General features: G+C 68.3%; 57 protein-coding genes and 1 pseudogene (1 of these 58 running past the window's edge). 23 read left to right on the top strand and 35 right to left on the bottom strand.

The annotated features are described in order from the left end of the window. The 10 genes from ACWDUN_RS20875 to ACWDUN_RS20830 all read right to left on the bottom strand — a co-directional run. Positions 1-167, bottom strand: partial view of a PH domain-containing protein gene (locus tag ACWDUN_RS20875; RefSeq protein ID WP_449931914.1) — the beginning only. It extends 352 nt beyond the left edge of the window; 167 of the gene's 519 nt are visible here — the first part of the coding sequence; it begins with the start codon at positions 165-167; its stop codon lies beyond the left edge, outside the window. Between the two features lie 11 nt (positions 168-178). Next, the gene (locus ACWDUN_RS20870) at positions 179-979 is read right to left on the bottom strand and encodes a biotin--[acetyl-CoA-carboxylase] ligase (protein ID WP_449931913.1); all 801 of its coding nucleotides are present in this window, start codon (positions 977-979) and stop codon (positions 179-181) included. Continuing rightward, positions 969-2,216 (bottom strand): lipase family protein, encoded by a 1,248-nt coding sequence (locus ACWDUN_RS20865; protein WP_449931912.1) that lies wholly within the window; start codon positions 2,214-2,216, stop codon positions 969-971. The genes ACWDUN_RS20870 and ACWDUN_RS20865 overlap by 11 nt, the downstream gene beginning before the upstream one ends. 41 nt (positions 2,217-2,257) lie before the next feature. Then, positions 2,258-3,751 (bottom strand): sugar transferase, encoded by a 1,494-nt coding sequence (locus ACWDUN_RS20860; protein WP_449931911.1) that lies wholly within the window; start codon positions 3,749-3,751, stop codon positions 2,258-2,260. Between the two features lie 570 nt (positions 3,752-4,321). Next, positions 4,322-5,551, bottom strand: a complete 1,230-nt coding sequence (locus tag ACWDUN_RS20855; protein WP_449931910.1) for a lipase family protein — start codon at positions 5,549-5,551, stop codon at positions 4,322-4,324. After that, a complete protein-coding gene (locus ACWDUN_RS20850) occupies positions 5,551-6,849 on the bottom strand; it encodes an acyltransferase family protein (protein ID WP_449931909.1) in 1,299 nt (432 codons plus the stop codon). Before ACWDUN_RS20850 ends, ACWDUN_RS20855 begins: the two co-directional genes overlap by 1 nt. Before the next feature lie 50 nt (positions 6,850-6,899). Then, positions 6,900-8,141: a lipase family protein gene (locus ACWDUN_RS20845; RefSeq protein WP_449931908.1), complete on the bottom strand. Its 1,242-nt coding sequence runs from the start codon at positions 8,139-8,141 to the stop codon at positions 6,900-6,902. 7 nt (positions 8,142-8,148) lie between these two features. Next, on the bottom strand, positions 8,149-8,880 hold the full coding sequence (locus tag ACWDUN_RS20840; RefSeq protein WP_449931907.1) for a YveK family protein: 732 nt from the start codon (positions 8,878-8,880) through the stop codon (positions 8,149-8,151). Continuing rightward, positions 8,877-10,130: a lipase family protein gene (locus tag ACWDUN_RS20835; protein WP_449931906.1), complete on the bottom strand. Its 1,254-nt coding sequence runs from the start codon at positions 10,128-10,130 to the stop codon at positions 8,877-8,879. The genes ACWDUN_RS20840 and ACWDUN_RS20835 overlap by 4 nt, the downstream gene beginning before the upstream one ends. A 2-nt stretch (positions 10,131-10,132) precedes the next feature. Continuing rightward, complete coding sequence (locus ACWDUN_RS20830) at positions 10,133-11,584, bottom strand: P-loop NTPase (RefSeq protein WP_449931905.1); 1,452 nt, start codon at positions 11,582-11,584, stop codon at positions 10,133-10,135. A 184-nt stretch (positions 11,585-11,768) separates the two neighbouring features. Between ACWDUN_RS20830 and ACWDUN_RS20825 the strand changes: the two genes are divergently transcribed. Then, positions 11,769-13,262: an O-antigen ligase family protein gene (locus tag ACWDUN_RS20825; protein ID WP_449931904.1), complete on the top strand. Its 1,494-nt coding sequence runs from the start codon at positions 11,769-11,771 to the stop codon at positions 13,260-13,262. Here the strand turns inward: ACWDUN_RS20825 and ACWDUN_RS20820 are convergent. The 7 genes from ACWDUN_RS20820 to ACWDUN_RS20790 all read right to left on the bottom strand — a co-directional run bounded on the left by ACWDUN_RS20820 (position 13,259) and on the right by ACWDUN_RS20790 (position 21,611). Beyond that, positions 13,259-14,383 carry a glycosyltransferase gene (locus ACWDUN_RS20820; protein ID WP_449931903.1) on the bottom strand — a complete coding sequence of 375 codons (1,125 nt, stop codon included), beginning with the start codon at positions 14,381-14,383 and terminating at the stop codon, positions 13,259-13,261. The genes ACWDUN_RS20825 and ACWDUN_RS20820 overlap by 4 nt on opposite strands. Next, positions 14,380-15,582, bottom strand: a complete 1,203-nt coding sequence (locus ACWDUN_RS20815) for a lipopolysaccharide biosynthesis protein (protein WP_449931902.1) — start codon at positions 15,580-15,582, stop codon at positions 14,380-14,382. The genes ACWDUN_RS20820 and ACWDUN_RS20815 overlap by 4 nt, the downstream gene beginning before the upstream one ends. Beyond that, entirely contained in the window at positions 15,579-16,709 is a 1,131-nt protein-coding gene (locus tag ACWDUN_RS20810; RefSeq protein WP_449931901.1) for a glycosyltransferase, read from the bottom strand. Before ACWDUN_RS20810 ends, ACWDUN_RS20815 begins: the two co-directional genes overlap by 4 nt. Positions 16,710-16,722: 13 nt before the next feature. After that, positions 16,723-17,400 (bottom strand): acyltransferase, encoded by a 678-nt coding sequence (locus ACWDUN_RS20805; protein WP_449931900.1) that lies wholly within the window; start codon positions 17,398-17,400, stop codon positions 16,723-16,725. A gap of 67 nt (positions 17,401-17,467) precedes the next feature. Continuing rightward, on the bottom strand, positions 17,468-18,649 hold the full coding sequence (locus ACWDUN_RS20800) for a glycosyltransferase (protein WP_449931899.1): 1,182 nt from the start codon (positions 18,647-18,649) through the stop codon (positions 17,468-17,470). Between the two features lie 239 nt (positions 18,650-18,888). After that, positions 18,889-20,031 (bottom strand): Rieske 2Fe-2S domain-containing protein, encoded by a 1,143-nt coding sequence (locus ACWDUN_RS20795; protein WP_449931898.1) that lies wholly within the window; start codon positions 20,029-20,031, stop codon positions 18,889-18,891. After that, a complete protein-coding gene (locus tag ACWDUN_RS20790; RefSeq protein ID WP_449931897.1) occupies positions 20,028-21,611 on the bottom strand; it encodes an FAD-binding protein in 1,584 nt (527 codons plus the stop codon). Before ACWDUN_RS20790 ends, ACWDUN_RS20795 begins: the two co-directional genes overlap by 4 nt. Positions 21,612-21,910: 299 nt before the next feature. On the opposite strand from ACWDUN_RS20790, the gene ACWDUN_RS20785 reads away from it, so the two are divergent. Next, positions 21,911-22,657 (top strand): class I SAM-dependent methyltransferase, encoded by a 747-nt coding sequence (locus tag ACWDUN_RS20785; RefSeq protein WP_449931896.1) that lies wholly within the window; start codon positions 21,911-21,913, stop codon positions 22,655-22,657. A gap of 4 nt (positions 22,658-22,661) precedes the next feature. Here the strand turns inward: ACWDUN_RS20785 and ACWDUN_RS20780 are convergent, their stop codons facing one another. Next, positions 22,662-24,308 (bottom strand): AMP-binding protein, encoded by a 1,647-nt coding sequence (locus ACWDUN_RS20780; protein ID WP_449932041.1) that lies wholly within the window; start codon positions 24,306-24,308, stop codon positions 22,662-22,664. Positions 24,309-24,437: 129 nt separating this feature from the next. Here ACWDUN_RS20780 and ACWDUN_RS20775 point away from each other — a divergent pair, with 129 nt between their 5' ends. From ACWDUN_RS20775 to ACWDUN_RS20765, 3 genes are read left to right on the top strand one after another with little or no spacing between them, the layout of a single operon-like run. Then, on the top strand, positions 24,438-26,066 hold the full coding sequence (locus tag ACWDUN_RS20775; RefSeq protein WP_449931895.1) for an acyl-CoA carboxylase subunit beta: 1,629 nt from the start codon (positions 24,438-24,440) through the stop codon (positions 26,064-26,066). Between the two features lie 42 nt (positions 26,067-26,108). Then, complete coding sequence (locus ACWDUN_RS20770) at positions 26,109-26,390, top strand: acyl-CoA carboxylase epsilon subunit (RefSeq protein WP_449931894.1); 282 nt, start codon at positions 26,109-26,111, stop codon at positions 26,388-26,390. After that, complete coding sequence (locus tag ACWDUN_RS20765) at positions 26,390-27,028, top strand: Maf family protein (RefSeq protein WP_449931893.1); 639 nt, start codon at positions 26,390-26,392, stop codon at positions 27,026-27,028. The genes ACWDUN_RS20770 and ACWDUN_RS20765 overlap by 1 nt, the downstream gene beginning before the upstream one ends. Before the next feature lie 4 nt (positions 27,029-27,032). Here ACWDUN_RS20765 and ACWDUN_RS20760 read toward each other — a convergent pair whose 3' ends face one another. Continuing rightward, complete coding sequence (locus ACWDUN_RS20760) at positions 27,033-27,452, bottom strand: ChaB family protein (RefSeq protein ID WP_449931892.1); 420 nt, start codon at positions 27,450-27,452, stop codon at positions 27,033-27,035. A 169-nt stretch (positions 27,453-27,621) separates the two neighbouring features. Between ACWDUN_RS20760 and ACWDUN_RS20755 the strand changes: the two genes are divergently transcribed. Further along, positions 27,622-28,692 carry a hypothetical protein gene (locus ACWDUN_RS20755; RefSeq protein WP_449931891.1) on the top strand — a complete coding sequence of 357 codons (1,071 nt, stop codon included), beginning with the start codon at positions 27,622-27,624 and terminating at the stop codon, positions 28,690-28,692. A gap of 3 nt (positions 28,693-28,695) precedes the next feature. Here ACWDUN_RS20755 and ACWDUN_RS20750 read toward each other — a convergent pair whose 3' ends face one another. Next, complete coding sequence (locus ACWDUN_RS20750) at positions 28,696-30,300, bottom strand: RecQ family ATP-dependent DNA helicase (protein WP_449931890.1); 1,605 nt, start codon at positions 30,298-30,300, stop codon at positions 28,696-28,698. 122 nt (positions 30,301-30,422) lie between these two features. Between ACWDUN_RS20750 and ACWDUN_RS20745 the strand changes: the two genes are divergently transcribed. The 7 genes from ACWDUN_RS20745 (at position 30,423) to ACWDUN_RS20715 (ending at position 36,845) form a co-directional block, all read left to right on the top strand. Further along, positions 30,423-30,674 carry a hypothetical protein gene (locus ACWDUN_RS20745; RefSeq protein ID WP_449931889.1) on the top strand — a complete coding sequence of 84 codons (252 nt, stop codon included), beginning with the start codon at positions 30,423-30,425 and terminating at the stop codon, positions 30,672-30,674. A gap of 95 nt (positions 30,675-30,769) precedes the next feature. Further along, positions 30,770-31,315: a cysteine hydrolase family protein gene (locus ACWDUN_RS20740; RefSeq protein WP_449931888.1), complete on the top strand. Its 546-nt coding sequence runs from the start codon at positions 30,770-30,772 to the stop codon at positions 31,313-31,315. Between the two features lie 46 nt (positions 31,316-31,361). Beyond that, a complete protein-coding gene (locus ACWDUN_RS20735) occupies positions 31,362-32,258 on the top strand; it encodes a sulfurtransferase (RefSeq protein ID WP_449931887.1) in 897 nt (298 codons plus the stop codon). Further along, complete coding sequence (locus ACWDUN_RS20730; protein ID WP_449931886.1) at positions 32,255-32,671, top strand: SufE family protein; 417 nt, start codon at positions 32,255-32,257, stop codon at positions 32,669-32,671. Before ACWDUN_RS20735 ends, ACWDUN_RS20730 begins: the two co-directional genes overlap by 4 nt. Before the next feature lie 314 nt (positions 32,672-32,985). Beyond that, on the top strand, positions 32,986-34,359 hold the full coding sequence (locus ACWDUN_RS20725; RefSeq protein WP_449931885.1) for a hypothetical protein: 1,374 nt from the start codon (positions 32,986-32,988) through the stop codon (positions 34,357-34,359). A gap of 267 nt (positions 34,360-34,626) precedes the next feature. Beyond that, positions 34,627-36,426, top strand: coding sequence for an acetyl/propionyl/methylcrotonyl-CoA carboxylase subunit alpha (locus ACWDUN_RS20720; protein WP_449931884.1), 1,800 nt, complete (start codon positions 34,627-34,629; stop codon positions 36,424-36,426). A gap of 86 nt (positions 36,427-36,512) precedes the next feature. Continuing rightward, on the top strand, positions 36,513-36,845 hold the full coding sequence (locus ACWDUN_RS20715) for a hypothetical protein (RefSeq protein ID WP_449931883.1): 333 nt from the start codon (positions 36,513-36,515) through the stop codon (positions 36,843-36,845). A 7-nt stretch (positions 36,846-36,852) separates the two neighbouring features. Here the strand turns inward: ACWDUN_RS20715 and ACWDUN_RS20710 are convergent, their stop codons facing one another. Next, positions 36,853-37,422, bottom strand: a complete 570-nt coding sequence (locus ACWDUN_RS20710) for a nucleotidyltransferase family protein (protein ID WP_449931882.1) — start codon at positions 37,420-37,422, stop codon at positions 36,853-36,855. A 127-nt stretch (positions 37,423-37,549) separates the two neighbouring features. Here ACWDUN_RS20710 and ACWDUN_RS20705 point away from each other — a divergent pair, with 127 nt between their 5' ends. After that, positions 37,550-37,984, top strand: a complete 435-nt coding sequence (locus ACWDUN_RS20705; RefSeq protein ID WP_449931881.1) for an STAS domain-containing protein — start codon at positions 37,550-37,552, stop codon at positions 37,982-37,984. On the opposite strand, the gene ACWDUN_RS20700 is transcribed toward ACWDUN_RS20705, so the two are convergent. Continuing rightward, the gene (locus tag ACWDUN_RS20700) at positions 37,955-38,677 is read right to left on the bottom strand and encodes a SigB/SigF/SigG family RNA polymerase sigma factor (protein ID WP_449932040.1); all 723 of its coding nucleotides are present in this window, start codon (positions 38,675-38,677) and stop codon (positions 37,955-37,957) included. The two genes, ACWDUN_RS20705 and ACWDUN_RS20700, sit on opposite strands and share 30 nt — an antisense overlap. Positions 38,678-38,703: 26 nt before the next feature. Then, positions 38,704-39,147 (bottom strand): ATP-binding protein, encoded by a 444-nt coding sequence (locus ACWDUN_RS20695; protein WP_449931880.1) that lies wholly within the window; start codon positions 39,145-39,147, stop codon positions 38,704-38,706. A 246-nt stretch (positions 39,148-39,393) separates the two neighbouring features. Between ACWDUN_RS20695 and ACWDUN_RS20690 the strand changes: the two genes are divergently transcribed. From ACWDUN_RS20690 to ACWDUN_RS20680, 3 genes are all read left to right on the top strand, one after another. Further along, complete coding sequence (locus tag ACWDUN_RS20690; protein WP_449931879.1) at positions 39,394-39,597, top strand: hypothetical protein; 204 nt, start codon at positions 39,394-39,396, stop codon at positions 39,595-39,597. A gap of 78 nt (positions 39,598-39,675) precedes the next feature. Beyond that, positions 39,676-40,596 (top strand): DoxX family protein, encoded by a 921-nt coding sequence (locus tag ACWDUN_RS20685; RefSeq protein WP_449931878.1) that lies wholly within the window; start codon positions 39,676-39,678, stop codon positions 40,594-40,596. A 5-nt stretch (positions 40,597-40,601) separates the two neighbouring features. Further along, positions 40,602-41,570: an iron-containing redox enzyme family protein gene (locus tag ACWDUN_RS20680; protein WP_449931877.1), complete on the top strand. Its 969-nt coding sequence runs from the start codon at positions 40,602-40,604 to the stop codon at positions 41,568-41,570. A gap of 7 nt (positions 41,571-41,577) precedes the next feature. Here the strand turns inward: ACWDUN_RS20680 and ACWDUN_RS20675 are convergent, their stop codons facing one another. From ACWDUN_RS20675 to ACWDUN_RS20660, 4 genes are read right to left on the bottom strand one after another with little or no spacing between them, the layout of a single operon-like run. Next, positions 41,578-42,561 (bottom strand): LLM class F420-dependent oxidoreductase, encoded by a 984-nt coding sequence (locus tag ACWDUN_RS20675; RefSeq protein ID WP_449931876.1) that lies wholly within the window; start codon positions 42,559-42,561, stop codon positions 41,578-41,580. 42 nt (positions 42,562-42,603) lie between these two features. Continuing rightward, positions 42,604-43,101: a DUF6328 family protein gene (locus ACWDUN_RS20670; protein ID WP_449931875.1), complete on the bottom strand. Its 498-nt coding sequence runs from the start codon at positions 43,099-43,101 to the stop codon at positions 42,604-42,606. A 15-nt stretch (positions 43,102-43,116) separates the two neighbouring features. Continuing rightward, complete coding sequence (locus ACWDUN_RS20665; protein ID WP_449931874.1) at positions 43,117-43,272, bottom strand: DUF6131 family protein; 156 nt, start codon at positions 43,270-43,272, stop codon at positions 43,117-43,119. Continuing rightward, a complete protein-coding gene (locus ACWDUN_RS20660; RefSeq protein WP_449931873.1) occupies positions 43,269-43,514 on the bottom strand; it encodes a hypothetical protein in 246 nt (81 codons plus the stop codon). Before ACWDUN_RS20660 ends, ACWDUN_RS20665 begins: the two co-directional genes overlap by 4 nt. A gap of 176 nt (positions 43,515-43,690) precedes the next feature. Between ACWDUN_RS20660 and mbp1 the strand changes: the two genes are divergently transcribed. Then, entirely contained in the window at positions 43,691-43,933 is a 243-nt protein-coding gene (gene mbp1, locus ACWDUN_RS20655; RefSeq protein ID WP_449931872.1) for a microaggregate-binding protein 1, read from the top strand. Between the two features lie 78 nt (positions 43,934-44,011). Here mbp1 and usfY read toward each other — a convergent pair whose 3' ends face one another. The 5 genes from usfY to ACWDUN_RS20630 form a co-directional block, all read right to left on the bottom strand. Beyond that, entirely contained in the window at positions 44,012-44,320 is a 309-nt protein-coding gene (gene usfY / locus ACWDUN_RS20650; protein WP_449931871.1) for a protein UsfY, read from the bottom strand. 80 nt (positions 44,321-44,400) lie between these two features. Continuing rightward, positions 44,401-44,751: a hypothetical protein gene (locus ACWDUN_RS20645; RefSeq protein ID WP_449931870.1), complete on the bottom strand. Its 351-nt coding sequence runs from the start codon at positions 44,749-44,751 to the stop codon at positions 44,401-44,403. Between the two features lie 35 nt (positions 44,752-44,786). After that, positions 44,787-45,473 (bottom strand): PAS and ANTAR domain-containing protein, encoded by a 687-nt coding sequence (locus ACWDUN_RS20640; protein WP_449931869.1) that lies wholly within the window; start codon positions 45,471-45,473, stop codon positions 44,787-44,789. 20 nt (positions 45,474-45,493) lie between these two features. After that, the gene (locus tag ACWDUN_RS20635) at positions 45,494-45,790 is read right to left on the bottom strand and encodes an ArsR/SmtB family transcription factor (protein WP_449932039.1); all 297 of its coding nucleotides are present in this window, start codon (positions 45,788-45,790) and stop codon (positions 45,494-45,496) included. A gap of 17 nt (positions 45,791-45,807) precedes the next feature. Further along, positions 45,808-46,236, bottom strand: coding sequence for an SRPBCC domain-containing protein (locus ACWDUN_RS20630; protein ID WP_449931868.1), 429 nt, complete (start codon positions 46,234-46,236; stop codon positions 45,808-45,810). A gap of 106 nt (positions 46,237-46,342) precedes the next feature. Between ACWDUN_RS20630 and ACWDUN_RS20625 the strand changes: the two genes are divergently transcribed. After that, complete coding sequence (locus ACWDUN_RS20625; RefSeq protein ID WP_449931867.1) at positions 46,343-46,879, top strand: restriction endonuclease; 537 nt, start codon at positions 46,343-46,345, stop codon at positions 46,877-46,879. Here the strand turns inward: ACWDUN_RS20625 and lat are convergent, their stop codons facing one another. Both lat and ACWDUN_RS20615 read right to left on the bottom strand, forming a co-directional pair. Continuing rightward, positions 46,880-48,208 carry an L-lysine 6-transaminase gene (gene lat, locus ACWDUN_RS20620; protein ID WP_449931866.1) on the bottom strand — a complete coding sequence of 443 codons (1,329 nt, stop codon included), beginning with the start codon at positions 48,206-48,208 and terminating at the stop codon, positions 46,880-46,882. It lies immediately after the preceding gene. 49 nt (positions 48,209-48,257) lie between these two features. Continuing rightward, on the bottom strand, positions 48,258-48,719 hold the full coding sequence (locus tag ACWDUN_RS20615) for an Lrp/AsnC family transcriptional regulator (RefSeq protein ID WP_449931865.1): 462 nt from the start codon (positions 48,717-48,719) through the stop codon (positions 48,258-48,260). A 23-nt stretch (positions 48,720-48,742) separates the two neighbouring features. Here ACWDUN_RS20615 and hglS point away from each other — a divergent pair, with 23 nt between their 5' ends. From hglS to htpG, 3 genes are read left to right on the top strand one after another with little or no spacing between them, the layout of a single operon-like run. Next, the gene (hglS, locus tag ACWDUN_RS20610; protein WP_449931864.1) at positions 48,743-49,996 is read left to right on the top strand and encodes a 2-oxoadipate dioxygenase/decarboxylase; all 1,254 of its coding nucleotides are present in this window, start codon (positions 48,743-48,745) and stop codon (positions 49,994-49,996) included. Next, entirely contained in the window at positions 49,993-51,546 is a 1,554-nt protein-coding gene (gene amaB, locus ACWDUN_RS20605; protein ID WP_449931863.1) for an L-piperidine-6-carboxylate dehydrogenase, read from the top strand. The genes hglS and amaB overlap by 4 nt, the downstream gene beginning before the upstream one ends. A gap of 25 nt (positions 51,547-51,571) precedes the next feature. Continuing rightward, a complete protein-coding gene (htpG, locus tag ACWDUN_RS20600) occupies positions 51,572-53,476 on the top strand; it encodes a molecular chaperone HtpG (RefSeq protein ID WP_449931862.1) in 1,905 nt (634 codons plus the stop codon). Between the two features lie 54 nt (positions 53,477-53,530). Here the strand turns inward: htpG and ACWDUN_RS20595 are convergent, their stop codons facing one another. Further along, a complete protein-coding gene (locus ACWDUN_RS20595) occupies positions 53,531-54,847 on the bottom strand; it encodes a DUF222 domain-containing protein (RefSeq protein WP_449931861.1) in 1,317 nt (438 codons plus the stop codon). Positions 54,848-55,137: 290 nt separating this feature from the next. Between ACWDUN_RS20595 and ACWDUN_RS20590 the strand changes: the two are divergent. Then, positions 55,138-55,679: pseudogene (locus ACWDUN_RS20590) on the top strand (IS481 family transposase); the annotation flags it as partial.

The following is a 55,679-nucleotide window of genomic DNA, read 5'->3' as shown; positions in this document are numbered from 1 at the left end:
TTGGCGTTGTCGTCCCAGTCGGTCTGATTCACCCATCCGGCGCCGAACGCCGCGGCCGCGGTGGCCAGCAGCAACACCAGCACCGCGCCCAGCAGCCGCTTCCAGTGCGGATGCCGGTGCAGCACGACCTGTTCGTCCCTGGCCAGGACGTTTTCCGGATAGCCCACGGATGTGGACTCTAATCGAACACCTCACCGGTCAGCGGGCGTAAGTGCACGATATCGCCGGCCGCGACGACCTCGGTTCCGGCGCCGGTGTCGATGCACAGTCGGCCCGATTCGTCGATCGCGGCGGCGGTGCCGGTGATCTCGCGGTCGCCGGGCAGCAGGGCGCGCACCGGCCGTCCCAACGTGGCCGATCGCCGGCGGTAGTCGGCCACCAGGGCCGCACCGCCACCGGACTGCCACGCCGAGACCCGGGTACCCAACTGCTGCAACAGGATCTGCGCCACCTCGGTGCGGTCGGTGGGTGCACCGAGGATCTGCATCGAGGTGGCCTGCGCCTGCCCGAGTTCCTCGGGGGTGACGGCGACGTTCAGGCCGATGCCGACCACCACCACCTGCTGCGGGGAGGCGACCTCGGCCAGGATGCCGGCGATCTTGGCGCCGTCGACCTGGACGTCATTGGGCCATTTGAGTCCCGCGGTGATGCCGGTCGCGGCCAGCGTGTCGACGACGGCGACGCCGGCCAGCAGTGGCAACAGGCTCCACTGATCCTCGGCCACCCCGGCCGTCGAGATACCCGCCGAGACCACGACCAGTCCGCGCGGGACCCCCTGCCAGCTGCGGCCGCCGCGACCGCGGCCGGCGGCCTGGTGTTCGGCCATCAGCACCGCACCCGCGATCTGCTCGTCGGCGGCCCGTGCGATCAGGTCGGCGTTGGTGGATCCGGTTTCTTCGACGATGTCGAGCCGGTGCCACGGTGCGGCCAGGCCGGCGCGCAGCGACGCGATGTCCAGCGGCGGGCGCTCAACAGTCATTGCGCACCGGCTGATCGGCGAATCGTGTTGCCATCCAGTCCAACTGGCTCACCAGGTCGACCTCCGCGTGTCCCTTGTCCGGTTCGAACTGCACCGTCACCGTCGCGCCCAGTGCACACGCCCGCTCGATCGCGGCGGCGGTCCATTCGGCATCGACCAGGGTATCGGCACCGCCGTACCACACCGACATCGGCGCCGACAATGCCCGTTGGGGCAGCGCCCAGGCGCGCAACAACTGCCGCAGGCGGTCGGCGGCCACGGGATTCTGGGGTGCGACGTCCCCGGGACGCAGATGTTCGGCGGCGGCCCCGCGCTGGTAGATCTGCGGCGCCTGACAGGCCGTCAGCACCGACCAGTGCTCGGCGGCCGCCCCGGCGCGGAAGTCGTCGCGGTCCAGGTCGGGGTGCAGCCGGGCCAGCGATTCCACTATCACCGGCATTGCCAGCATCTGGTCGGAGGTCAGCCGGCCGGCCAGTGACTTGTCGACGAAGCCACTGACATCGGCGGCGGGTGCGGCGGCCACCGCACCGAGCAGCTGCAGTTCGGGGGCGTACACCGAGGCCTGCTCGTCGGCGGCCCAGGTGGCCGCACCGCCCTGCGAGTGACCGAAGGCCATCCAGGTGCCCGAGACGTCACCGAAGGTGTGCCGCAGCGCGCGGACGCTGTCGATCATGTTCAGTCCGGCCGTCTTGGCGTCCAGGTAGGGGTGAAAACCCTTGGCGCCCAATCCCTGATAGTCCGGGACGGTGACCGCATACCCGCGATCGATGAACGGGGTGACGAAGGCCAGCGCACCGAGCAGGTTGTCCGACAGCGATGGTGCGCACGGGCCGTCGATGCCGACGGTCCCGTGACCGATCGCCACCACCCGCCAGCCACCCGGCGGGGGGTCACCGAGTGGGGTGAACACCGAACCGGAGACGACGGTGGGAGCTCCGGTGTCGCCGGAGGTGGAGCGGTAGAGCACCCGGGCGGCCCGCAGATCGCGGGCCTCCAGGCGCCGGGTCACCCCGGGCATGGTGGTCGCCGAGACCAGCGTGCCGGGGCCGGCATCGGTCAGATCGGCGGATTCGATCGGCACCGGCGGACCGCCGGAGGACGGAAAGGTGTTGACGACGGCCAGGCCCAGCGGCACGGCGAACGGGACCAGCGCGGCATAGACGGCGGTCTGAGCGATGAGCGCGGCGACGAGCGCCACGATGCCGAAGATCCGGCGGGCACGGACCTGGGACGGCACGGACTCCACGCTACCGCAGCGGCGGTGCGGCCCCGGGCCGGCTAGTAGGCGCCGGTACCGCCCAGCACGGTGCGCACGGTCTTGATCGCGATCAGCAGATCACTGCTGATGGACCAGTTCTCGACGTAGGACAGATCCAGGCGCACCGAATCGTCCCAGGACAGATCCGCGCGGCCGCTGACCTGCCACAGGCCGGTGATACCCGGGAGCACCAGCAGCCTGCGCCGCACCTGATCGGTGTAGGCGTCGGCCTCGCACGGCAGCGGCGGACGCGGGCCCACCACGCTCATCTCCTTCTTCAGGACGTTGATGAACTGGGGCAACTCGTCGATGCTGTAGCGACGCAGGATGCGGCCGACCGTGGTGACCCGCGGATCCTGGCGGATCTTGAACAGCACACCACCGTCCATCTCGTTCATATCGGCCAGGCTGGCGACCATCTGATCGGCGTTCACCACCATGGTGCGCAGCTTGATCATCCGGAACGGCTTACCGTCCAGACCGATCCGTTCGGACAGGTAGAACACCGGGCCACGACTGGTCAGCTTGATCGCGATGGCGCTGACCAGCAGCAGCGGGAACGCGGCGGTCAGCACGCTGAGCGACACGAAGATGTCGAAGGCGCGCTTCTGCAGTTTCTTGGTGCCGCTGTACTGCGGCTTCTCGACGTGGATCAGCGGCAGGCCGGCGACGGGACGCATGGTCAAGCGCGGGCCGGCGACGTCGACCATGCCCGGTGAGACCACCAGGTCGACGCCGAGACGGTCCAGATCCCAGGACAGTTCCCGGACACCGTCGGGGCCGAGATGCTCGGTGGTGGTCAGCGCGACGGTGTCGGCGTTGACCTTGGCGATGGCCTCTTCGACCTGATGCTCGTCACCCAGGATCGGCAGCGGTCCGACACCGGGCACGTCCAGCGTGCCGCCACCGACCCGGCCGGTCAGGCAGACACCGACGACCGAGTAGCCGTAGCCCCAGGAGCGTTCCAGGGACTGCACCAGGCTGCGGACGGCGGCGGCGTTACCGACCGCGACCACCGAGGTGACGCACTTGCCGCGCTTGCGGTACCAGGCCAGCACGCGGCGGCACGCGCTGCGGCCGATCACCAGGAACACCAGACCCAGCGGGAAGGCCAGCGCCAGATAACCACGAGCGTATTCCGGCCGGAAGATCATCAGGGTGACCGCGACGACGCTGATGGTCGACAGGGTCGCCGACAGCACGCGGCGGTATTCCTCCATGCCGGCGCCGACGATGCGCGGCGAACGACTGCGGTAGGCGGTCAGCAAACCCAACCAGATCAGTCCGAAGATCACCGACAGCAGACCGAAGTACTTGGTCAGCGGATCGAAGTCGGTGACCGGACGGCCCAACCGGACCATCTGCGCGCAGGCCATGGCGGCCCCCACCACCACGATGTCGGTGACCAACAGCGCACGACCGTAGCGTCGCTGCCAGAGCAACCCATCGTGATCCCGAACGGGCGCCGGGCCCGTAAGGGCGATCGGCGCCTCGGTCTCTCTCACCAACGTCACGTGCGCGTCCACCTTCGTTTGCTGCACCGGTCATTGCATGCTGGATAAGACTATCGCTTTGTTTCCTGATACTTGCAACATTTCGGGTCAAATATCCACCCATTGGCTGACGCGGGCGCAAATTCGCTCACCCGGATGATCTCGATTTGCCCACCCCCGTCGTCCGTGCGCACCGGCCAAAACTGACGCCCCCGTCTATTTGACCAGGTAGTCAGCATAATTCGGCCGTGTTAATCAGAAGCTCTCCTGTCTTTTCGCAGAAGTAGCCACAGCGTTACATCGGCCCTCGTGACGGCCCTCCGACGGAAGTCGGGCCGCAGGGCCATTGCTGGAAATGCGACAGGTTGCGTGGTTCGGCTGTTGGACTCTTAGCCGCGTGACGAACGCCGCCGGCAACGTAGCCGGGCACGCTCCGGCGAAATGCGGTTAGCCCGCGAAGATGTGACGGGTCTCATACTCGCCGATCCGACGCCGACGACGACGGAATCCGTAGGCGCGCCTCGGCGGACTCGTGCCGACCCGCCGGTCAGGCGGCCATCGGACCCGAGACGGAGGTGTCGAGCCCGCGCCTCAGGCGCACTCGGTGGTGGCCGGCAACCCGGTCAACCGCTCGGTCAGCCAACCCAACTGGTCGGCGACCTCCAGATCGCCGTGGCCCTTGTCGGGCTGGAAATCCCACACCACATTTCCGCCGAGGGCACAGGCCCTCGCGATCGCGGCATCGGTCCACTGCGGGTCGATGTACTCGTCCTCACCGCCGTAGACGACGGCCATCGGGGCGGCCAGCGGCTGCTGCGGTAGGGCCCAGGCCCGCAGGTACCCGCGCAACCGCTCGGCGGCCTCGGGCGACTTCGGGGTGAGGTCACCGGGCTGCAGCTGCTCGATGAGGTCCTCGCGGTTGTGCACCGCGGCACCCGAGCACGCGATGAGCGTGTCCCACTGCTCGGCCGCGACGCCGTGCCGGTAATCGTCGCGATCGACGTCGGGGTGCATCCGGGCCAGCGACTCGATCACCAGGATCAGTGCCGCGGCCTGTTCGTTGGTCAGCGTGGCCGCCTCAGCCTTGTCGACCAGGCCGGCCACATCGGCCACCGGTGCCAGCGCCAGAACCCCACGGGGCAACAGTTCCGGCGCGTAGGTGCCGGCCTGCTCCCCGACCGCCCAGACCGCGCCGCCGCCCTGGGAACCGCCCAGGGCCGCCCACCGGTCCGAGACATCCGCGAAGGTGTGCCGCAACGCGCGCACGGAGTCGATCATGTTCAAGCCCGCGGTCCGCGAGTCCAAGTACGGATGCACGCCGGGGGCACCCAGACCCTGGAAATCGGCGAACGCGACGGCGAAGCCCAGGTCGGTCAGCCTGACCACCCATTCGGTCATCCCCAACAGCGTGCCCGACAGCGACGGCGCGCACATCTCGTCGATGCCGACCGTGCCGTGACCGAACGCCACCACCGGCCAGCCACCGGCGGGCGGGCTGCCCTGCGGGGTGAACACCGAACCGGACACCTCCGTCGGCTGTCCGGTGTCACCGTTGGTGGAGCGGTACACCACGCGGGCCGCATTCATCGCCGAACCCTGCGGAGTGCGACTGAACTCGGGCATCGTCACTGCGCTGACCAGAGATCCCGGTCCGGTGCCCGACAGGTCCGCGCCCGGGATGGGCTCGGCCTGCGTCGTGGGCGGCGGCGGGTCGGACAGGCCCACCTGCTGACGTGCCGTCGGCGAGACGAACAACGCCACACCGGCGACCAACACGATCACGGCCAGCACCCCGCCGGCCACCAGCAATCTGCGGCGCATCAACGCTTCCGGAACCGCTTGACGAGATCCAGCCCGGGACGTTCGACGGTGTAATAGGTGATCGTCGACAAGACGATCGTCACGACAGCCACCACAGCAACGTTACGTGCCATCCCGCCCCAGGAGTCGCCGGCGGCCAGGTCGTAGCGGCCGAGCAGCAGCAATACCGGGTAGTGCCACAGGTACACCGACAGCGAGATCAGCCCGACGAAGTAGAACGGCTTGGCGTCCAGGAACCGCGCCAGCCGCGAATCCCTGCCCCGCGCCAGCGGGAACACCACGATCGCGATGAACACCGCGGAGACGAATCCGATGCCCGCGGTGGCGAACACCGTGCCGGTCACCGCCAGGCCGATCGCGAAGACGAACGAGACCATCAGCAGCGGGTAGCACAGCAGATTGATCCGCCGGGCCGCCGGCGCCGAGATGACACCCTGCTCGATCGCGACGAACAAAATGGCGGCGAACATGCCGTAGGCGAACAGATCGGCGTTGGTGAGGAAGCTGCGCATGAAGACGGCCGCCCAGGTGGGTCCCCAGTTCTGCATCATGACGGTGTCCGCACCGGTGGCGGCGAACACCAGCGGGGCGAACAGCCGCCCGGTGATACCGATCACCAACAGGATGACCGGGGCCAGGCACGCCAGCACCAGCGGCTTGACGTCGGTGCGCCTGCGCAGCGCGAAGAGCATCAGACCGAGCAGCGGCAGCGACGCGTAGAAGGCGATCTCCAGCGTCAGCGACCAGGACGGACTGATACCGGTCTGCACATACTCCGGGATATAGGTCTGGGTGAGCGTCAGGTTGGCCAGCAGTTCCCACGGGTCGGTGATCATCCCGGTGCCGGCATCGGTACCGTGCGGCTGGATGGCCGAATTCTGCACGTAGGCCACCTGCAACAGGTAGTTGCAGATCAAGAAGATCACCAGATAGCCCGGGAACACCCGGAAGATCCGGTGCAGCACGTACTGCTTGGTGTCGGGCATCGCGGCCTTGGCCGGGTCCTTGGTGAGTCTGCGGATATAGGGCAGGAACAACAGGAACCCGCTGAGCACGAAGAACAGGATGAGCGCCAGGCCGAGCACACCCAGGAACGCCTTGTCGTGGGTGACCGGCGAATAGCTCAGCGCCACATGGCCGACGACCACGGCCAGGCAGCCGAGTCCGCGGATGCCGTCGAGCCCGATGATGCGGGCCTTGGTGGGCGAGCCGGCCATCACCTGCGATTCGACGGCCGAGTCGGGGGCGGCCGCCGCCGGCGGCGGAACCTGCCCGTGGGCTGCGTTCGTGTCTGTCATCGCGATCTCCGGTCGGGCGACGGTCGTGGTTCAGATCAGCGGTGGACCCGCTAGGCAGTCCGCAGGATCGACGGGCCGCCCTCCACCGTGCAGGTGTTGTCGGCGGGCGCGCCGCCGAACCGCTTGATGATCCAGTCCAACGCGACGATCGGATCGAAATCGCCGTGTCCCCGCCCGCCAGCGATGAACGATGCCACGATGTCACCCAGCTCGCAGGCTCTTCGCACGGCCTCGGTGGTCCATGCCACCGGCACCACGTCATCGGCGTCGCCGTGCACGACGAACATCGGGGCGGCGGCGGGCGCCTTGGGCAGCCCGCTCATCTGCTGCAGATAGCCACGAAGTCGGTCGACGGCCTCGGGCGTGGCCGGCCGCAGATCCTCCGGCGGGATCCGCTCGGCGACCTCCAGGCGCTGCTCGGCGGCGTCGACCGAGCACCCCGCCAACAGGTTCCAGTTCTCGGCGACCAGACCCCGCCGGTAGTCGTCGAGGTTCATATCGGGATGGGCGTTCTGCAACGACGACAGGATCAGCACCATGGCGATCCGCTGCTGCGGGGACAGCGTGCCGGCGGCGGCCATATCGGCCAGGCCGGTGATGTCGGCGGCCGGGGACACGCTCACCGAACCGAGCAACTGGGTGTCGCGGGCGCCGTAGGTGTTGAACACCTCGTTGGCCGCCCACGACGCCTGACCGCCCTGGGACACCCCGAAGGCGACCCAACGGTCGGAGATGCCGGGCACCAACCGCTGCGCCGCACTGGCCGCATCGACCATGTTGTAGCCGGCCGTGGTGGCGTCCAGGTACGGGTGATGGGCGTTGGTGTTGCCCAGACCCTGGTAATCCGGGACGACCATGACATAGCCCACGGTCACCAGCGCGCGGATCGCATCGGCCGAGCCCAGCAGCGTCGGTGACAGCGACGGCCCGCATTCCGAGAGCACCCCGGTGGTGCCGTGCCCGAACACGATCACCGGCCAGCCGCCCTCGGGCGGCGTACCAGTCGGCGCGAACACGCTGCCGGAGACCACCTGCGGGCTGCCGTCCACACCGGAGGTCGAGTTGTAGGTGATCCGCGCCGCGATCGAGGTGACCCGCAGCAGCCTGCGGTCGACGGTCGGCAGCCGCGACGCGCTCACCAGCGCGCCGGGCCCGGTCGCCGAATAGTCGGCGGGCAACTGGATCTCGGTGACCGCGGGCACGGGCGGCGCGGCCTGCGGGTCCGCGCAACCGGCGGCCGCCAGCGCGACCGCCAGCATCGAACTCGCCATCATCTTCCTGCGAAATTTCACGGGGCTCCTAGGACTTGCCGGACATCGTGCCGTTGACGACGTCCACCAGTTGGCCGCGGGTCAGCACGTTGTCGCGGGCGATACCGACCGCGAGCACCAGCACCACACTGAGCGCGAAGCCGACCCCGGCGGCCACGATCAGCGTGTTCACCACATCGGGGGTGACCTCGTGGGCGACCGTCGCCACATCGACGGGCATCAACTCCGCGACCGGTCCGGTGTACTGGATCGGGTCCGTGGGTTCGGCCTCGATCCACTCCAGCTCACCGGAGAGTTGCATCAGGTTGGCCGACAGCGCATTGACCGCCTCGACCGTCTGGTCCGGGTCGGCGCCGGTGACCGTCACCCGCAGCAGCACCGAACTGGGCCGGCCGAACCGGTTGATCCCGTACGGTTCCCAGGCGGCCGTGGTGCTGGCCGCCAACTGCTGGGCCGTCATCGGCAGCCCGAGTTCGTCGATGGCGCGCTGGCTGATCACCGGCGACTGCGCCAGCGAGACGTAGGTGGCCATCCGGCTGTTGGCGCCCAGTCCCCCGGCATAGGCCGAGAAGGTGCCGGGGTCGCCGGCGACGTGGGCGAACAGCAGCGTCGAGGCGGTGTAGCTGCGTTCCCAGGTCAGCTTCTGGACCAGATAGGCGGCCCCGGGCGCCAGCAGCGTGGCCAGCAGGATGATCGCCCACCCCTTGACCAGCATCGTCAGGTAGTCCCGGGCCCGCGGCACGTCGACCGGGGCTCTCAATTGCGGCTCAGACAGTCGTTGGGTGGCGGCTCGGCACCGTCGAGACGGTCCATCAGCCAGGGCAGGGTGAAGCCGCTGTCCAGATCGGCGTGCCCCTTGCCGGCACCCTTCTCGATCTGGATGTAACTACCCATCGCGCAGGCCCGGTCCAGCGCCTTCTCGAACCAGGCCTGGTCGACCAGCATGTCCTGGGTGCCGTAACCGACCACCATCGGCGTCGTGTTCGGGGCCTGCGGCACCGCGAGCTCGGCGAGCCGTTCCCGCAGCCACACCACGTCCTCGTAGGTGGCCGGCTTGAGGTCCTCGTTGGTCATCAAGGCGCGGACGCGGGCGATGTCGTCGAAGTTGGGCGGGATGCAGTCCAGCAGCTGGTCCCAGTTCTGCGCGGTGACGCCGCGCCGATAATTGTCCAGGTTCATCTCGGGGTTGAACCACTTCAGCGACTGCAGCGCGAAGACCAGGGTGACCCGCTGGTCGGCGGTCAGCGTCCCGTTCCACGCGGCGTCGGCCAGACCGGCCATATCGGCCGCCGGCGCCATCGACACGGTGCCCAGCAGATTCGTGCCCTGCCCGTAGGTGGGCGCCTGCTCGGCGGCCGCCCACACCGCCAGACCGCCGGCGGAGTGACCGTAGGCCAGCCAGTCGCCGGTGGTCTCGGCGCCGACCCGCTGCGCCGCGCGCACCGAGTCGATGACGTTGTAGCCGTAGGTCTTCGCGTCCAGGAACGGATGCTGGTAACCCTCCACGCCGGCGCCCTGGAAGTCCGAGACGGTGACCAGGAATCCGGCCCGCACGAACACCGACATGGTCCAGGCGTTCAGCGGCAGGCTGGCGTACAGACTGCTTGCACACTTGTTCAGCACACCCTTGGTGCCCTGACCGAAGGCCAGGATGGGCCAGCCGCCCCTGGGCGGTTCACCCGGTGGGATCGCCACCGCGCCGGACACCTCGGTGGGTTGCCCGTCGACACCGGAGGTGGACCGGTAGACGATGCGCATATAGGTGGCGTCGTCCTGGTTGAGCAGATCACTGCCGCCCATCGGCTCCACCGAGATCAGCGATCCGGGTCCGTCGTCGGTCATGTCCGGCGGTGGCAGCCGCGGCTTCCCGTCGAACGGCGGGGTGAAGGTCTTGATCGTCGGCGGCGCCGAGGCCTCCGGCGGTGGCGGCGGCTCGGCCGGCGCGCACGACGTCACCAGCACGACCGCCGCGAACAGCGCCGACGCGCCGCGGATCAGGCTCGGCGACACTCCTACCTCTTGGCCGACGATGACGTCTGCGACCGGGTTTCTGCGTCCTCGTCGTCGGACACAGTCGGGGCCGCCTTGGGGGCAGCGGTGCCGTGGTGTTTGCGGTCGGCCGACAGTTCGCGGCGGTGGCCGGGCTCGAACGTGGCGACCACGCCGAGCACGGTGGCGTGCGCGGTCTGCAGCGCGGTGACGGCCTTGCGCAAGGCCGAGGCCTTGGTGTGACCGATGCGGCCGAGCACCAGCGCACCGTCGCCGAGCGCCGCGGGCACCGTCCCGTCGGCGTACTTGGTCAGCGGCGGGGTATCGATGATGACGTACTCGAAATGCCCGCGCAGCAGCTCCAGCACCCGCGAGGTGCGCTGGTCGCCCCACAGGTCGCGGCGCACCGAGGGCACCGGCCCGGCGGGCAGCAGCGCCACCTTCGAGCCGGAGATCTCGATCAGCGATTCGGACAGGTCGTGCTGGCCGGCCAGCAGGGTGCTGAAGCCCTTGGTGCCGGCCTGCTTGAGCGCCGCACCGTCGAGCTGCAGCAGCTGCGGCAGGTCCGGCTTGACCAGATCACCGTCGACGAGCACGACCGAGTGGCCCGCCTCGGCGAACGCGGCGGCCAGATCGATGGCGGTGGTGGACCGGCCGTCCTGCGGGGACGGGCTGGTCACGGCGATGACGCGGGGATGCTGGCCGTGGGCGTTGCGGGCGAACTGGACGTTGGTGCGCAGCTCACGCAGCCGCTCGACGGGCAGACCGCCGGCCTCGATGTCGATGACCCCGGTGCGGTTCTGGCCGTCGGCGACCAGGGTGCCCAGCAGCGGCACACCGGTGACATCCTCCATGCGCTCGCGGCGGCGGACCCGGGTGTCGGAGATGCCCAGGGCGATGGCCAGCAGCACACCGAGCACCAGACCGCCGACACCGCCGGCGGCCAGCCGGATCGGCAGGCCCATCGACTCGACCCGGGTGCCGTAGCTGGCATCGTCGACCAGGACGGCGGCCGCCGCGGCCTCGCCGCCACGGCGGGAGGTCTCCAGCTCGGCGGTCACGTTCACCAGCTGATCGGCGACGGCGTTGGCATAGCGCTGCGCGGCGGCGGGATCGGAATCGGTGGCGGTGACATCCAGCAACACCGTCTGGGGCAGCGGCACGGCGGTGATCTTGGCGCGCAGTTCGTCCACCGAGATCGGCGCCTTCAACTGTGCGATGGCGCGCGCGGCCACCTGATCGCTGGTTGCCAGACCGGCGTAGGAGAACACCCGCTCCTGGGAGAAGAGGTTGTTCTGATAGGCGTCGCCGACGGAGGTGCCGCTCTGGGTGGTGACGAAAAGCCGCGTTGTCGAGGCGTACTTCGGCGACGACATGAACATGGTGGCGTATCCGACAGCAACGCCGATCAACGTTGCCAGAAGAACCACCCACCAGAACCGGCGAAAAATACGCAGGTAATCACCGACGGCCAAGGGAGCACTCCATTCGCTTCTGGATCGCCACGACAATGCAACGATAGCGTCAACAACAGCAGCCGCACAGTTTGCGGGGGGCACCCTAGGTAGCGCCGCCAGCGAAACCGATGCAAGGATAGTCAAATGCAACGACGGTGCAGTAAAGCCGTGAGGATCATTACGCAATGAAGACGAGTCCGCAATGAAACTCGGCGCACCGTCGCGCACCGGCATGATTGCCGGCTTCGCGATCATCGTGGTGTCGGTGCTCGGGGCCACCGCCGCCGCCGTCATCGGCAAGCCCGCCGTGATGGGGATCGCCGCGCTGATCGCGCTGTCGGTCGGTGTGTACATCGGCCTGCGGCACCCGCTGTGGCTGTACTGGGGCATGGCGATCGCGGTCGGCACGCTGCCCTTCGGCTACTTCCCCGGCGTGCATCTGCCGCTGTATCTGCCGTTCGCCGGCGGGGCGCTGGTCGCGGCCGTGGTCCATCCCAACGCCGCCAAGCGGTTCCCGGTGCTGGGCAGCACACTGGCCAAAAGCGTGCTGGTGTTGGTGATCATCTCGGGCGTGTCGATGGTGGTCACCTTCAGCTCGATCGTGAACATCCTGGACTACACCAAGTGGGCCATCGCGACGTGTGCGTTCTTCGCCATCCTCGCGCTGCCCCGCGAGCACCTGCAGAAGTTCGGCCGGGTGTTCGTCTACGCCGCCGGTTTCAACGCCTCGTTCGGTATCGCCTCGATCGTGTTGGGCTCCAATCAGATTCTGCTGCAGCCGTTCCGGATCTTCGGCTACGTGGTGGCCAACACCGAACGGTTCTTCTTCACCGGCGGTACGGCCGACCTGCGCGGCGACGGCCGGTTCGCGGTCGCCGCCGACAGCCAGGCGTTCAGCCGCCTCGGCGGGCTCTGGCTGGATCCCAACGCCGCCGGTATCGGCCTGGTGATCTCGTTCGTGATCGCGATGATCGTGTTCACCGGTTGGCGCCGCGTCGTGCTGGTCGGCATCCTGGGTACGGCAATTGCCTTGACGCTCAGTCGATCCGCGATCACCAGCGTGCTGGCCGGCGTGGCGCTGGTGTTCGTGTTCCACAAGATGCGCCCGCGCGACCGACAACTGCTGATCGGGACCATGGTGCTGGCGTTCGTGGCCGCGTTCATGGTGCCCTCGGTGCGCACCCGACTCCTGGGCACGCTGAGTCAGAACGATGCCGGCGCCACCGACCGCCTGGACTCGATCCGCGAATTCCCCGGCCGCATGGACGGGCACTGGTTGTTCGGCTGGGGTTGGTCGCAGCGTGAGTTCAAGGACGGCGCCTACGCCTTCCTGGAGAACTTCGTGTCCAACGCGCCACTGATCGCCATCCACCGCGGCGGCATCTTCGTCGGACTCGCGTTCCTGGCCGTCGTCGTGGCCGGCTGTGTAATCGGTTACCGACTGCTGCGAGCAAATTCGCTACCGCGGGCGCTATATGGCGGCGTATTCATCGGATTCTCGGTCATCGCGCTGAATCTCGATCATCCGGTGGTGGTCATCCCGCAGATCGTGTTCCTGTACACGATTTTCCTCACATTCCTGGCCTACGCCGACCAACTGCGGGTCGAGGAGCGAGAGGCCGAAGAATTGGCGCGGCGCGTCGCCGAGGCCCGCACCGTCGACGACCCGGCGGTTGCGGTACCCACCGGCCGCTAACTCAGCAGCGCCTCGACGGCGCGGTGCGGTCGACGCTGCTGCCAGTACTGCCGGTTGAGGTCGTAGAGGCGCTGCCCGGCCGCCGCGGCATGCTCGACGTCGCGCAGCAGCCGACGGCAGGCCGCCACGAACGCGTCATCGTCATCGTGGGTGCCCAACCCCAACAGCTCGCCCAGCGAACCGACGGCCGCCGTCGTCCCGACCACCGGTAGCCCCATCCGCGCGGCGTCCAGAATCTTCACCCGCACTCCCCCGCCGGTGCTGATCGGCGCGATCATCGCCCGGCACGTGGCCAGGAATGCGCCCAGGTCCTCGACGAAGCCCAGATCGCGCACCCCGCCGGGCAGGACCGGATCCTTGGCCTTGGAGTGTTTGGCCCCGATGATGCACAGTTCGGCGCCGTCGATGCCGGCCGCGATGCGCGGCCACAGCCGCAGCGCATCCAGGAACGCCTCCTGATTGGGCGGCCAGTCCCGGGTGCCCATCAGCACCAGCCGGCGCGGAGTGTCCGCGACCGGGACCTGATCGGCGGGCGGCAGCGTGATATCGAGCCAGCGTGCCGACCCCACCCCGTTGGCGCGGTAGAACTCGGCCTCCTCGGCGTCGTAGGTGCCGACCGCATCGGCCGCGCGGGCCACCCGCAGTTCGTCGCGGACCAGCCTGCCCACCTGCAGCCGGCCCAGCAGCCCGCGGGTGGCGCGCCACACCAGCGACTCGCTGACATGGGTGTTGACCACGAACCGGGCCCGGCCGACCTGGGAGCTGCGCAGGAAGGATTCGGCCATGTAGCTGTGTTCGGCGACGAACACATCCGCGTCGGCCGCCGCGATCGCCGCCACCAGATCGTCGTTGTCGAAGCGGGCGTGTGCGAGGCTGCGGCCGGTGCGCAGGGTGTCGGTGAGCAGGCGCACCGGCTGCACCCCCGACTTGGCGACGCGCACCAGCGGCATGCCTGCGTCGAGCAGGTCGGTGTCGACGGTCCCGGGCGGCTCATGGGACAGACAGATCGCCGAGACCTCGCAGGAGTCGGCGGCCAGCCGCATCACCAGCCGCGACAGCTCCACGTCGCCGCCGTGCTCAGCAACCGGATCCTTTGACAACAGAAAGGTTGCTCGGGTCATTCGGGCGCCTTCGTGCCGGTAATGCTTCGGGGTTTGCGGTAGAGCACCCAGGCATAGATGCCGAGCAGCGCCGCATCGGCGAGCACCGTGGCGATGGCCGCTCCCACCGCTCCGGCCACGGCCAGCAGCGCCACCAGGCCGAGCTTGACCGGCAGCAGGCTGAGGTTGGCCACCAGGCGGGTGGTATCGCGGCGCTGCAGGTAGAGCACCGCCTGGAACACCGACGTGATGGTCCGCATACCGCAGAACAGGCTCATGATGATCATCGCGACCGCGAGCTCCTGCGGCGCCGGGGTGAACAGCATGACCACCCCGGCGATCAGGACCAGCAGCCCGGCGACCGCGCCCAGGATCAGGGTGCTGCGCAGGGGCGGGCCCGCCGACAGCTGACCCTCGCCCTCGCGCATGGACCGGTTGTAGGACATGCCGAACGACTGGCCGACGGCCACGATTGCGACCGTCACCGTCACGGTCAGCGCGTAATAGCCGACGGTCGTGTCATCGGTCAGCCAGCCCAGCAGCAGCACATCGCCCTGCAGGTAGGCAGCCAGGCCCAGCATCTCGCCGATCAGGATCGCGATCAGCCGGGGCGGGCCGGGCATGCCGGGGCGGTGCCGCAGCACCAGGAATCCGACGACGACGGCGATCACCACGTACGGCGAGACCAGCCAGAGACTGGCCGCCTGCAGGGTGGGGTTCTCGGCCAGGAAGAGATACCCCGCGGCCAGCGCGACGCTGACGAACTGGCGGATGGTGTCGGCCTGGGCCACCCGCTGCGGTTGGCCGTCGCGCGCCCAATGGCTCTGGTAGGTCTTCATGATGATCTCGCCGCCCGCGACGAACAGGCCGAACCAGGCGATATAGCTGACCTGCACCAGGGACAGGCCGGCGGCCATCAGGGCCAGGCCGAGCAGGTATCGGGTGGTCCGTTCGGCCAGGAACCGTTCCTCGGACTCGCGCACCGCGCGCACCGCGAACGGATTGTCCAGCGGCGGCCCGATGAGCGAGAAGACCGCGTACGCCATGCCGTACTGGCCGTAATCGGCGATGCCGAGCTGGGAGATGATGACCACGGTCCACAGCAACCCCACGCCGCGTCCGCCGTATAGCCAGAAGACCGCCCACAGTGTGCGCATCAGGTGATGTGAGGTCGGCGCGGCGGCACCGGGGTCCACCGAGGTGCCGGCGGGGTCGGTCACCGGGTGCGCTCGGTCTGTCCGGCCAGGACCTGCGCCCAGATCGCGGCGAACGCCTCGGCGGTGCGGGCGGGCGACCGTTCGGCGCGGGTGCGGTCGGCGTTGCGGCCCAGTTCGGTCAGCTGGGCCGGATCGCCCAGCAGCGACTCGATGCCGTCGGCCAGCCCGGCGGCCACCGCGTCGTCGCCGTCACCTCGCGGGGTGACGTTCAGCACGCCCTGCGCGGTGCCCAGTTCGGCCAGCGAGCCGTATCCCGTGCAGACCACCGGCGTGCTGTAGGCCATGGCGTGGGCGACGACGCCGGAGGCCGGGTAGGTCTCGGCGTAGAAGTGCCGCTTGCCGTACGGGACGACGATCGCACGCACCGACTCGAAGAAGGCGTCCTCGGCCGCGCCGTCGACACCGCCGAGGATCTCGATGCCCTCGGCCCGCGGCAGCGCCTCGGTGCCGCGGCCGGCGACGCGGATGGTGATGTCGGCGGGCAGCAGCTCGCGGATCCGGGCGATCTGTTCGAAACCCTTGCCGCGGTAGACGAATCCGAAGAATCCCACCGCCTTGGGCCGGTCCTGTGCCGCGGCGATGGCCGGGCGTTCACGCACCAGGTGCGGCACACAGTAGGTCGTGGTGTTTGGGTAGGTGCGCGCGATCGAGCGCCGTCCCGTCTCGGTCAGCGCGATCAGGGTGCGGCGCCCGTGCACGCGGCCCTCGATCGCCCGAGACAGCGGCCGCAGCGGGTAGTGGATGCCGTGGGTGAGCAGCCGCGACGACGCGATCGCCCGGGTGCGGGCCAGGAACCACAGCCCTTGCGGCGGGTCGTGGATGGTCGCGGTGACCGGCACGTCGTCGATCCCGGCGACCGACCAGAAGGTGGGCAGCACCCCGGTGGACAGTTCGGCGTGGACCAGCGTCCGGCCGCGCGGCCCGGCGGCGATCAACCGTCGCACGTCGGCGCGGTGGCGGCGCAGGTCGGCCAAGGTGTCCGTGCCGGGACCCGCCGTCCGGTGCTGCACGATCTCGCCGAAGTGCGGGCGCAACGCGGTGACCAGATCCTGGGCGTAGTCGCCGACGGCGGTCTGGCCCTCGTCCGGCGCCACGAAGACGAGCCGGTGATCGGCGAGTACCGACGCCATCAGTGGCCGGCCATCAGTAGAACAGCGGGCGGTGATTGTTGGTGTAGCCCAGCGATTCCGCCGGACGCTTACCGATCACCTTGGCCGGCACTCCACCGACGATGTCGAGGTCGGCGACGTCCTTGTTGACCACGGCGTGCGCGGCGACCACGGCGCCGCGACCGATCAGCGACGGCAGCACCATGGCGCGGCTGGCGATCCACACATAGTCCTGCACGACGGTCGGGATCGGCACCGGCAGGAAGTCGGGGTGGTTGATGTCGTGCCCGCCGCCGATGAAGTGCACGTCGCTGGCGATCGTCACGTTGTTGCCGATGTAGAGGCCGGCACGCGAATCCAGCAGGCAGCGGAAACCGATGGCCACCCCGTCGCCGACGGTGAGGAATTCGATGTCCAGCACCGTCGTGCCGCGCAGGATCGAGGTGCGTTGTCCGATGCGCGCACCCATCAGGCGCAGGTAGCCCTGGCGGATGGTGTGCGACGGGATATAGGTGACGAAGCTGTTGAAGAACAGCTCACCGAGCCGGTTGCGGATCTTGCGGCCGCGGGTCATCCCCTGCATCTTGTAGTCGACGACGCGGTTGTTCTCGTCGAGGATCCACTCCGGCGGCGGCGGCATGCGAAGCGCCGGAGCGGCGGCTTGCTTGCGGGCGACGTCCTCCGGATCAGCCGACGCGGGTACTCCGGTCATGGGTTTGTGCTCCTTTGCGATTGCGCGTCCACCATAGCCACCGCGGCGCTGGTGTCGCCTGGTTCGGTCAGGGTCGTGTCGCCGGCGGCGGGGTCGCGCCGGCCAGTTCGTCCACCGCCGCGTACAGCGACTCGGCGTAGCGCGCCTCGGTGAAGCGCTCGGCGTGCGCCCGCAGCTTGTCGGCGTCGAAGTCGCACGCCTCGAACCGGTCCAGCGCCTCGGCGATGCTCGCGGCCTCGGGCCGGTCGAAGAACACCCCGGTGCTGCCCTCGACGACGGTGTCCAGGAAGCCGCCCCAGCGCAGCACCACGGCCGGTCGCCCGGATACCGCGGCCTCGATGGGAGTCAGGCCGAAATCCTCGTAGCTGGCCGCGATCAGCGCGCGGCAGGACTGATACAGCCAGGCCATCTGGCCGTCGGTCAGCGCCGACAGCAGCGCCACATTGGGGGTCTTCATCCGCTCCAGGCGGGCCGCCTCCGGGCCGTGTCCGACGACGACGAGGCGGCGGCCGCTGTCGGCGAACGCGCCGATGACGGCGTCGACGTTCTTGTAGGCCATCAGGCGGGACACGCACAGGTAGAACGGTTCGCCGCCGTCGGTCAGCCAGTGCGCCACCTCCGGCACCGGCTCGGTGGCGGTGTGGGGTTTGAGCGCGATGGGTGAGGGCAGCACTCCGGCGTCGATGCCGTAGGCGTCGTGGATGCGGTGCTTGATGGCCGTCGACACCGCCAGGTAGCGGTCGACGGTGCCGGCCGCGCGCCGGTCCCAGGAGCGCAGCGCCGGCGACCCGACCTTCAACACGGCGCGTTTGAGCTTGTCCCCGTCCGGTTTCAGGTAGTGCTCCAGCGCGTAGAGCCAGTGCGCCGGGGTATGGCAGTGCACCAGTTTCGCGCCGTTGGTGCGGAATCCGTGCGCCCACCCGCTGCTGCTGGTCACCACGACGTCGGCGTCGACGAACATCGCCGAGGCCGCCAGCGGCAGCACGGGCAGCGCGGCCCGGTGATGGGTGCGCAGCGGCGACACCCGGTTCAGCGGCGATACCCGCACATCGCGGTCGGCGAACTCCGGGTAGGTGCCGGCCGGGTCGTACAGCAGGGTGTAGATCGGTGCATCGGGGAAGGCCTTGCTCATCGACAACACGACCTTCTCGGCGCCACCGCGCTGGGTCAGGTAGTCGTGGGCGATGGCCACCCGGGGGCCGTCGACGCCGTCGTAACGCCGGCGGGGGACGCTAGGTTCGGCCGGCATGAGCGGTCCCCTCTGTGCGGGTGACGAATGCCGACAGCAAACGCAACGACCGGGACGGCGCGCCCGTCGGCGCTGTCGGCACGCTCAACCTGTTCGGCCCTTTCCCTCGACGCCTCCGGTGTTCGGTCGACGTTAGCCGACCCAGTCCACCATGTTGATCCGGCACTCGCCAGCCGCGCGTGGCAACGCGCCGGCCCACCCACGGATGGGCCGGACACGACGGCGCGTCGCCGCCGGTCTCAGCGCGCCGTCGCCTCCACCTCGCGTGCCGCGTCGGCCAGGTTGTCGGCGACCTCCTGCGCCCATACGCCGTAGGCGTGGGTGGTGTCGACCTCCAGCTCGAACCGATCGGTCATGTCCGCGGTGACATCGGCGGCGTCGACGTAGAACTGTTCATACCAGCGGCGGTGCTGGTACACCGCACCGTCCTCCTCGGTCAGCAGCGGGTTCTCGATGCGCGTCTTGTGCCGCCAGATCTCGACGTCCTCCAAGAAGCCCTCGCCGAAGGACCGGCTCATCGCGCCGGCCAGTTTGGCGGCCTTGTCGGCGGGCAGTCCCGGCATCTGCTGCACCGCCACCCCCCACTGCAGCACGAACGAGTTGTGCGTCACCGGATAGTGGCAGTTGATCAGTGCGACCTCGACGGTGAAGCCGGGCGCCAGGTCGTTGTGCAGCCAGTTGATCATGTAGGCCGGACCGAAGTAGGTGGCCTCGGAACGCAGATGTGTTCCGTCCCAGAGCTTGTCGGGGTCGGCGGTGTAGTCCGGCCGGGGCTTGGACTCCATGAATTGGCTGGCGGTGTGCCCCTCGATGACGTTCTTGAAGAAGGTCGGATAGGCGTGGTGGATGTAGAAGAAGTGCGCCATGTCGACGTTGTTGTCGACGATCTCGCGGCAGTGCGATCCCTCGATACGCACCGAGTTCCACTGCCATGGCGACCAGCGCCCCTCGGCGTAGCCCTCGATGACCGGCGGTGCCAGTTCCGCCGGCGGTGTGGACCGTTCGGGATCGTGCCAGACCAGCAGCTGTCCGTTGACCTCGTGGGTGGGCCAGGTGCGGGTGCGCGCCAGGCGCGGGGTCCGCTTGGCATACGGCACCAGTTTGCACTTGCCGTCCCCACCCCAGCGCCAATCGTGGAATGGGCAGGCCAGGTTGTCGTCCTTGACGGTGCCGCGCGACAGGTCCCCGCCCATGTGCCGGCAGTAGGCGTCCAGGACGTGGATCTGCCCGGCGGCGTCGCTGTACACCACCAGCTTGGAGCCGAAGGCCTCGATACCGTGCGGTTGGCCGTCGCGGAAGTCATCGGCCAACCCCAGGCAGTGCCAGCCGCGGGCGAATCGGGTCATCTGCACGCCGGCGTCGATCTCGCGGATGTCGGTCATGGCTTTACCTCTCCGTTCTTCGCGCGAGCGCTCATCACACTGCCTAGCATGTCCAGCACCGCCAGGTGGCTGAACAGCATGCTCGTCCCGATCGGATTTCCGCCGCCCGGGTAGGCGGTGCCGCTGGGGGCGGCCATGGTGTTGCCCGCGGCGTAGAGGCCGGCGATCACCGCGCCGCTGGTGTCGAGCACCCGCGCGGCGGTGTCGGTGCGCAGACCGCCCTTGGTGCCCAGGTCCGACACACCGAAGGCGGCGGCATGGAACGGTCCCCGTTCGATCGGCACCAGCGGAGACGCTCCGCCGGAGAAGGCTCGGTCATACGGTTCGTCGCCGCGGCCGAAATCGTCGTCGTGACCGCTTGCGACGAAGCGGTTGTACCGCTGCACCGTCGCGACGAGGTTGTCCGGCGGTACCCCGATGGCATCGGCGAGTTCGGCCAATGTCGCCGCGGTGCGCCACAACCCGGCGGCGACGTATCTCTCGGTCTGCACCATCGACACGTTGGTGGCCTTGACGGGCGGGACGACGCCCTCGCGGTCGTCGTAGATCATCCAGTAGGGCAGCGTGACGGTGCCGGCGTCCATCGCCGCCAGCACCCCGCGGCCGAGCCGATCGTAGGCCGCCGACTCGTTGACGAACCGTCGGCCGGCATCGTCGACGAAGATGCCACCGGTGAACCACAGCGCGAACGCCGAACTGCCGTCGGGATGGGTCAGCCCGGGTGACCACCAGGCCTGATCCATCAGGTCGGTATCAGCGCCGGCGGCGATCCCGGCCAGATGGGCCAGACCGCGATTGGACCACGGCCCCATGGTGTCCCGCGATTCGCCGGGCACACCGTAGCGCGCCCGCATGGCGTCGTTGCGCTCGAATCCGCCGGCGGCGAGCAGCACTCCCCGGGTGGCGCGGATCGATCGCCGTCGACCCTGCTGCTCGACGACGGCGCCGGTGACGCGGCCGTCCGCCACCACCAGTTCGACCAATTCGGTGTGCAACCGCGCCGAGGTGTTCGGCCGGCTCAGCGTGGCGGCCAACAGGCGAGCGATCAATGCACGTCCGCCGACGAAGTAGTCCTGCGGTTGGGCCGTGCCGAGACGGTCGGCGTCCAGCGGTCCCCGCACCGACTCGCGCAACTCGGGGGCGGCCGCGATCTTGAACGGTTTCGCCGCGATGTGGCGCATACCGTCGGCGCGGGCCTTGGGCGCCTTGCCGAAATAGTCCGGCCAGGGCAGCAACGAGAACTTCAGCAGCTCATCGACTTCCAGGTACTCGATGAGCGCGGCGCCGCCGCGGACGTAGGTCTCCTGCAGGGCGGGCGGGGTTCGGTCACCGACCACCGCCCGGTAGTACTGCAGCGCATCGTCGAGGGTGTCGTCGACCCCGGCGCGCCGCAGCACCGGATTACAGGGAAACCACATCCCGCCGCCGCCGGAGTACGCGGTGGTGCCGCCGAACTTGTCGGATGCCTCGACCACGATCACCGAAAGCCCCTCGCGCGCAGCGGTGTACGCGCCGGTCGCGCCGCCGGCACCGGATCCTGCCACCAGCACGTCGACGGTCTCATCCCAGGCGTGCGTCACATCCTCCTACCTAGCATGCGCGGCGGTGTCGCGGGCTCGATTGCCGTTTCGACTCCCGTCCGGCGCCGCGGGACCGCGAACGCAGCAAATGTCGTTGCCCTTGCAAGAACCGACGCGTCGCATGGTCGACGACGCTCGGCGAACCCACATTATTGACGCTGACGTCGGGTTTCCGATATCGCGTCGTCCGTGTCCGGACATTAGCCACGGTTGTCCACAGCAATCTTCGAAGCGGCCCCACCACGAGTCTGATGCGGGTAAAGTCCGAAGCTCCAACACGACTTTGCGGGGGCAAGCCGATGGCGCGGACGTATTTCTCTGAGACTGCCGACGATGTCGAGTACTGGGACTTCGCGGAGCTCTGGCAGGGATACGACGATTCGGTGCTCGAGCTGGCGCGGCGCGAGGGCGTGCACGCGGTCGCCGAACTCGGCGGCGGCGCCAACCCGGTCGTCGGCGACGCCGATAAGTGGGGCTTCGCCGATCACCGTGTGGTGGTGGACATCTCGCCCCTGGAGCTCAGCAAGGCGGCCGTGGACGTGGAAACCCGGGTGGTGGATCTGTGCCAACCGATCGTCGACGAGGTGGGCACCTACGATCTGGTGTTCTCCAAGATGTTGTGCGAGCACCTGCCCGATCCCGAGATCTTCCACCAGAACTGCAACAGGCTGTTGCGTCCCGGCGGGCTGTCGGTGCACTTCTACCCGACCCTGGGAACGTTCCCGTTCCTGGTCAACAAGCTGATCCCGGAGACGACCGCGCGCCGGATCCTGGACAAGGTGCAGCCGGGCCGGCTCGACCAACCCAACCTGCAGAAGTTCCCGGCCTATTACCGGGGCACCACCGGCCCCACCCGGCGCGCCATCGACAAGTTCGAGGGTTTCGGGTTCAGGGTCGAGCAGTGGAAGTCCAGCTTCGGGCACGCCTACTACTCGGTGATCCCGCCGCTGCAGGCGCTGGAGAACGCCAAGAGCCGGTTCCTGCGCCGACACCCGGTGCCGGCGCTGGCCAGCTTCTCGGTGGTGGTGCTGCGCAAGATCGCGTGAGCGCTCAGATGTGGCGTTGACGGCCGTGCCGGGCGAACTCCTCGTCGAACGCTCGCCTGCTGTGCCCGTCCATCGATGCGTACCGCACCGGTGGTCGGCCCGCCCACCGGTACACGTCGTCGTCGGTGTGCCAACGTTGTCGTTGCAGCTCGTGTTTGACGACCTTGTTGGAGCCGGTCACCGGTAGCCGCGCCGAGACCCGCAGCAGCCGCGGAACCGCCTTGGCGCTCAGATCGGACTGACCGGCCAGATACTCGGCGAACGCCGCGGCGTCGAACCGCGCCGGTTCGGCCACCTCGATCGCGGCCATCACCTGATCCCCCGAGCGCGGGTCGGGCACGGCGAATGCGGCCGCCGCGATCACCGCCGGATGGCGGCGCAGCACATGCTCGACGGTCAGCGCCGACAGATTTTCACCGTCCACCCGGATCCAGTCCCCGCGCCGGCCGGCGAAGTAGATGAACCCGGCCTCGTCGAGGTAGCCGAGGTCACCGGTCCAGTACCAGCCGTGCCGGATGCGTTCGGCGTCCGCCTTCTCGTTCTTGTAATAGCCCTCGAAGCTGCGGGTGCCGTACTTGTCGACGATCTCGCCGACCGCCTCGTCGGGATTGAGCACCCGCCCGGCGTCGTCGAGCACCGCGGGCGCCCGGTCGCGCAGTGTCACCGGGTCGACGATGGCCACCCCGTCATGGGCGGGCCGGCCCAGCGCCCCCGGCGGGGCGTCGGGGGCCGTCGCCACCGCGCCGCCGCCCTCGCTGGAGCCGTACCCCTCGTGCAGCACGGCGCCGAAGCGACGCCGGAACTCGGCCTGATCATCGGGGGACGCCTCGGTGCCGAACCCGCGCACCAAGGGATTGTCGGCATCATCGGGCCGCTGCGGGGTGGCCATCAGATAACCCAGCGCCTTGCCGACGTAAGTGAAGAAGGTGGCCCCGAAATAGCGGACGTCGGGCAGGAACTGCGATGCCGAGAATGACGGCGCCAGACATACCGTCGCGCCCACCGACAGGGCGGGCGCCCACAGCGCCATGATGGCGTTGCCGTGGAACAGAGGCATGCTGCAGTACTCGACGTCACCGCGGTGATGACCGTACTTGTCCCGCGCGGCGTAGGCGATGCGGGCCAGCCGGCCCTGCGTGCAGCGCACCGCCTTGGACGCCCCGGTGGTCCCCGAGGTGAACAACAGCAGCATCAGGGTGTCCGCTCCGACGTGGGCGGGGACCTCGAAGTCCCCGCCCTGAGGGCGCCGGGCCGCCACCGCCGCCCGATATTGCGGGTCGTCGATCGTCAGCACCCGACCGGCCGCCCGCCCGAGGTCGAGACCGGCGAGCCGGTCCGCGCCGGCGGCGTCGGTGACGATCAGCCGGCAGTCGGCATGGCGGATCTCGGCGGCCAGCTCGGCGTCGCCGCGCGTCGGGTTGATACCCACCACCACCGCACCGCTGCACGCCGCGGCACCGAGCCAGAACACGAAGTCGGCCACATTGGGCAACAGCACGCCGATATGGGGTGGCAGCTGCGGTTCGTCGCCCATCAACTCGGCCGCCAGCAGCGCCCGGGCCGCCGATTCGGTGACCACCTCATCCCAGGTCCAGTCCCGCTCGCGCGTCCGTAGACCGGGGTGGGTGTCGGCGCGCCGGTCGAGCAGCATCGCCAGGATCGAATCGCGTGTCGGATCGGTGGTCGGCACGCCCCACAGCTTGGCCTTCCCGGGCGACACAATGACTTAACCCCCACCTCTCTTATGCAGTTCTTAGAAGTACGGCTAGCATCGCTACCCATGACGAGCACTATCGAGCCGGCGGCAGAGCACGTAGTAGACATCCACACCACGGCCGGCAAGCTGGCCGACCTGCGCAAGCGCGCCGAGGAGGCGCTGCACCCGGTCGGTGAGGCCGCGGTCGAGAAGGTTCACGCGAAGGGCAAGCTGACCGCCCGCGAGCGCATCTACGCACTGCTGGACGAGGGTTCGTTCGTCGAGCTCGACGCGCTGGCGCGGCACCGCAGCACCAACTTCGGCCTGGAGAAGAATCGCCCGCTCGGTGACGGCGTGGTGACCGGTTACGGCACCATCGACGGCCGCGAGGTGTGCATCTTCAGCCAGGACGCCACCGTGTTCGGCGGCAGCCTCGGCGAGGTCTACGGCGAGAAGATCGTCAAGGTCCAGGAGCTGGCCATCAAGACCGGCCGCCCGCTGATCGGCATCAACGACGGCGCCGGCGCCCGCATCCAGGAGGGCGTGGTCTCCCTCGGCCTGTACAGCCGGATCTTCCACAACAACATCAAGGCCTCGGGCGTCATCCCGCAGATCTCGCTGATCATGGGCGCGGCCGCCGGTGGCCACGTCTACTCCCCCGCGCTCACCGACTTCGTCATCATGGTCGACCAGACCAGCCAGATGTTCATCACCGGCCCGGACGTCATCAAGACCGTCACCGGCGAGGACGTCACCATGGAGGAACTGGGCGGCGCCCAGACCCACATGGCCAAGTCCGGCACCGTGCACTATGTGGCCTCCGGTGAGCAGGACGCCCTCGATTACGTGCGTGACCTGTTGAGCTACCTGCCCGCCAACAACTACGCCGATCCGCCGCGCTACCCGGCGCCGCCGCATCCGGGTGCGATCGAGGACAACCTCAACGACGAGGACATCGAGCTCGACACGCTGATCCCGGATTCGCCGAACCAGCCGTATGACATGCACGAGGTCATCTCGCGCATCCTCGACGACGACGAGTTCCTGGAGATCCAGGCCGGCTACGCGCAGAACATCATCGTCGGGTACGGCCGCGTCGACGGCCGCACCGTCGGCATCGTGGCCAACCAGCCCACCCAGTTCGCCGGCTGCCTGGACATCAACGCCTCGGAGAAGGCCGCCCGGTTCATCCGGACCTGCGACTGCTTCAACATCCCGATCGTGCTGCTGGTCGACGTCCCGGGCTTCCTGCCGGGTACCGGCCAGGAGTACAACGGCATCATCCGCCGCGGCGCCAAGCTGCTCTACGCCTACGGCGAGGCCACCGTCCCCAAGATCACCGTCATCACGCGCAAGTCCTACGGCGGCGCGTACTGCGTGATGGGATCCAAGGACATGGGCGCCGATGTGGTGGTGGCCTGGCCGACGGCCCAGATCGCCGTCATGGGCGCCTCCGGCGCGGTGGGCTTCGTCTACCGCCAGGAGCTCAAGAAGGCCGCCGCCGAGGGCGAGGATGTCGACGCGCTGCGCCTGGAGCTGCAGCAGTCCTACGAGGACACCCTGGTGAACCCGTACATCGCCGCCGAGCGCGGTTATGTCGACGCCGTCATCCCGCCCTCGCACACCCGGGGTTACGTGGCCACCTCGCTGCGTCTGCTGGAGCGCAAGATCAGCCAGGTGCCGCCGAAGAAGCACGGCAACATCCCGCTGTAAGCGGCGAATCCCCCGACGGGCACTTCTGCGAGAAGGATTTTCATGAGCCACGACGTCGATATCGTCGAAGTCAGCGATCCGCGCGATATGACCATCGACAACCCCGCACCGCCGGTGCCGGAGTTCCGGGTGGTCAAGGGCAGCCCCTCGGATGAGGAGCTCGCCGCCCTGGTGGCGGTGCTGTCCGCGGCCGGCGGCGGTCCGGCCGGCGAACCGGGCCCCCAGGAGCTCAACCTGTGGGGCCACCCGGTGGACAAGCTGCGCTACCAGACCCATGCCTGGCAGCGGGTGACGCTGCTGGAGCGCACCCACATGCGGCGGTAATGACGCGCCTGGTCCTGGGATCGGCGTCCACCGGTCGGCTCGGCGTGCTGCGTGCGGCCGGTGTCGAACCGCACGTCATCGTCTCCGATGTCGACGAGGACGCGATCATCGCGCGGCTGGCCGGAACCGGCCCAGGCGAGGTGGTCGGCGCGCTGGCCGCAGCCAAGGCACGGCGGGTCGTCGAGCTCCTCGACGACGCGGTCGCCGCGGACTGCGTGGTCATCGGCTGCGATTCCATGCTGGAGATCGACGGAATCCTCAGCGGCAAACCCGGCACCATCGAGGCCGCCCGCCGGCATTGGCGGTCCTCGGCGGGCCGGGCCGGTTCCTTGCACACCGGCCACAACGTGTTGCGGGTGCGCTCCGGCATTGTCGTCGGCGAGGCCGGTGCCACCGGCACCACGACGGTCCACTTCGCCGACCCGGGTGATGAGGATCTCGAGGCCTATCTGGGCAGCGGCGAACCGTTGTGGGTGGCCGGCGGTTTCACCCTCGACGGCCTCGGCGGCTGGTTCATCGAGCGGATCGAGGGCGATCCGTCCAATGTGATCGGCCTGAGCTTGCCGTTGCTGCGCGGACTTCTGGCCGACCTCGGCGTCTCCGTTGCCGACCTGTGGGCGTCGACCCCCCGCGCCTGAGCGGTCAGCGGTTCTTGCGCGTCTCGCGACGGTTGGCCTTCTGGATCGCCTCCACCAGCTCGTCCTTGGTCATGGTGGACCGTCCGTGCACGTCGAGCCGGCGCGCCACGTCCATCAGGTGTTTCTTGCTGGCGTTCGCGTCCACCCCCTCGGCGGTCTCGCCACGCGCGTCGGGTCCGCCGCTGCGGGCCCGCTGATCCGACGGCCCGCGCTGATCCTTGGGCTCCCAATGGTCGCCCACCTTCTCGTAGCTGTGCTTGAGCGCCGCATAGGCCACCCGGTGCGCGCGTTCGCCCTCCCCGTACTGTTCGGCGGCCGAGTCATGGGTTTCGGCGAAGGTGCGCTGCGCCTTGGCATCCGATTTGCGTAGCGTGCTCGGCAGTTCGTCCTGCTTCGGTGTGCCCTTGGCGGTGGTCTTGGGCATGATGACTCTCCTTCGCACGGGTGCGGTGGTCTCGTGACCGGGTGCCCGTCCCGCGCCGCACGCAAACGGCGGCGATCGAGGAATCGTCGCCTCGAACCTGGGTACTCGGTGGGCGATGTCGATCAGCAGAGAGATTCCCGATGCCCAACCTTCGACCCACGGGAGCACGGTGCGATCCCTGACCGTGGGTTTGGTCGCCGATCCCGGTCTGGCCACCAAGATCGTGGACGCCCTGGACACCGAGCTGCCCGGGGTGTTCGCCGCGAAGATCGACGGTCAGGTGGACTGGCGGGTGCAGGTGTGCAGCCGTGCCCTGCCGCTCGATGATTCGGGCAATATCGAGGTGTGGCGCCACAGCGGCGGGCTGATGCGCGATCAGGGCTGGGATCTGCTGGTCTGCGTCACCGAGCTCACCCGGCGCCGCGGCGGCTCACCGGTGGTCGCCGATGTCAATCGCGGCGACGGCGCCGCCTTGATCTCCCTGCCGGCCCTCGGCCCACTTCGGCTGCGCCACAAGGTCACCGAGCTGATCACCCGCGTGGTCCGGGACATGGCCACGCCCGATGAGCGACGCGACGGGAACCGGCGGCGGTTGTCCCCATCGGCAATGGATCCCACCAGGCAGGCGATCACCGACGGTGAAGGCGGCGGAAATGTCGTCGTGGAACTGAGTCGCGTCCGGGGTCGGCTGCGGCTGCTGTTCGGCATGGTGCGGGTCAACCGGCCGTGGCGACTGCTGCCCAGCCTGTCCAGCGCGATCGCGGCCGCCGTCGCCACAGCCGCGTTCGGGGTGTTCTACTCCAGCATCTGGAACATGGCCGATTCGATGAGCGGAACCCGGCTGGCCACCGTCAGCACGGCGGCGATCCTGGCCATGATGCTGTGGCTGATGCTGTACAACAACCTCTGGGAGCGACCGCGCGATCTCGATCAGCGCCAGAACGCCGCTTTGTACAACGCCGCAACCGTTCTCACCCTGGCCGTCGGCGTGGCCTGTATGTATGTGCTGCTCTTCGCGGTGGTGATGCTGGGTGCGCTGACCATCATCCCGCCGGGCTATCTGAGCTCGACCCTGGGTCATCCGGTGAGCTGGCGTGACTACGCCGAATTGGCCCTGCTGGCCAGTTCGCTGGGCACCTTCGCCGGCGCGCTGGGATCCAGCTTCGAAAGTGACTACGCGGTGCGCAACGCCACCTACGGGAAGCGCGAACAGGAGCGGCACGCGCGGGCCAACCAGTGACGGCTACGTTTGTCGCAGCACACCGGTCGCTGAGATCACATCGGCCGACAGGGTCCGATACCCGTACCGGTCGAACAGCACCGTGATCCGGTCCGGCTCACCGCCCATCACCACACCGGGTCCCCACTGTCGGTGCTCGACCTGCGTGTCGACCGGAAGCGGCGGTGGGCCCGCGGTTTCGCGGGGATCATCGTCGGCGCAACGGTCACAGTTGCCGCAGGGTTGCGCGAGGGTCTCGCCGAAGTAGGCCAGCAGATCTCGGCGCCGGCAGTCCCGTGTCTCGGCGTAGCCACGCATCATCTCGATGCGGCTGCGGTCGACGCGTTCGCTGGCGGCGGCGACGTCCATGGCGCGCTGCAACGCGTCGGCCGGGTCGGCGTCGGTGATGGTGAACCCGCCGCGGCGTGCGGTCACCGCGCGGGCCTGCTCCAACAGATTCACCGCGTTGGTCAGTGCACGGCCACGCATCCCGAGCTCAGTTCGTAGGTCCTTCAGGCGTTTCGGCCCATCACACAGGGCCCGGTGCACCGTGCGCAGCAGATCCTCGTCGGGATGGCGCGCGGTGAAGTAGCGTGCGGAACCCAGATCCTCGGGACGGTAGAACAGCAACGCCTGTGCCGCTTCGCCGTCGCGGCCGCCGCGGCCGATCTGCTGGTAGTAGGCGTCCAGCGAACCGGGGATCGAGGCATGGACGACGGCGCGCACGTTCGGCTTGTCCACCCCCATGCCGAACGCCGACGTCGCCGCGATGACGTCGATATCGTCGTCTTGGAAGCGGTGGTGCACCTCATCGCGTTGGCGCGCACGCAATCCCGCGTGATATGCCGCCGCCGACACACCCCGGCCGGACAGCTGTTCGGAATACTGCTCGGCGTCCTTGCGGGTCGCCGTGTAGAGCAGCACCGGACCGGTGACCTCGCCGACCGCCGCCAGCACCGCGGCACGCTTGTCGGCATCGGTCGAGTGGCGTGCTACGTCCAGTCGCAGGTTCGGCCGGTCGAAACCGCTTGCGATGACCTGTGGTTCACGCAACCGCAACCGCTCGACGATCTCGCGGCGCACCACCGGAGACGCCGTGGCGGTCAGCGCCGCGACGGGCGGATGCCCGAGCCGTTCGATCGCATCGGTCAGACGAAGGTAGTCGGGCCGGAAGTCATGCCCCCACGCCGAGATGCAATGCGCCTCGTCGACGACGATGAGTGCCACGCGCAGATCGGCCAGCCGCGCAATCGTCTCCTCTTTGGCCAGTTGCTCCGGAGACAGGAACACGTAATCGGCGTCGTGGCGCCGCACCGCCTCCCAGCTGCGGGACGTCTCGCCGGCCCCCTGTGCGGAATTGATGGCCACCGCATCCGGTGCGTCCGTGCCGGCCAGATGATCCAGCTGATCCCGTTGCAGCGCGATCAACGGTGAGATGACCACCGTCGTACCGTCGAGCAGCACCGCGGGAACCTGATAGATCGCCGACTTGCCTGAGCCGGTGGGCATTACGGCCAGCACATCGCGGCCGCCGAGCACCGCCGCCATGGCGTCGAGCTGCTCGTCGCTCAGCTGCTGCCACCCGAAGACCCGCTCGGCCACGCCCTGCAGGTCGTCACGTCTGCTCATCTGAGGCTCGATACCCGGCATCGCTGCGTCCAACCAAGCGGTGCGCGTTCTGCATGATCGGCGACATCGTGGGAATAGCTGAACGAGAAAACCACCACCGACACAGTCAGGAACATCCGCTCATGACCATCTCGCCCGACGACGTACGCCGGTTGCTCGCCTCGACCGACGCCGATGCCCTGTTGGTCCTGATCGAGGGCCGGACCGCGGTCATCGCCGGCGCGGAGCTGGACTCCGACGAATACCGCGGCGCGTTGACGTGCGCGTCGCGGCGGCAGCTGATCGACACCCTGGGCTCGGCCGAACCGACGGAGCACGAACTCGCCGAACAGGCCGCCGCGCTCGACGCGACGATCGGCAACCTCGGGGGCTGAACCTCGGCCGGTACCGTTGCCGCACCCGGTGCCACGGTGCGAACACTGCACCGCGATCACGCGTCGAATGCCCGCCGGCCGGGTATGCACGCACCATGGCAGAGACCGCAGTACTGGTCGTCGACATGCTGAACAGCTATCAACATCCCGACGCCGATCAACTGGCCGACAGCGCCGCCGACATCATCGATCCGCTGGCCGACCTGATACAGCGCGCCCGGCGGCAGACCGATGTGGCGGTGATCTACGTCAACGACAACTACGGTGACTTCACCGCGGTGTGGGACGACATCGTGCGCGACGCGCTCGACGGGGCGCACCCCGAACTGGTAAAGCCGGTCCTGCCGACCGAGGAATGCCTGCGCGTCAACAAGGTTCGCCACAGCGCGTTCTATGCCACCGCGCTGGATTACCTGCTCAAGCAGCTGGGGACGCGGCAGGTGGTGATCACCGGGCAGGTGACCGAGCAGTGCGTGCTGTACACCGCCCTGGACGCCTATGTGCGCCATTACGAGATGGTGGTGCCCCCGGACTGCGTCGCCCATATCGACGCCGGCCTCGCCGATGCCGCGCTGGAGATGATGCGGCGCAACATGCGCGCCGAGCTGACCCCGTCGCGGGACTGCCTGCGCGCTTCTTGAGCCGGTCATCTCGGCGCGGAACAGCCGGTATGAGTACGCTCATGGTGTGTCGCTGCCTGCCGATCCCGATCCTGCCCTCGCCGCCTACGCGCACCCCGAACGACTGGTGACCGCCGACTGGCTGTCGGCGAATCTCGGCCGTCCCGGGCTGTCCATCGTGGAATCCGATGAGGACGTCCTGCTGTATGACACCGGGCACATCCCCGGTGCGGTGAAGATCGACTGGCATACCGATCTCAACGATCCGGCCGTCCGCGATTACATCGACGGCGCCCAGTTCGCGGAACTGATGAACCGCAAGGGCATCTCGCGCGATGACACCGTCGTGATCTACGGCGACAAGAGCAACTGGTGGGCGGCCTATGCGCTGTGGGTGTTCACCCTGTTCGGCCATCCCGATGTGCGCCTGCTCGACGGTGGCCGCGACCTGTGGGTGAGCAACGGCCGCGACACCACCCTGGACGTGCCGAGCAAGGAGGGCACCGGCTACCCGGTCGTGGAGCGCGATGACGCCGCGATCCGCGCGTTCCGGGAGGATGTCCTCGGTGCGCTCGGCGAGCAGCCGCTGATCGATGTGCGGTCGCCGCAGGAATACACCGGCGAACGCACCCATATGCCGGACTACCCGGAGGAGGGTGCGCTGCGCGGCGGCCACATCCCGACCGCGGTCTCGATCCCGTGGGCCAAGGCCGCCGAGGACAACGGCCGCTTCCGCAGCCGCGCCGACCTCGACGCGCTCTACGGTCACCTCACCGCCGAGGACAAGACGATCGTGTACTGCCGTATCGGCGAACGGTCCAGCCACACCTGGTTCGTGCTGACCCATCTGCTGGGTCTGCCGAACGTGCGCAACTACGACGGATCGTGGACCGAGTGGGGCAACGCGGTGCGGGTGCCGGTGGCCACCGGCGACGAGCCGGGTCCGGCACCCGCCGCGAGATGACCATGCCCGCGGCCCTGGCCGAGGTCGTCGGCGAGTTCGCCGACGTCACCGGCCAGGACAAGCTGCAACTGCTGTTGGAGTTCGCCAACGAGTTGCCGGCGCTGCCCGCGCACCTGGAAGAGGCGGCCATGGAGCCGGTCCCCGAGTGCCAGTCACCGCTGTTCCTCGACGTCGACGCCAGCGACCGCGCGCACGTCCGGCTGTACTTCAGCGCGCCGGCCGAGGCCCCGACCACCCGGGGTTTCGCGTCCATCCTGGCCGCCGGGCTCGACGGCCAGTCCGCCGATGACATCCTCGCGGTACCCGATGACTTTTATTCGGAATTGGGACTGGCCGCGCTCATCAGCCCGCTGCGGCTGCGCGGGATGTCGGCGATGCTGACCCGGATCAAACGGCGGCTGCGCAGCGGCTGACCCGCGAGTTGCCCGGCGGACCGGCGCTGCAAACGGGTGACCGAGGATGTCGACAAGTCACGCGTATGGTCGGCCACTGCGTGCACGCCCTTGATGTGACCTATTGCCGTCGAGGGCAATTCCCGAGGATTCATGCCAGAATGACCGTAGCCAGCTAACCGGTCGGCGAGCCGCCATGCAGCCCGTCCGGCCGGTTTCGGCGCGGTACGGCGGGGGCCAGTAGCAAAGGATCGACGAGAGAGGGGCCCAGCCCGATGAACCGGCAGGCCAGAGATGTCATTCTTTACGAGCTCAACGAAGTCCCGTGGGATGTCGTGGACATTTACGTGAAGAACCGCCCGGAATCCCACTTGGCCGCACTGCTGAAGAACGGTCAGTCGCTGACCACCGTGCACGAGGACCGCGAAGAACTGCAGGGCCTGCAGCCGTGGCGCACCTGGCCGACCCTGCACACCTCGTCCTATGAGCACAACTCGTTCGATCTGGGCCAGGATCCGTCCACCTTCCGCGGTGACCCGATCTGGGACGTGGCCGAGCGCGCGGGCCTGTCGGTCGGTCTGTTCGGGCCGATGCAGAGCTGGCCGGCCCGGCCGTTCAAGCATGGCGGCTTCTACGTCCCGGACACCTTCGCCTCCGACGCGAAGACCTATCCCCCGGCACTGGAGCGGTTCCAGGCGTTCAACCTGGCGATGACCGGTGAGAACGGCTTCTCGCCCGAGTCGGCGCTCAACCCCAAGGCCCTGGCGGGCACCGCGGTCGACCTGCTCCGGCTGGGCCTGACCCCGCGGTCGGCCGCGACACTGACGACGCATTTGGCCAAGGAGCGAATGGACCCGCGCTACAAGGCATTCCGCTCGGCCATGCAGGCGCCGCTGAGCTTCGACCTGTACTGGCGTCAGCACCGCAAGACCAAGCCGCGGCTCAGCATCTTCTTCACCAACCATGTCGCGGGCATGATGCACCGGTTCTGGGGCGACGGCATGCCCGGCTACACCGAGAAGTACGAGTACAGCGCCGACGACGTGTACGGCAGCTTCATCGTCGCCGCCATGGACATCACCGATCGCCAGATCGGCCGCATCCGCAGGCACCTGGTCAAGAATCCGCAGTCGATGCTGGTGATCTCGGCCAGCATGGGGCAGGGCCCGGTCGCCGTGCCGAAGCTTGAGGGTGGCCGGTTCGTGCTCGACGAGCACACCAGGCTGATCGGCAAGCTGGGCCTCAAGCACGCCGATGTGGCGCTGGCCATGTACCCGATGCTGTCGCTGGTGTTCGCCTCCGAGGCCGACGCCGCCGAGGCCGTGGCGCCGCTGGAGTCGGTCCTGGTCGACGGCACCGACCGGTTGTTCGCCCGGGTCCGGGTCGAAGGCAAGACCGTCACCTTCGGTATCGACTACACCGTGCCCGGCGCGGACACCACGACGCTGACCATGCGTCCACTCGGTGCCGCCGCCGACGTCAGCGCCCCCGCGACCGATCTGGGCCTGAGCGTGCATTCGCGCATCGGTGGGTTCAACACCGGCTATCACATCCCCGAGGGCATCCTGTTGGCCGCCGGGGCCGGGATCACCGCCGACCCGTCCCGCAAGGAGGTCGACGTGCTGGATGTGGCTCCGTCGCTGTTGGCCAACGTGCTGGGCGTGGAACCGGCCCCGTCGATGAAGGGCATCCCGACGCTGTTCGGCTGAGCGATTGTCGACAGCTGTCAAGTTCGGCGGCGCCCCATTCGGGGTGCCGCCGTTCTCGCGTTCGAGCCGGCTGTACCGGCGTTCCCGCAGTACAGCGACGGAGCACGTCAAACGTACCGGCCAGTAACAAACACGACTTACCGGAAGGGCGACGGTAATTCCGCCGAAATTCGGGGGTCCGACTCGCCACCCCGGAATTGGACACTTAAACTTCGCCCGATACATTCTTAAAGACGTTTCTTAGAGAACATGCCATCAGGAGGCGCAGTGCCCAGTCACGCCAGCTCGAAGATCTCAAAGGTGCTCGTCGCCAACCGCGGGGAGATCGCCGTCCGCGTGATCCGAGCCGCGAAAGACGCCGGGCTGGCCAGCGTGGCCGTCTACGCCGAGCCCGACGCCGACGCACCCCACGTACGCCTTGCCGACGAGGCCTTCGCCCTGGGTGGGCAGACCTCGGCCGAGTCCTATCTGGTGTTCGAGAAGCTGCTCGAGGCCGCCGAGAAGTCCGGCGCCAACGCCATCCATCCCGGCTACGGCTTCCTGTCGGAGAATGCCGACTTCGCCCAGGCCGTGCTCGACGCCGGTCTGATCTGGATCGGGCCGAGCCCGCAGTCGATCCGCGACCTCGGTGACAAGGTGACCGCGCGCCACATCGCCGCGCGTGCCAACGCTCCCCTGGTCCCGGGCACCCCGGATCCGGTGAAGGACGCCGACGAGGTCGTGGCCTTTGCCAAGGAGTACGGCGTGCCGGTGGCCATCAAGGCCGCCTTCGGCGGTGGTGGTCGCGGCATGAAGGTCGCCCGCAGCATCGAGGAGATCCCGGAGCTGTTCGAGTCGGCCACCCGTGAGGCCGTCGCCGCGTTCGGTCGCGGTGAATGCTTCGTCGAGCGCTACCTGGACAAGCCGCGCCACGTCGAGGCCCAGGTCATCGCCGACACCCATGGCAACGTCGTCGTTGCGGGCACCCGCGACTGCTCGCTGCAGCGTCGCTTCCAGAAGCTGGTCGAGGAGGCCCCCGCACCGTTCCTGACCGAGGCGCAGCGCAAGGAGATCCACGAGTCGGCCAAGCGCATCTGCAAGGAGGCCGGTTACTACGGTGCGGGCACCGTGGAGTACCTGGTCGGCCAGGACGGCCTGATCTCCTTCCTGGAGGTCAACACCCGGCTGCAGGTGGAACATCCGGTCACCGAGGAGACCTCGGGCATCGACCTGGTGCTGCAGCAGTTCAAGATCGCCAACGGCGAAGCCCTGGACATCACCGAGGATCCGACCCCGCGCGGGCACTCCTTCGAGTTCCGGATCAACGGTGAGGATGCCGGTCGCGGCTTCCTGCCCGCCCCCGGCCCGGTCACCAAGTTCGAGCCGCCCACCGGCCCCGGCGTGCGCATGGATTCCGGTGTCGAGTCCGGTTCGGTCATCGGCGGACAGTTCGATTCGATGCTGGCCAAGCTGATCGTCACCGGCGCCACCCGCGAGGAGGCGCTGGCCCGCTCGCGGCGCGCGCTGGCGGAGTTCAACGTCGAGGGTCTGGCCACCGTCATCCCGTTCCACCGCGCCGTGACCGCCGACCCGGCCTTCATCGGCGACGGCGAGAAGTTCGACGTGCACACCCGCTGGATCGAGACCGAATGGGACAACACCGTCGAGCCGTTCACCGGTGGCGACCCGATCGAGGAGGACGACACGCTGCCCCGGCAGACCGTCGTCGTCGAGGTCGGTGGACGCCGCCTGGAGGTCTCGCTTCCCGGTGACCTGGCGCTCGGCGGTGGCGGCGGCGCCGCGGCCGGCGCGGCCATCCGCAAGAAGCCCAAGCCGCGCAAGCGCGGCGGTGGCGGCGGCGCGGCGGCCTCCGGCGACTCGGTGACCGCGCCCATGCAGGGCACCGTGGTCAAGGTGGCCGTCGAAGAGGGCCAGCAGGTCTCTGCCGGCGACCTGGTCGTGGTCCTGGAGGCGATGAAGATGGAGAACCCGGTCACCGCGCACAAGGACGGCACCATCACCGGCCTGGCGGTGGAGGCCGGCGCGGCCATCACCCAGGGCACCGTGATCGCCGAGATCAAGGACTAGTCAACCCGCCCAGTGGCCACTTATGGCACGGATTCTTGCGAATCCTGTGCGATAAGTGGCCATTCGGCATTTCTGCGGAGGTGTAGATGGAACCCGTCGAGATCAACAACGGCCAGTGGTACCTGCGCGGGCTGCGCTGCGATGACCGCGTCGACGACCGGCCGGCGCTGACCGACCTGGGCGAGGACGACCTGGACTATGTCCACGACGCCGCCGACGGCTGGGCCGACGACACCCGCTACACCTGGGCGGTCTGCGAGCCGACCACCGGGGAGATGCTCGCCGAGATCGCCCTGGACCCGGTCTCGGGATACCTGTCCAGCCGGGCCCGACCCGGTTTCGAGGATGTGGCCGCCATCTCCGAGGACACCGTGCGCCGCTACGCCGCGGCGGTGCTCGGCCTGCAGGTGCACACCTGACGGGTCGCTAACGCTCGTCGATATCGGCGCCCGTCGCCAGATCACCGCATTCCACCTCGACGACGTCGTCGCGCCCGCGCAGGAACGGACCCGCCCCGACGTCACCGTGCAACCGAACCAGCAGGGCCGCCCAATGCCTGCGGGCGATGACGACGGGATGCCCGGGCGTGCCCGCGAACATCGCTCGGGCCAGTCCCGACGGCGTGGCACGCGCCATGGCCAGCACGCGTGCCACCACCGCGGCGTCGACATCGGGGGTGTCGACCAGCTGGATCACGACGTACCCGGCGTCGGCACCGGAAAGCTCGCCCAGCCCGGCCCGCAACGAGGCCGACAGGCCGTCGCGCCAGCCGGTGGCGTACACGGCGCGCGCGGGCGGCGGTGGCGCGACCTCGTCACCGGCGGCGGCACCGAGCACCACCACCACCTCATCGCAGCCGCCACCGACCGCCGCCTGCACTGCGCGCCGGAGCCAATCACCTTCTTCGGCAAGGACTTTGGGCATGCCGTACCGGCTGCCCGCACCCGCGGCCAGCACCACCGCGGCGGCACCCTCCGGTCGGCGATCCGGTGTCATGGCTCAAGTCTGACGACATCCGGCGCCCCGCTGTTCACCGGGAGGCTGTTTGCGCAGCGAAAACAGGCGTAGGGTCGGATCAGGTTGAGTTCACAGCCGGTGACACGCCCGACTGATGGAGCCCGCCATGTCCTCTCCGGAATCCACCGCCTGCTCGGCGTCGACGCCGCATCCGGCGCCCGGCACCGCCGCCTTCGCGGTCCGCCACCACCCGCCGGCGGCAATGGTGGTGTGCGTGCACGGCGAACTCGACGCCGCCAACGCCCGGCCGTTCAGCAACTTCGTCCAACAGCACCTGGCCCACACCGATCAGTTGATCCTTGACCTCTCGGCCATCGAATTCTTTGGCACCGAGGCCTTTTCGATGCTGCACACGGTCAGCGTGGCGGCGGCGGGCAAGGGTGCGCGCTGGGTGCTGCTGCCCAGCGCGGCGGTCAGCCGGGTGCTGCGGATCTGCGATCCCGACGGCGCGCTGCCGACCGCGGCGCACCTCGATGACGCCGTGATCCGGGTGAACGGACAGCCGCCGCGGCTACTGCAACTCGTCGCGAAGCCGCGCTAGCGACCGGGCCAGCAGACGCGAGACGTGCATCTGCGATATGCCGACCCGCTCGGCGATCTGCGACTGCGTCATCGACTCGAAAAACCGCAGGATCAGTACGGTCCGCTCGCGCTCGGGCAGCTTCGACAACAGCGGGCGCAGCGCCTCGCGGTTCTCGATCTGATCCAGCGCGTTGTCCGGTGACCCGAGCGTATCGGCGATGGCCGGTGCCTCGTCATCGCCGGAACCGCCGCTGTCGATGGACAACGTGTTGTACGAACTGCCGGCGATCAAGCCCTCGACGACCTCCTGGCGGTCCATGTCGAGTTCGGCGGCCAGTTCCGACGGCGTCGGCGCGCGCCCCAGCCGCTGTGACATCTCGGCGGTCGCGGCGCCCAGGCGCAGGTGCAGTTCCTTCAGCCGGCGCGGCACCTTCACCGACCAACCGTTGTCCCGGAAGTGCCTGCGGACCTCGCCCATGATGGTCGGCACCGCGTAGGACGCGAAATCCGATCCGGCGTCCACGTCGAACCGGTTCACCGCGTTGACCAGACCGACGCGGGCCACCTGGACCAGATCATCTCGTGCCTCGCCGCGGCCCTCGAACCGGCGCGCGATGTGATCGGCCAGCGGAAGGCAGCGGGTCACGATCCGTTCGCGCTGACGCTCGTGCTCTGCCGAGCCGTCGCGCAGTTCGCCGAGTACGCGAAACATCTCGATGACGTCGGCGTATTCCGAGTTCACTGCAGAAGACTCGCTCGCCGTGCAGTGAGGGAGATACCGAAGATCCTCCCGGTGTCGGCGTGCTGCCCGTTGACGAAGGTGCTGACCTCGTCGGTCAGGGAGCTCAGCACGTGCCAACTGAAGCTGCCCGGTGCCACGACGTCGTCCTCGTCGCTGCTGCAGGTGGCCGAGGCCTGGATCACCAGCGCGTCCTCGCGGGGCTTGATGGTGACGGTCAGTGTCGACCCGGGCACCGCAGCCTTCACCAGCCTGGTGCAGGCCTCGTCGACGGCGAGTCGCAGATCGGAGACGGCGTCGAAGTCCAGATCCTCGAAGGTCGCGGCCGCGGCGATCAGGACGCGCAGCACCGCCAGATTCTCCAAGCTGGCGGCGACCCGAAGCTCTACCGATCGATCACCCTCGGCGGCCGCTTCATGCGCGCCCGTTTCCTGCTGCACCATATGACCTCCCGGCATGTCCGCTCGGAGGTTACCCCACGCCGGTCCACCGCTAACCAACGGAACCACCCCCGACCCGCAGGGTGTCCGAGTTCCCGACAACACGCTGGCATGGTTCATGCCCGGTCAGATGATGGCTTTGATATCGCATGGTGCATGCCGGTACCCCTGCATCGGACGGCGCCAAACCTCGCAGCAATCCTTGGCCGAGCGGCGTTTCCCGCTGCGCGCCATGGGTATTCCGCCGATATGACCAGTGAACCTGTACCCCCCGAAGTTCCGGTCGCCGATGCCGTGGAACAGTCCCGTGATGCCACCGAACAGGTGCCCGATGAGGAGGCCGCCACGACGGCCGGATCGTCGTTGGACAGCCCGCCGTTGGAGGCGCCCGCCGCGGACTGGCAGGAACAATCGATCGACGCCGGGACGGGCCTGGACGACGACGAGCGGTGAGGACCGGCACCGACGGCGCGAATGGCACTGGGGCCGAGGGGGTGTTTGCATCACCGTCACGGTGGGAACACCCGGGTCATGTTGGTACGCAGAATAGCCCGCCCGTTGTTGTCGGCCGCTTTCATCGGACAGGGCATCGAAGCCCTCAGGGATGTGAAGCCGGCCGCTGAGGTCGTCCAGCCCACCCTGGACGGATTGCAGTCGCTGCCCGAACCGGTCGCTGCGAAGGTGCCCGACAATGCGGTCACCGTGGCACGTATCAACGCCGCCGTCCAGATCGGCGGTGGTGTGCTGCTGGCCACCGGCAAGGTTCCCCGGGTGGCCGCCGGACTGTTGGCCGCCACGGTCATTCCCGCCAATCTCGGTAAGCACATGTTCTGGGAAGAAACCGATCCCGTCGCCAAGGCCGAGAAGCGCCGCGCGTTCCTGACCGACCTGAGTCTGATCGGCGGACTGGTGCTGGCGTCGGCCGACACCGCAGGCAAGCCCTCACTCGGATGGCGCGGCCGGCGCGCCGGTCGCCGTGTCGCACAGGCGGTGTCCGAGCGGATGCCATCTTCGAGTGACAGCGTGCTGGACTCCGAGCTGGCCGAGAAGTTGGGCCACGGTGTGCATGTCGGTGTGGAGCGCGGTCGCGGTCTGGCCGACGCCGCCCGCGAACGCGGTGTGCCGCTTGCGACGTCGGCGCTGGAGACCGCCTACGACTCGCTGGGCACCGCCTACGACCGCAGCGCCGCCGCGCTGCACAAGGGTGCCGAGAGAAGCGCACCGATCGCCAAAAAGGCGCGCAAGCGCAGTGCCGAACTCGCCGAGACGGCGCTCGACCGCAGTTCCGCCGCATTGGAGCGCAGTTCCGCTGCACTGGAGCGGGCCGCCGAGAAGAGCGCGCCGTTGGCCGCTGAGGCGCGCCGGCGCGGTGCCGAGCTCGCCGAGACCGCCATCGAGCAGGGCAGTGACCAGGTCTCGTCGGGATGGCGCCGGGTGCGTAGCAAGATCTGATACCTATGGGTGTCTCACCCCCACTTCCTGCCCCGGCCGGCCCGATATCGGCGGCGCTGATCGCGCAGCTGTCCGGCCGGGTGCAGGATCTGACCCGGGTGAGACCCGATCGCGCCGACCCGATGGGCCGTGACGTGCAACTGGCGCTGTTCGTCACCTACGAACTGTCCTGTCGCGGCTTCGCCGGCACCGACCCGGATTGGGAATCCGACCCCGACCTGATCGGCTTGCGCGGACGCTTGGAGCGGGTGTTCTGCGACCATCTGCGCCATTGCGTCGGCGATATCAGCGATGTCTCGGCACCGGCCGAGCTGTGCCGGCTGGCCGGTGAACCGCCGGATGATCCGGAGCACGATTCACCGCACGAGAGCCCCGCGCATTTCCTGTGCAGCATCGGCAGCCGGCAGCAGATGTGCGAGTACCTCGTGCATCGCTCGCCGTATCACCTCAAGGCCGCCGACGCTCAGGCCTGGGTGCTGCCGCGCCTCACGGCCGCACCGAAGGCGGCGCTGGCCGAAGTGCATTACGCACACCTGCACCGACGGCCGTACACCCAGGTGATGGCGGCCGCCGGTCTCGACGACGGATACTTGGCCTACCTGCACACTGTGCCCGCCGAGTCGCTGGCCGTCGTCAACCTGATGTCGATGTTCGGGCTGCACCGCAGCATGCGTGGGGCCGCGCTGGGTCATCTTTCGGCCACCGAGATCACCACGCGTGCCGTCGACCGGCGGCTGGTGCAAGCGCTGCGGCGCCTGGATGCACCGCCGCAGTGCGCCGACTTCTACGCCGAACGCGCCTACGCTGCGCCAGGCCGCGGGCAGGTCGTCGATCACCTGCTGAGCACCGAGCCGGACCTTGAGGGCGATGTCGTGTTCGGTATCCGGGCCCGCGATGTCGTCGAGGGCAGACTGGCCGAGCACATGGTGAAGTGCTGGGCCGATGGTGACACCTCGCTGCTGCGTCCGCTCTGAGCCAGGCTCAGCCGAACTCGGAGCGCAGGGCGGCCAGCAGCGGCGCGGCCGCCTCGGCCAGGAACTGGTCCTGCGAGTCGCCGCCGACCTGGATCAAGGCCACATCGGTGAAGCCCGCGTCGCGGTACTCCCCCACGGCCTGGATGATCGGGTCGAGGTCCGGGCCGCACGGTATCGAGGACGCCACATCCTCGGGCCGGACGAACTGGCTGGCCGCGGCGAACCCGGCCGGCGTCGGCAGGTCCGCGTTGACCGACCAGCCGCCGGCGAACCAGCGGAACTGGTCATGGGCGCGGGCGACAGCGGCCTCACGGTCGGGATCCCAGCACACCGGTAGCTGGCCGATGACACGGCCCTCCGGCACACCCATGGGTTGGCGGATGCGCTGCCAGTTCTGCACCACCTCGCCGTCGGGCGCGGTGTTGATCAGATGGTCGGCCAGCACCGCCAGCATGTCCATCGACCGCTCGCCGGTGATGGACACCGCGATGCCGACCGGGTCGTCCGGGACGTCCCAGATCCGGGCCGAATCGACCGCGAAGTACTCGCCGTGGAAGTCCACCAGATCGCCGCTGAACAGTTCGCGGATCACCTTGATGGCCTCGGCCAGCATCTCCAGCCGGCGCGGTGCGGCGGGCCAGCCCGCACCGACGACATGTTCGTTGAGGTTCTCCCCGCTACCGACACCGAGCGTGAAGCGCCCGTCGGCCAACAGTTGCACGGTCGCGGCCTGCTGGGCCACCAACGCCGGGTGATACCGCATGGTGGGACAGGTGACAAATGAGTAGAGCCCCACCCGCGATGTCATCTGCGCGACCGCGCCCAGCACCGCCCACGCATTGGGGGCGTGTCCCTGACTGGTCAGCCAGGGAGTGAAGTGGTCACTGCAGACCTCGAAGTCGAATCCGACCTGCTCGGCCGACACTGCATGCCGCACAAGGTCTTTCGGTCCGGCCTGCTCGGTCATGAGGGTGTATCCGAAAGTGGTCATGGCCTCGGCATACCCGAGCCGACAGTCGGACAAACGCGCACCTCAGTCCTGCGAGCGGGCCCGCAGGATCAGCGGGAAGGCGATCCAGAAGCCCACGATGCCCAGGGCGGTGATCAGGCCGGCCAGTACACCGGCTTCCACATCCAGCACGGCGCCGAAGATCAGCACCATCACCCCGGCAAGGGTGAGGGCGAGCAGCAGGATGCCCGCATAGGCCAGTTGGTGAGCCGTCTGGACGACCACGTCCAGCCGGTGCCTGCGGAACATCAGGCGGTGGATGCCGATCGGCGCGATCAACAGCACCGTTGCCGCGATCGAACACGAGACCGTCCACAGGTACACCATGCGCAGTTCACCGCGCAGATCCTCGAAGCCGTCATGGAACGGCAGGGTCAACAGCAGGCCGGTGAGCAACTGCACGCCGGTCTGCACCACCCGCAATTCCTGCAAAAGGCTGGACCAGTTACGGTCCAGCCTTTGCACACTCGTCTCGTTACGGACGTCCTCGTTCCAGCGCCGATCATGCTCCAGTCGGTCCATGTCGAGCGCCGGACATCAATACCAGGCGCGCCTACCCGCGACGGGTCGACCGATCGAGCCCAGCAGCCAGAACACCGCCCCGGCCACCAGCAGGATGATCCCGGCCACCCACAGCAGATAGACGTCCAGCACGAATCCCAGGACGAGCAGGATTGCACCAAGAACTATCACGACACCCTCACTTCCATCGTTCCCATCGAACTCGGCTGCGGCAGCTTGCAATCGGCCACCTTAGGATTGACCCCCGCGTAGTTGAGGGGCCCGGCGACAACTGTCAGCGCTATGGAACCCGCTGTCGCACAGTTGGTTTCTCCACCCTCGAAGTAGTCGCGCTGCCATGCCGCGAACACCCCGATCAACAACCAGATCAGCACCACCGTGCCGATGAGTCCGCGTCCCATCCGAGCCTCCATTGCTTGCGCTGTTGCGTCGCGGGGATACCCGGCTGACGGTTACGTCAAACGTCCGGCGCACGCGCACTGCGATGCGGCTATCGGCTGTTTGGGCCCGAGGCGGGCGGGCAACCCATTATCTGCGGGCAGATCGCCCGCACGATCACCAATCCACTCAGGTAGCGGAAAGGGTTGATATGACGGACAAGAAGACCGGTCCCCAAGAGGGACTCAGTGGCGTCGTCGAGGACGTCAAGGGCAAGACCAAGGAAGCGGTCGGTACGGTCACCGGCCGTGACGATCTGACCCGCGAGGGTGAGGCACAACAGGACAAGGCCCAGGCCGAGCGCGACGCGGCGAAGAAGGAAGCCGAGGCCGATTCGGCCCGCGCCGGCGCCGACGCCGCAGAACAGCGCCAAAAGGCCGAGCAGCGCCCCTGACCGGGGTGCGCTCTTCGCGAACCGGCCCAGCCCGGCTCCCCCGCGGGGCTGGGCCTTTTCGTGTTGTCTACCCGTCGATCAGCTGGCGGGGCGCTGGCGGACCACCTCGGGGTGCGCCTCGTACCAGCGTTGCTCCAGCCTGCGCACGCGGTGATGCTCCACGGCCATCCACAGCGCACCGATCACGAACCCGGCCGCCGACAACGAGCCTAACGTCAGGCCGACATCGTGGTGCCGGGTGGCAAAGGCGGCCAGACAGCCGACAAAGAGCACCAGTGACACCCCGATGACGATGAGCGCGGGCATGATCACGTTGTCTTTCATGGATTCGCCGGCGTGCGTCCGCGTCGTGCGCGTGTGATCTACAGGATCTTTGGGACCTTTCATGGCCAACCCTCCTGAATCCCTTCGGTCCGTTGCCGGGCCTATGTGCCAGGGTAGGCCTGTCCGGCGACTCGCGGTCGCGATCAGCCGAACCCGCCGATGGCCGGCAGCCCCATGGTGAGCACCACCAGCATCAGCAACATCAGGAACCAGCCGGCACCCTGCCAGGCCCACCATGATCGACCGGTTCGCCACAACCGATAGGTCCGCAGGAAGGCGCGCACACCGGCGCCGAACAAGATCACCGGCGCCCCGAGCCCCAAGACGATTCGCTGCGGCCGTCCACATGCCGCGGAGTCGGTGACGGCACCGTCGCAGCCGCCGGCCACCACCGCGGCGACGACGAGGAAGGCGACGCCCAGCACGCCGCAGATCAGCGCGAACCGGGCCGCCGCCCGGGTCTCGGGATCATCGTGCCGCAAGGACCTGCCCATGCCGACTGGGTGCCCAGGTTGGTCGACGACAAACGTCAGGGGTCCACGCGCAGATGGGCGGTCAGCAGTAACCGGTCGTACACGCTGCGATGCGGTAACAGGTCCTGATAGTCCAGTTCCAGGAAGTCCTTGACGATCTGTTCACTGAGGGCCCTCAGCTCGGTGCCGGTCGCCTGCGCGCGCCACTGGAGCAATTCGAAGGCCGCGACCGATCCCACCCGGTAGATCAGCATGAGCATGCCCTTGGCGTGCTCGATGCCACTGCGCGCCTCGGCGAACTCGGCGACGGCCTCGTCGACACGTGCCTGCTGACGGCGCGCGTCGGCGTGTCGTACCGGCGTCACATCGACGTAGAACCCGTGCGTGCCGATGACGGCCTCACCCGCGTCGTCGAACAGTTGATCGGCGACCACCACCACGTGGTGGGTGTCGCCGCGGGTGTCGATGATCCGGTGCCGCGTGCTGAAAGCCGCTGCGGTACGGCGCACTTCGTCCAGCGTGGCGGCGACCTGTCCGTAATCGTCGGGATGCTTGTGGGCGAGCACGAGGTCGGTGGTGGGGTGTGCCGTGCCCGGCTCGTACCCGTGCAGCAGCTCGACTTCGGCCGACCACTCCCATCGCTCATCGGCGAAGTAGAACCGGAACCAACCGACGCGCTGGGGCGTCCCCCCGACGAGCCCACGCCCGACAGGCGGTTGCTCGTCGATCGCATCGTCCGTCATCTCACGACGAATTATGCACGCTACTCCAGTTCTTCGGCGATGCGCTTGATAGCCAAAAGGCGACGATCCCATTGCTGACCGATTGCGGTGAGCTCGGCACCGAGCGCACTCAATCTGGCACCCAGTGCCCGGTACCGGATCTCGCGGCCCGCGGGTACCGCCTCCACCAGACCGGCTCCGGACAGCACCGACAGATGCTTGGCGATGGCCTGTCTGCTGACCGGCATCCGGGTGGCCAGCGCGCTGGCGGACAGATCGGCCGATCCCAGCTCGGTCAGTATGCGCCAGCGGGTTTCGTCGGCCAGCACCGCGAGCATGACGGGTGGCTCGGCCGTCACGCCGAGCCCTCCAGGAAGTGGACCAGATCGTCGAGTTCGGCCTTCCAGCCACCGCTGTTCTCGGCGTGTGCCGTCGCCGGATCCTTCAGCTCCTCGAATCCGTTCTCCAACACCGAGAGTCGGGTGCCGATATCGATGGCGTTCAGCTCGAAGCGCACCACGGTCGAGTTGCCGCGCACCGGATCGGTATCGGAGTCCCGGGCCCACCGGTACACCAGCAGGGCCGGCGCCTCGACCTGCTCGACGACCAGCCGGAACCGGCCGTGCCCGGACCAGCCGAAGTAGCCCTTTCCGCCGGGCACGGCATCGAATTCGGCGCTGTCGCCGAGCCATTGGGAGATCAGGTCCTTCTCGGTGAGCGCCGCCCAGACCTTGTCCGGCGATGCGGCGATATCGATGGTGCGGGTGATCTCGAGGGTGGTCATGTCGCCTCCTGGCGTCGGGGATTATCTGCAACTACAGAGTTGCACACACGTGAGCTTTGATGCAACCTCCTGGTTGCATGTCGGGAGCCCTTCGTACCATGCCCGGGTGCGCATCACGACCTTCGCCGTCACCGGCGCCATCTCGGGCGGGCTGGCACTGTCCGGCGGCGCCGACGGTCCCGTCGCGTTGTCGGCGGCGGTGCTCACCCCGCTGCTGCTGGCCGCGGCGCCCCACGTCCTCACCGGTCTGCGGACCCCGGCCCCGGGCGAGAATCCGATCGACGCGATGTCGGGCACCGAGTTCGAGGACTATGTTGCGCGGATAGCCCGCTCGTGTGGCGTATCGGTGATCATGACGTCGGTGACCGGCGACTGGGGCGTCGACCTGGTCGTCGGGAAGCGTCCGGACCGGCTGGCCATCCAGTGCAAACGCGTCGCACGACCCGTCGGCGCGGCCGCCGTGCAGGAGGTCGTTGCCGGCGCCGCGATGCAGGACTGCACCCGCACCATGGTCGTCACCAACAACGGGTTCACGCCGGCCGCCCGCGCGTTGGCCGAGCGGCACGATTGCACGCTGGTCGGCGGGCCCGACCTGCCGCGGCTGAAGAAGCTGATCCGCGAACTGACCGCGCCGGCGCGCTGATCAGCCGGCCGCCAGCACGTCGCGCACCGCGTCCACGGCCGCGTCCAATTCGGCGAGCGAGACCGTCAACGCCGGCCGGAACCGCACCGAATCCGGGCCGCTGGCCAGCATGATCACCCCGCGGTCCCACAGTCTGCGGACGAGTTCGTCGCGCTGCGCCGCCGACGGCAGACTGAAGGCACACATCAGGCCCCGGCCGCGGGGATCCAGCACACGGTCGGGGAATTCAGTTGCCAGCCAACGCAACCGGTCGAGCAGATGCCGACCGGCGACCGCCGCATTGTCGAACAGCTGCTCGGACTCGATGACCTCCAGGATGCGCCGGGCGCGCACCATATCGGTGAGGTTGCCGCCCCAGGTCGAGTTGATCCGGGAGCTGACGCTGAACACGTTGTCGACGACCTCGTCGACACGCCGGCCCGCCATCACGCCGCAGACCTGGGTCTTCTTGCCGAACGCCACCACGTCCGGGGTGACGCCGAGCTGCTGGTAAGCCCATGCCGTGCCGGTGATGCCGCAGCCCGTCTGCACCTCGTCGAAGATCAGCAGGGCGTCGAACTCATCGCACAGCTCGCGCATGGCCGCGAAGAACTGCGGACGCATGTGCCGGTCACCGCCCTCGCCCTGCACCGGTTCGGCGATGAAGCAGGCGATGTCATGCGGATGGGCCTCGAACGCCGCGCGGGCCTGACGCAGGGATTCGGCCTCCAGGGCTTCGGTATCCGCCCCCGGGCTGACATACGGCGCGTCGATGCGCGGCCAGTCGAACTTCGGGAACCGGGCCACCTTGTTGGGATCGGTGTTGGTCAGCGACATCGTGTAGCCGCTGCGGCCGTGGAAGGCACCGCGCAGATGCAGCACCCGGATTCCGAGTTCCGGGTCCCTGCCGCGGGCCTCGTTGTGCCGGCTCTTCCAGTCGAAGGCCACCTTGCACGCGTTCTCCACGGCGAGCGCCCCGCCGTCGACGAAGAACAGGTGCGGCAGCGCCGGATCGCCGAGCACCCGGGCGAAGGTCTGCACGAACCGCGCCATCGGCACGCTGTAGACGTCGGAGTTGCTGGGCTTGTTGACCGCGGCCTGCGCCAACTCCGCGCGGAAGGCGGCGTCCTCGGCCAGCGCCGGATGGTTCATGCCCAGCGCCGACGAGGCGAAGAACGTGAACATGTCCAGGTAGCGCCGGCCGTCGCGGGCGTCGACGAGCACCGAGCCGCGCGAAGCGTCCAGGTCGAGCACCAGGTCCATCCCGTCGGTCAGCAGGCTCGCGCGCAGCACATCGTGCACCTGATCGGCCGTGACGGCGTGGGCGGCAGGATTCAAGACAGCGGTCATTGCGCCATCATAACGCAATCCTTACGGCTAATGCAGTTGAACGCCGGAACTATTCCGGTAGATGTACCCGACCCTCGTAAAAACTCTGTAGGATGATGGTGCTTCGCGTGCGAACGTTGGCGGCCGTCCGGATCCGTTGCAACAGGTCCTCCAGCGCCCGCGCCGAGGCGACGCGCACCAACAGCACGTAGCTCTCGTCACCGGCCACCGAATGGCATGACTCGATTTCGTCGATATGCCGGAGCCGCGAGGGAGCATCATCGGGCTGCGAGGGATCGAGAGGAGTGATGGCCACGAACGCCGACAGCATGTGCCCGACCGTTTCGGGATTGACCCGCGCGGTGTACCCGACGATGACCTCGCGTGACTCCAGCCGCCGCACCCGCGACTGGACCGCCGAGACGGACAGACCGGCGGTGGCGGCAAGGTGCGCCAGCGTCGCCCGCCCGTCGGCGACGAGTTCGCGCACCAACAGGCGGTCGATCTCGTCGAGGTGCTCGATGTCGGTCATGGGCGCACTGTATCGGAGCGCTCATGCCTGACCGCGGAATCGCGCACGCCTGGCAGCTGCGCGCGAAGTTCGCCGCGGCGCTGTCGCGGATGTACGGCTCGGAGGTGCCGGCCTACGACACCCTGGTGCAGGTCAGCGCGCAGATCAACGCCGACCATGTCGACCGGCACCCGCAGGCACAGCGGTTGGGCTCGCTCGATCGCGTCACCGCCGAGCGCCACGGCGCCGTCCGGGTCGGTACCGCCGAGGAACTGGCCGATGTGGCCGATCTGTTCTCGGCGTTCGGCATGTACCCGGTGGGCTTCTACGATCTGCGCACCGCCGCGTCCCCGGTGCCGGTGGTCTCCACGGCGTTTCGTCCGATCGACCCGGACGAGTTGGCGCGCAACCCGTTCCGGGTGTTCACGTCCATGCTGGCGACGTCGGACACCCGATTCTTCGACCCGGACCTGCGCGGTCGCGTCGAGGCGTTCCTGGCCCGTCGCCGGCTGTTCGATCCGGCACTGATCGGCACGGCACGCCGGATCGCCGCCGCGGGTGGTTGCCCGGCCGACGAGGCCGACGAGTTCGTCGCCGCCGCGGTCGCCTGCTTCGCGCTGTCCCGTGAACCGATCGACCGCGGTTGGTACGACGAGTTGTCCGCGGTGTCGGCGGTGGCCGCCGATATCGCCGGGGTCGGCACCACCCACATCAACCATCTCACCCCGCGGGTGCTCGATATCGACGCTCTGCACCGCGCGATGACCGACCGCGGTATCACCATGATCGACGATATCCAGGGTCCGCCGGCAGTCACCGGACCGCAGGTCCTGTTGCGGCAGACGTCCTTCCGGGCGCTGGCCGAACCCCGCCGGTTCCGCGCTGCGGACGGACACGTGTCGGACGGGACCCTGCGGGTCCGGTTCGGCGAGGTGGAACAGCGGGGTGTGGCGCTGACCCCGCTGGGCCGCGCGCGCTATGACGCCGCGATGGCCGAGCCCGATCCCGGCGCCGCGTGGGGCAGGCACTTCCCCGACTCCGACGCGCAGATGTGCGCCGACGGACTGGCCTACTATCACGGCGGCGATCCGGCCAGACCCGTTGTCTACGAGGACTTCCTGCCGGCATCGGCGGCCGGCATCTTCCGATCCAACCTGAACCGGGACGCACCGGCAGCCGACCGCCCCGACGATTCGCACTACAGCCAACAGCACTACAGCCAACAATGGATGGCCGACCGGATCGGCCATCAGATTCACGACCCCTACGAACTCTACGAGAAAGTCGCGTGTTCATGACCGCTGTCACCCATCCGTCGCACACATCCGCCCTGCCGACCGCCGACGATCTGCGCGCCCGGGTGCGCGCCGCGCTCGGCGCCCTGGGCTGCACCACCGAACTCGGCGATTCCGGCGCCGAAGGGCTGCCCGCGAGCAGCCCGATCACCGGCGATGTGCTCTACTCGGTGCCCGAAACCGGCCCGGCCGACGCCGAGGCCGTCATCGCCTCTGCGGCAGCGGCTTTCACCACCTGGCGCACCACCCCCGCCCCGGTGCGCGGCGCCCTGGTCGCCCGGCTCGGCGCGCTGCTCACCGAGCACAAGGCCGAGCTCGCCACCCTGGTCACCGTCGAGGCCGGCAAGATCACCTCCGAGGCGCTGGGCGAGGTGCAGGAGATGATCGACATCTGCGAGTTCGCCGTCGGCCTGTCGCGGCAGCTGTACGGCAAGACCATCGCCTCCGAGCGACCCGGCCACCGGCTGATGGAGACCTGGCACCCGCTCGGTGTCGTCGGCGTCATCACCGCCTTCAACTTCCCGGTCGCGGTGTGGGCGTGGAACACCGCCGTCGCGCTCGTCTGCGGGGACACCGTGGTGTGGAAGCCCTCCGAGCTGACGCCGTTGACCGCGATCGCGTGCCAGACGCTCATCGAACGCGCCGCCGCCGAGGTGGGCGCGCCCGCCGGCGTCGCCGGGCTGGTGCAGGGTGCCCGCGAGATCGGTGAGCAACTCGTCGACGATCCGCGGATCGCGCTGGTCAGCGCCACCGGATCGGTGCGGATGGGCCGCGAGGTGGGCCCGCGGGTGGCCGCGCGCTTCGGCAAGGTGCTGCTGGAACTGGGCGGCAACAACGCCGCAATCGTCACCCCGTCGGCCGATCTGGACCTGGCCGTGCGCGCCATCGTCTTCTCCGCCGCCGGGACCGCCGGGCAGCGCTGCACCACCTTGCGCCGCGTCATCGTGCACAGTTCCATCGCCGACACCCTGGTCGACCGGATCGCCACCGCCTACCGCAGCCTGCCGGTCGGCGACCCGTCTGCCGAGGGCACCCTGGTCGGCCCGCTGATCCACGAGCGGTCCTACCGGGACATGGTCGGTGCGCTGCAGCGGGCCGAGGCCGACGGTGGCGAGATCATCGGCGGCGATCATGTCGACCTGGGCGAGGGTTCCTACTATGTGCGCCCCGCCGTGGTGCGCATGCCGGCGCAGACCGCGGTGGTGCACGACGAGACCTTTGCCCCGATCCTCTACGTGCTGACCTACGACGACCTGGACGAGGCGATCGCATTGAACAACGCCGTCCCGCAGGGTCTCTCGTCGGCCGTCTTCACCACCGACATCCGCGAGGCGGAGCGGTTCATGGCCGCCGACGGCTCGGATTGCGGAATCGCCAACGTCAACATCGGGACCTCCGGCGCAGAGATCGGCGGTGCCTTCGGCGGCGAGAAGGAGACCGGCGGCGGCCGCGAATCCGGGTCGGATTCGTGGAAGGCCTATATGCGCCGGGCGACCAACACCGTCAACTACTCGTCCGAGTTGCCGCTGGCTCAGGGGGTCCGGTTCGGCTGATTCGGCGGGTTTTTATTATGGCCCCGTGAGCGACCAGGTCGAACAGAGAGAATTCCAGGCCGAGGCCCGTCAGCTGCTGCAGCTGATGGTGCACTCCATCTACTCCAACAAGGACTCGTTCCTGCGGGAGTTGGTCTCCAACGCCTCCGATGCCCTGGACAAGCTGCGCCTGGCGGCGTACCAGGACAAGGACCTCGACGTGGACACGTCGGATCTGCACATCGACATCGAGACGGACGCGGCCGCCCGCACGCTGACAATCCGTGACAACGGCATCGGCATGTCCCGTGACGAGGTCATCGACCTGATCGGCACGCTGGCCAAGTCCGGCACCGGCGAGCTGCGCCGCAAGCTGAGCGAGGCCAAGCAGGCCGGTGACGCCGACGATCTCATCGGTCAGTTCGGCATCGGCTTCTACTCGACGTTCATGGTGGCCGACAAGGTGGATCTGCTGACCCGCAAGGCCGGCGAGCGCACCGCCACCCGTTGGGAGTCCAGCGGTGACGGCACCTACACCATCGCGACTGTCGACGATGCCGCCCAGGGCACATCGGTGACGTTGCACCTCAAGCCCGAGGACGCCGACGACGAGCTGCACGACTACACCGCCGCGTGGAAGATTCGGCAGCTGGTCAAGAAATACTCCGACTTCATCTCCTGGCCGATCCGGATGGAGGTCGAAAAGACCGTCCCGGCCGATGAGGAAGGTGGGGAGCCCACCGTCACGACCGAGACCGAGACCATCAACTCACGTACCGCGCTGTGGGCGAAGTCCAAGAGCGAGGTCTCCGACGAGGAGTACAAGGAGTTCTACCGGCACATCGCACATGCGTGGGACGAGCCGCTCGATGTCATCGCCATGAAGGCCGAGGGCACCTTCGAGTACCAGGCACTGCTGTTCATCCCCTCGCAGGCGCCGTTCGACCTGTTCAACCGTGACGGGCACACCGGCGTTCAGCTGTATGTCAAGCGCGTCTTCATCATGGGCGACTGTGATGAGCTGATGCCCGAGTACCTGCGGTTCGTCAAGGGTGTCGTCGACGCACAGGACATGTCGCTCAACGTGTCCCGTGAGATCCTGCAGCAGGATCGCCAGATCAAGGTCATCCGACGCAGCCTCACCAAGAAGGTGCTGTCGGCGATCAAGGACCTGCAGGCCAACCGCCCGGACGACTACGCCACGTTCTGGACGCAGTTCGGCCGCGCGTTCAAGGAGGGCCTGCTCTCCGACGCCGACAACCGCGACACCCTGCTGGGACTGTCGTCGTTCGCCTCGACACACTCCGAGGACACCCCGACCACGCTGGCCGATTACGTGGGCCGGATGAAGGACGACCAGGAGCAGATCTTCTACGCGACAGGTGAATCGCGTCAGCTGCTGGAACGCTCACCGCATCTGGAGGCCTTCAAGGCCAAGGGCTACGAGGTGCTGCTGCTCACCGACCCGGTCGACGAGGTGTGGGTCGAGACCGTGCCGGAGTTCGACGGCAAGGCACTGCAGTCGGTGGCCAAGGGCGAGGTCGACCTCGGTGCGACCGACGAGGACAAGCCGGAGCACGGCGATTTCGCCGATCTGCTCGCCTGGTTGCAGGAGACGCTCGACGAGCATGTGAAGGAGGTCCGGCTGTCGACGCGATTGACATCGTCGCCGGCCTGCCTGATCACCGACACCTTCGGCATCACGCCGCAGCTGGCGCGCATGTACAAGGCCTCCGGCCAGGACGTGCCGGTCGGCAAGCGCATCCTGGAGCTCAACCCGGACCATCCGCTCGTCACCGGGATGCGCCAAGCGCTCACGGACTCCGCAGACGGCCTTGATGACGCAGCCCAGTTGCTGTACGGGACAGCGCTTCTCGCCGAGGGTGGGTCGCTCGACGATCCGGCTCGGTTCGCCGCCATTCTTGCCGACAGGTTGGCCAAGACCTTCTAGAGGTCACCGGCTCCGGCCCACTGTGTAATTTTCAAGGTGCACTGAGGCTTTGGGTTATGCGGCGACCGGTAGGTCGGTCATGGTGCGTCGGGCATGCGAGCGCAGGTGCGCTGGTTCGGGTCCGGTCGGGTCGTGTGGTGGGATGAACCAGGGGTGCCGATCGGGGCCGAGGTAAACCTGCCAACCACCGTGGTGGATCTGGGTGTGGTGTAGTCGACAGAGCAGCACCCCGTTGTCCAGACTTGTCTCGCCCCCGGCGCCCCAGGGTTGAATGTGGTGGGCGTCGCACCACGACACCGGCCGCCCACACCCCGGATGCGCACAGCCCTTGTCCCGTATCCCCAACGCTTTACGGATCGCAGGAGTGAACAGTCGCTCGCTGCGCCCGACATCGAGTGGGACCCCGGTGTGATCGACGACCACCGAGGTCAGCGTGGAGTCACACGCGATCAGATCGGCGGTCGCCGCGCTGACGGGCCCACCGAAGCCGAGGGAATCCACGTTGTCGTCACCGCGCTGCCCCGGGCGAATGAGCGTGACGTGCGGCAGCACCCCACCGGACATCGGTCGTGTCGACTGCGACAAGTAGGTGCGCAAGATCTGCCCGATCGCATCACCCCGGCGTCTATCGACCGACCGGGGATCCGGGGACCCATCCGGCAGCGGGACCGGCCGGCACAACGGATCCAACGCCGCACACAATTCCTCCCCGGTCCCCACGTCCAGATCCAACGTGGCCTCGAATCGGCCCTCGCCGTTCTGGACCAGGGTCATCTCGTTGAGGTCGGTGTCCTCGGCGACCGGCACCGCACGCTGCTCCGGCGGCAGGCTCGCGGTCTTGTCGATGGCGATCGCGCGGGCCTTCGAGTCCACCTGAGCCGGGGTGGTCTGGATCATCAGCGTGCGCACCACCGTGGCCCGGTCCTGCTCGGGCAGCTCGACCCGGCGCTCGATATGGCCCACACCCTTACCGACCGCGTCGACGAACTCGATGCCCAACCCACCCATACGCTGCGACCGCGTCAACGCCGGCAGACCGGGCGCCGCGCGCCCCACCCGCACCGCGCGCTGCGCGGCACCCGGCGACATCCCCAGCGCGGTGAGCAGATCCGCCCCGCTGCGCAGGCGTTTGCGCGCAGGCACCCCCAAACGCTCCGCCGCCGCCACGGCCTGGGCGATCACATGATCAGTGAGGTTGCGGATGGTCACCGCGGCCGTCAGCACCGCCAACAGCGCCGCCTCGTCGACCACCTTCCGCGGACACTCCAGCAGATGAAACAACGTCCGCCCGACATCATCATCGGGTGGAACAGACGGTGCGAGATCATCGATCAGCGCATCAATGAAAGAACTGAAATGGGTGGCGTCCATCCCGGGACCCAACCTTTCGGACAAGGCCAAACACACACACGCCCCATAAGGGGCAACACAGCTCAGACCAACCCTCGTCAGGGTCGTCGAACCTTTCGACGGCTCAGTGCCGCCGACACGGGCTCACCTGGAGAGCGGGAGCCACTTCGCTTCGAACTTGTGTTCGAGTCTATGCCGGATCTGAGCACCGCGCAACTGTTATGTCTCAAGACATCGGTGACAGTTCTGCATCAGGACATCGGTGACACTTTGAGGGGTCTCGGTGGTGACACTTCTGCCTTGAAGCTCAGGTGGTGGCTGTCAATGAACCCATCGATCCTCGTGTCCGCCTGGCGATCGCCCAGTGGCCCGACGACGCGCCTCGCGGGGCGGTCTCGACGTTCTGCGCCGAGCAGGGGATATCTCGAAAGTCGTTCTACGAGTTACGTAAACGGGCCATGGCGGACGGGCCGGCCGCGGTGCTCGAACCTCGGACACGCCGACCGAAATTGAGCCCGTCGACGCTGAGCGCTGAGGTCAAAGCTCGCGCCGTGGCCGTGCGGTCCGCGCTGGAGGCCTCCGGTCTGGATCACGGGCCGATCAGCGTGTACGAGAAGATGCGCTCGATGGGCCTTGGTGAGGTTCCGTCCACGGCGGCGCTGTCGCGCATCTTCCGTGAGGCTGGTGTGGCTCGTGTGGAGCCGAAGAAGAAGCCCCGCTCGACGTGGCGGCGGTTTGTCTATCCATGCCCGAATGCCTGCTGGCAACTCGACGCCACCGGGTACGTGCTGACCGGTGGCCGCACGTGTGTGATCTTCCAGCTCATCGACGACCACTCCCGCTACGCGGTCGC

Source organism: Mycobacterium sp. NPDC003323 (genome assembly GCF_053589535.1).
The sequence above is the reverse complement of the archived record's forward strand: the minus strand, read 5'-3'. Positions and strand labels throughout refer to the sequence as shown.

Excerpts from the sequence above, each read along its gene's own strand:
- ACWDUN_RS20870 (WP_449931913.1), bottom strand. The coding sequence starts at position 979 with ATGACTGTTGAGCGCCCGCCGCTGGACATCGCGTCGCTGCGCGCCGGC.
- ACWDUN_RS20750 (WP_449931890.1), bottom strand. The coding sequence starts at position 30,300 with ATGAGCAGACGTGACGACCTGCAGGGCGTGGCCGAGCGGGTCTTCGGG.
- ACWDUN_RS20700 (WP_449932040.1), bottom strand. The coding sequence starts at position 38,677 with ATGTTTCGCGTACTCGGCGAACTGCGCGACGGCTCGGCAGAGCACGAG.
- ACWDUN_RS20635 (WP_449932039.1), bottom strand. The coding sequence starts at position 45,790 with ATGCTCGCGGTGCTGGCCGACGAAACCCGCTGGCGCATACTGACCGAG.
- ACWDUN_RS20675 (WP_449931876.1), bottom strand. The coding sequence starts at position 42,561 with ATGACCACTTTCGGATACACCCTCATGACCGAGCAGGCCGGACCGAAA.
- ACWDUN_RS20855 (WP_449931910.1), bottom strand. The coding sequence starts at position 5,551 with ATGCGCCGCAGATTGCTGGTGGCCGGCGGGGTGCTGGCCGTGATCGTG.
- ACWDUN_RS20630 (WP_449931868.1), bottom strand. The coding sequence starts at position 46,236 with ATGACCACCCTCGAGATCACCCGCACCATCGATATCGCCGCATCGCCG.
- ACWDUN_RS20775 (WP_449931895.1), top strand. The coding sequence starts at position 24,438 with ATGACGAGCACTATCGAGCCGGCGGCAGAGCACGTAGTAGACATCCAC.
- ACWDUN_RS20685 (WP_449931878.1), top strand. The coding sequence starts at position 39,676 with ATGTTGGTACGCAGAATAGCCCGCCCGTTGTTGTCGGCCGCTTTCATC.
- ACWDUN_RS20850 (WP_449931909.1), bottom strand. The coding sequence starts at position 6,849 with ATGACAGACACGAACGCAGCCCACGGGCAGGTTCCGCCGCCGGCGGCG.
- ACWDUN_RS20715 (WP_449931883.1), top strand. The coding sequence starts at position 36,513 with ATGGAACCCGTCGAGATCAACAACGGCCAGTGGTACCTGCGCGGGCTG.
- ACWDUN_RS20745 (WP_449931889.1), top strand. The coding sequence starts at position 30,423 with ATGACCATCTCGCCCGACGACGTACGCCGGTTGCTCGCCTCGACCGAC.
- ACWDUN_RS20740 (WP_449931888.1), top strand. The coding sequence starts at position 30,770 with ATGGCAGAGACCGCAGTACTGGTCGTCGACATGCTGAACAGCTATCAA.
- ACWDUN_RS20825 (WP_449931904.1), top strand. The coding sequence starts at position 11,769 with ATGAAACTCGGCGCACCGTCGCGCACCGGCATGATTGCCGGCTTCGCG.
- ACWDUN_RS20670 (WP_449931875.1), bottom strand. The coding sequence starts at position 43,101 with ATGGACCGACTGGAGCATGATCGGCGCTGGAACGAGGACGTCCGTAAC.
- ACWDUN_RS20785 (WP_449931896.1), top strand. The coding sequence starts at position 21,911 with ATGGCGCGGACGTATTTCTCTGAGACTGCCGACGATGTCGAGTACTGG.
- ACWDUN_RS20595 (WP_449931861.1), bottom strand. The coding sequence starts at position 54,847 with ATGGACGCCACCCATTTCAGTTCTTTCATTGATGCGCTGATCGATGAT.
- ACWDUN_RS20615 (WP_449931865.1), bottom strand. The coding sequence starts at position 48,719 with ATGACCGACATCGAGCACCTCGACGAGATCGACCGCCTGTTGGTGCGC.
- usfY (WP_449931871.1), bottom strand. The coding sequence starts at position 44,320 with ATGAAAGGTCCCAAAGATCCTGTAGATCACACGCGCACGACGCGGACG.
- mbp1 (WP_449931872.1), top strand. The coding sequence starts at position 43,691 with ATGACGGACAAGAAGACCGGTCCCCAAGAGGGACTCAGTGGCGTCGTC.
- ACWDUN_RS20680 (WP_449931877.1), top strand. The coding sequence starts at position 40,602 with ATGGGTGTCTCACCCCCACTTCCTGCCCCGGCCGGCCCGATATCGGCG.
- lat (WP_449931866.1), bottom strand. The coding sequence starts at position 48,208 with ATGACCGCTGTCTTGAATCCTGCCGCCCACGCCGTCACGGCCGATCAG.
- ACWDUN_RS20710 (WP_449931882.1), bottom strand. The coding sequence starts at position 37,422 with ATGACACCGGATCGCCGACCGGAGGGTGCCGCCGCGGTGGTGCTGGCC.
- ACWDUN_RS20820 (WP_449931903.1), bottom strand. The coding sequence starts at position 14,383 with ATGACCCGAGCAACCTTTCTGTTGTCAAAGGATCCGGTTGCTGAGCAC.
- ACWDUN_RS20795 (WP_449931898.1), bottom strand. The coding sequence starts at position 20,031 with ATGACCGACATCCGCGAGATCGACGCCGGCGTGCAGATGACCCGATTC.
- ACWDUN_RS20780 (WP_449932041.1), bottom strand. The coding sequence starts at position 24,308 with ATGCTGCTCGACCGGCGCGCCGACACCCACCCCGGTCTACGGACGCGC.
- ACWDUN_RS20730 (WP_449931886.1), top strand. The coding sequence starts at position 32,255 with ATGACCATGCCCGCGGCCCTGGCCGAGGTCGTCGGCGAGTTCGCCGAC.
- ACWDUN_RS20810 (WP_449931901.1), bottom strand. The coding sequence starts at position 16,709 with ATGGCGTCGGTACTCGCCGATCACCGGCTCGTCTTCGTGGCGCCGGAC.
- ACWDUN_RS20800 (WP_449931899.1), bottom strand. The coding sequence starts at position 18,649 with ATGCCGGCCGAACCTAGCGTCCCCCGCCGGCGTTACGACGGCGTCGAC.
- ACWDUN_RS20760 (WP_449931892.1), bottom strand. The coding sequence starts at position 27,452 with ATGCCCAAGACCACCGCCAAGGGCACACCGAAGCAGGACGAACTGCCG.
- ACWDUN_RS20805 (WP_449931900.1), bottom strand. The coding sequence starts at position 17,400 with ATGACCGGAGTACCCGCGTCGGCTGATCCGGAGGACGTCGCCCGCAAG.
- ACWDUN_RS20640 (WP_449931869.1), bottom strand. The coding sequence starts at position 45,473 with ATGACGGACGATGCGATCGACGAGCAACCGCCTGTCGGGCGTGGGCTC.
- ACWDUN_RS20690 (WP_449931879.1), top strand. The coding sequence starts at position 39,394 with ATGACCAGTGAACCTGTACCCCCCGAAGTTCCGGTCGCCGATGCCGTG.
- ACWDUN_RS20645 (WP_449931870.1), bottom strand. The coding sequence starts at position 44,751 with ATGGGCAGGTCCTTGCGGCACGATGATCCCGAGACCCGGGCGGCGGCC.
- ACWDUN_RS20660 (WP_449931873.1), bottom strand. The coding sequence starts at position 43,514 with ATGGAGGCTCGGATGGGACGCGGACTCATCGGCACGGTGGTGCTGATC.
- amaB (WP_449931863.1), top strand. The coding sequence starts at position 49,993 with ATGACCGCTGTCACCCATCCGTCGCACACATCCGCCCTGCCGACCGCC.
- ACWDUN_RS20770 (WP_449931894.1), top strand. The coding sequence starts at position 26,109 with ATGAGCCACGACGTCGATATCGTCGAAGTCAGCGATCCGCGCGATATG.
- ACWDUN_RS20695 (WP_449931880.1), bottom strand. The coding sequence starts at position 39,147 with ATGGTGCAGCAGGAAACGGGCGCGCATGAAGCGGCCGCCGAGGGTGAT.
- ACWDUN_RS20705 (WP_449931881.1), top strand. The coding sequence starts at position 37,550 with ATGTCCTCTCCGGAATCCACCGCCTGCTCGGCGTCGACGCCGCATCCG.
- ACWDUN_RS20765 (WP_449931893.1), top strand. The coding sequence starts at position 26,390 with ATGACGCGCCTGGTCCTGGGATCGGCGTCCACCGGTCGGCTCGGCGTG.
- hglS (WP_449931864.1), top strand. The coding sequence starts at position 48,743 with ATGCCTGACCGCGGAATCGCGCACGCCTGGCAGCTGCGCGCGAAGTTC.